The sequence below is a fragment of the Nonomuraea salmonea genome (assembly GCF_042428605.1).
Taxonomy (GTDB): domain Bacteria; phylum Actinomycetota; class Actinomycetes; order Streptosporangiales; family Streptosporangiaceae; genus Nonomuraea; species Nonomuraea salmonea.
The window spans coordinates 739358-795405 of record NZ_JBHMCF010000011.1 but is presented as its reverse complement, the minus strand read 5'-3'; the positions used below and the strand labels follow the sequence as shown (position 1 = coordinate 795405).

Below are 56048 nucleotides of genomic sequence, written 5' to 3'. Positions count from 1 at the left end.
GGCGGCGCGAAGCTGCGCACCGGCACCCGCGTGCTCGGCATCGAGGTGACCGGCGGCCGGGTCACCGGCGTGCGCACGGACCAGGGCGACATCGCCTGCGAGATCGTGGTCAACTGCGGCGGCATGTTCGCCGCCGAGATCGGCCGCATGGCAGGGGTGCGCGTCCCGATCGTGCCCATGTCGCACCAGTACGTGGTGACCGACGCCTTCCACGACCACGCGAACCTGCCCACGCTGCGCGACCCCGACCTGCTCGTCTACTACCGGCAGGAGGTGCGCGGCCTGGTCATGGGCGGCTACGAGCGCCGCTGCGCCCCCTGGACCGCGGGACCGGACGCGTACGACGCGATCCCCGCCGACTTCAACGGCCGCCTGCTGCCCGAGGACTGGCCCAGGTTCGAGGAGATCTCCGACAACTCGCGCGTCCGCGTGCCCGCGATGGCCGACGTCGGCATCCGCAAGCTGATCAACGGGCCAGAGGCGTTCACCCCCGACAACGAGTTCTGCCTGGGGGAGACCGAGGTCGGCGGGTTCTTCGTGGCGGCCGGGTTCTGCGCGCACGGCATCGCGGGCGCGGGCGGCATCGGCAAGGTCATGGCCGAGTGGATCGTCGAGGGCGAGCCCGGCATGGACCTGTGGCACATGGACGTGCGCCGCTTCGGCCGCCACTACAGCTCGCCGTCGTACACGCTCAAGCGGGCGGTCGAGAACTACGAGACGTACTACGACATCCGCTACCCCGGGCACGAGCGCTCGGCGGGCCGGCCGCTGCGGGTCTCGCCCGCCTACGGCTGGCACGCCGCGCACGGCGCCGCCTTCGGCGAGAAGTCCGGCTGGGAGCGGGTCAACCACTACACCGCCAACGAGACGCCTGGCGAGGACGAGCGGCCCGCCGGGTGGGCAGGGCGGTCCTGGTCGCCGGCGATCGGGGCGGAGCACCGCGCCACGCGTACGGCGGCCGGGCTGTTCGACGAGAGCTCGTTCGCCAAGATCGAGGTGACCGGGCCCGACGCCGCCGAGCTGCTGGAATGGGTGTGCGACAACCGGGTCGCCCGCGACGTCGGCGCCGTCACGTACACGCAGGCGCTCAACCGGCGCGGCGGCATCGAGTGCGACTTCACCGTCACCCGGCGCGGCGAGCGGGAGTTCCTCGTCGTCACCGGCACCGCGTTCGGCGCCCACGACCTCGGCTGGCTGCGCAAGCAGGCCGCCCGCACGAGCGCGGACGTCAGGATCGCCGACGTGACCGGCCAGTACGCCTGCTTCGCGCTGTGGGGGCCGCGCGCCCGCGACGTGCTCGCCGGGCTGACGCCCGAGCCCGCCGACCACCCGTTCATGACGGCGCGCGAGCTCACCGTGGGGGACGTGCCGGTGCTGGCGCTGCGGGTGACGTTCGTGGGGGAGCACGGCTGGGAGCTGTACTGCTCCAGCGAGTACGGGCTCGCGCTCTGGCAGACGCTCTGGGCGGCGGGACGGCCGCACGGGCTGGTGGCCGGCGGCTACCGGGCCATCGACAGCCTGCGCCTGGAGAAGGGCTACCGGGTGTGGGGCGCCGACCTCGGGCCCGAGACGACACCGTACGAGGCGGGCCTCGGCTTCTGCGTCAAACCCGACAAGGACTTCCTCGGCAAGGACGCGCTCGACCCCCGTCCCGCGCGCCGGCTGCGCTGCCTGACGCTGGACGACCCGCGCGCCGTCGCCCTCGGCAACGAGCCGGTACGCCTCGCCGGCCGCGTCGTCTCCCGCGTCACCTCCGGCGGCTACGGCTACACCGCCCGCGCCTCCATCGCCTACGCCTACCTGCCGGCGGACGAGAGCGCGCCGGGCGCGCCCGTCGAGGTCGAGGTGGAGGGCCGGTGGGTGCCCGGCACCGTGGTCAAGGGGCCGGTGGTGCCGTGACGCCGCTGCGTACGGAGATGCGCACCCGGTCGGGGCGGAACAGGTCGAGCGCGTACTCCACGGGGACGCCGCCCGCCGCGTAGGCGGTGCGCTCGATCAGCATGAGCGGCGCGCCCGCCTCGATGCCCAGCTCCGCCGCGTCGCCCGGCTCGGCGACCACCGGGTCGAGATGTTCGACCGCCGTGCGAGGGCGCAGGTCGTAGCGGGCGGCGAGCAGGTCGTACAGGGAGCCGGTCAGGTCCTGGTCGAGCAGTCCTGGCAGGGCGGGGAAGTAGGAGCGCTCCAGCGCGACGGGGGAGCGGCCCGCCGAGCGCACCCGCGCCACCTCGTGCACCGGCTCGCCCCCGGGGACGCCGAGCGCCACCGCGGCGGCGGCCGGCGCGGGCACGGTGGCGGCCCGCAGGATGCGCGCCTCGGCCCGTAGGTGGGCCCGGCGCATCTGCTCGGTGAACCCGGCCAGCCCCGTCAGGTCGCACTCGATGCGCGGTCCCGGCGGCGGCTCCGCCACGAACGCGCCGCCCGACCTGCCGGGCACGCGCAGCAGCACGCCGTCGCGTTCGAGGGTGGCGAGCGCCTGCCTGAGCGTCATCCTGCTCACGCCGAGCCGCCCGGCCAGCTCCCGCTCGCCGGGCAGCCGGTCACCCGGCGCCAGCTCGCCTCCGGCGATCGAGTCGAGCAGCCAGCGCTCGATCTGCACGTGCGCGGGGACGCCGGTGCCGCGCTCCAGCTCAGGCGGGGTCCCGACCACAGGCGCAGGGTACCTCTTGCCGCCGGCTTGGCAACGCCTTGGGGTGGGCGGAAAGGGCGGGGGAGCCGCGCTCGCCCCCGCCGTCACTCAGCCGTGCGGCCACCCCGCCGCGTCAGCCCGCGTCAAGGCCGCCAGGCGGCGTGAGCCCGGCCGCGTCAGTCCGCCGTGAGGCGGCCCAGCCGTTCGACCGCCTCGCCGAACTCGCTGACCAGGTCGTAGACGACCTCCCTGGCCGGGCGTACCTGGTCGAGCTGGCCGACCACCTGCCCGACGAAGTAGTTGACCAGCTCCACGGCGCCGGGCTCGCCCTTCTCCGCCGCCGCGCCGATCCGCGCCATCGCGCCCTCGGCCAGCAGCAGCTGCAGCGGCATGCCCAGCGGGCCGGGGCTCTCCTGCCCGGAGTCCCACTCCTCGGTCCAGGCGGACTTGAGCTGGCGGGCCGGCTTCCCCGTACGGGAGCGCGACCGTACGGTGTCCAGCGACGAGGCGGCCAGCAGCTTCCGCTTGACCGCCGGAGAGGTCTCCGCCTCCTCGGTCGTCAGCCAGAGCGAGCCGCACCACACGCCCTCCGCGCCGAGCGCCATGGCCGCCGCCATCTGCCGCCCCGACGCGATGCCGCCCGCGGCCAGCACGGGCACCGGCGCGACCGCGTCCACGACCTGCGGCACCAGCACCATCGTGGAGACGTCGCCGGTGTGGCCGCCCGCCTCCGTGCCCTGCGCCACGATGAGGTCGGCGCCGGCCTCGACCTGCCTGCGCGCGTGCTCGACGGTGCCCACCAGGGCCGCCACCGGCACGCCCGCCTCCCTGGCCTTCGTCACCATCTCGGGCGGCGGCGGGCCCAGGGCGCTGGCGATCAGCCCGATGCGGTGCTTCAGCGCCACGTCGATCAGCCCGGTCGCGCCGGCCGCGGTGACCCGCCTGCCCATCTCGTCGGCGGTGGCGCTCATCGGCCGGCCGGGCGCGCTGACGCCGTACTTGGTCAGCAGGTGGGTGACGAAGTCGCGGTGCCGGTCGGGGACGGCGTCCATGAGGTGCACGCGCCGGTCGTGCGCCGATGAGTCGATCTTGCCGGGGACGAGCACGTCCACCCCGTACGGCCGGCCGCCCACCCGCTCGTCCAGCCACGTCAGCTCGGTGTCGAGCTGCTCGGGCGAGTACGCGACCGCGCCCAGCACCCCGAACCCGCCCGCGTTCGTGACGGCGGCCACCACGTCGCGGCAGTGGCTGAAGGCGAAGAGCGGAAACTCGATCCCTAAACGCTCACTTATCGCGGTGCGCATGAACCGACGCTAACGGTCAGAAGCTTGTTCGGTCCATCCCCTGGAGCTCAGGTCGTCGCGTCGAACGTGACGGGCGCGTGCCATCCCATCTCGGGCGTGTAGCCGCGGACCCGCCTGGCCGGCACACCCGCCACAACACTGTGGTCGGGGAACTCGCCGCGCACCACCGCGCCGCCCGCCACCACGCACTGGCGGCCCAGCGTGGTGCCCGGCAGGATGATCGCGCCCGCGCCCAGCCAGGAGCCGGCGCCGATGGAGACCGGGCTGTTGCGCGGCCACTGCCGGCCGATCGGCACCTCGGGGTCGTCGTAGACGTGGTTCTGGTCGGTGATGTAGACGTACGGGCCGGTGAAGACGTGGTCGCCGATGTCGATGGACTGGTGCGCGACGATGTGGGAGCCCCTGCCGATCGAGCAGCCGCCGCCGATGCGCAGGACGGAGCCGTCGCCGAGGTCGTGACCCGGCATCATGCCGCACGACAGCGACACCCGCTCGCCCACGAGCGTGTGCTCGCCGATCTCCATCCACCGCTCGCCGAAGATCGCGCCAGGGGGGAAGGCGATGCTGACACCGTCGCCGAGCCGGCCGAATCGGTAGCCCGCGGGAGTGGACGGAGTGATCGCCCCGGCATGCCGGATCGCCGTGTACGTACGGTGAATCAACGCGCCCAAAGCCCGCCGAACGAGTGACATAGGGACCAAAGTTACCGCTAGGTCAAGCCGTTCGGGCATGTGAGGGGCGTTGTTTGATATCCTGAGAGCCCGTGGACACTTCGACCACACCTCGAGCCACGGGAGCCCCTTTGCGCAGCGCATCGCAAACCAAGCATCTGTTCGTCACCGGCGGTGTCGCCTCCAGTCTCGGCAAGGGGCTCACGGCATCCAGCCTCGGTCGCCTTCTCAAGGGGCGCGGTCTCAGGGTCACCATGCAGAAGCTCGACCCTTACCTCAACGTCGACCCCGGCACCATGAACCCGTTCCAGCACGGCGAGGTGTTCGTCACCGACGACGGTGCCGAGACCGACCTCGACGTCGGCCACTACGAGCGGTTCCTCGACACCAGCCTGCTCGGCTCGGCCAACGTGACCACCGGGCAGGTCTACTCCAACGTCATCGCCAAGGAGCGCCGCGGCGAATACCTGGGCGACACCGTGCAGGTCATCCCGCACATCACCAACGAGATCAAGGACCGCATCCGGGGCATGGCCGGTCCTGACGTGGACGTGGTCATCACCGAGGTGGGCGGCACGGTCGGCGACATCGAGTCCCAGCCGTTCCTGGAGGCCGTCCGCCAGATCAGGCACGAGGTGGGCCGCGACAACGTGTTCTTCCTGCACGTGTCGCTGCTGCCGTACATCGGGCCGTCGGGCGAGCTCAAGACCAAGCCGACCCAGCACAGCGTGGCCGCGCTGCGCAGCATCGGCATCCAGCCCGACGCGATCGTGCTGCGCTCCGACCGGCCGGTGCAGACGGCCATCAAGCGCAAGATCAGCCTGATGTGCGACGTCGACGAGGACGCCGTCGTCTCCGCGGTCGACGCGGCCTCGATCTACGACATCCCGAAGGTGCTCCACGCCGAGGGCCTCGACGCGTACGTCGTGCGCCGGCTCGGCCTGCCCTTCCGCGACGTCGACTGGACCGAGTGGGAGCAGCTCCTGCGCCGGGTGCACCGCCCGGCCAAGGAGGTCACGATCGCCCTCGTCGGGAAATATATCGATTTGCCGGACGCGTACCTCTCGGTCACCGAGGCGCTGCGCGCCGGCGGCTTCGCCAACGACGCCCGCGTCAACATCCGCTGGGTCAAGAGCGACGACTGCGAGACCCCCGAGGGCGCCGAGCGCGAGCTCGACGGCGTCGACGGCGTGCTGATCCCCGGCGGCTTCGGCGTCCGCGGCATCGAGGGCAAGATCGGCGCCATCCGCCACGCCCGCGAGAACAAGATCCCGCTGCTCGGCATCTGCCTCGGCATGCAGGGCATGGTCATCGAGGCCGCCCGCAACATGGCCGGCATCGAGGACGCCAACTCCTCCGAGTTCGACCCCGACACCAAGCACCCGGTCATCTCCACCATGGCCGACCAGGAAGACGTCATCGCCGGCGAGCGCGACATGGGCGGCACCATGCGGCTCGGCAGCTACACCGCCAAGCTCGGCGAGGGCACGCTGGCCAGGCACCTCTACGGCGGCAAGGCCAAGGCCGACGAGCGCCACCGCCACCGCTACGAGGTCAACAACGCCTACCGCGAGCGGCTCGAGCAGGTCGGCCTGGTCTTCTCCGGCCTGTCGCCCGACGGCCGGCTGGTCGAGTACACCGAGCTGCCCCCCGAGATCCACCCGTTCTTCATCGGCACCCAGGCGCACCCCGAGTTCCGCTCCCGGCCCACCAGGGCCAACCCGATGTTCAAGGGCCTCGTCGGAGCCGCGCTCGTCTACGCCGACAGCCGCGTCGGCAGCGCCAAGGTGCACCCGTGAACGGCCACCCCAACGGCTCGTCGCCGCAGGGCGCCGCGGGCGGCCGGCTGATCGCGGACACGCCCGAGTCGTGGGACGTCGTCGAATCCCGCCACCGCTTCAAGGGTCACATCATCGACGTCGTCACCGACACGGTCAGGATGCCCCGCGACGAGGTCGCCGAGCGCGACTACGTCGTCCATCCAGGAGCCGTCGCCGCGCTCGCCCTCGACGAGCACGACCGCGTCCTGCTCATCAGGCAATACCGCCACCCCACCCGCCACCTGATGTGGGAGCTGCCCGCCGGGATCCGCGACGTGGCGGGCGAACCGCTGGTCGAGACCGCCGCGCGCGAGCTCGCCGAGGAGGCCGGCTACCGCGCCGAGACCTGGTACACCCTGGCCGACCTGCGCTCGTCGCCCGGCATGACCGACGAGCGGGTCAGGGTGTTCCTCGCCCGTGGCCTGACCAAGATCCCCGACGAGGAGAACGACTTCGTCCAGCGGCACGAGGAGATCGGCATGCCGATCGAATGGGTGCCGCTGGCCGACGCGGTGGAGAAGGCCCTCATGGGTATGATCCACAATTCCACGGCCGTGGCCGGTATCCTCGCCGCATATGCGGCATCGGTTGAGGGGTTCGCCCTGTTGCGCCCCGCCGACGCTCCGGAGGCGTGACGGAAGGACCTGTTCGTGGAGGCAGTGCTCTCCAGCTACCTCGCCCATCTCGCGGTCGAACGAGGTCTGGCTGCCAACACGCTCGCGTCCTACCGCCGTGACCTGCGCCGCTACGTCGACCACCTCCAGGCGCGCGGGCGCCTGGAGCTCGACCAGGTGGGGGAGGCCGACGTCCAGGCCTTCCTCGCCGCGCTGCGCGAGGGCGACGGCGAGCACCCCGCCCTCGTGGCCAGCTCCGCGGCCCGCGCCGTCTCCGCCGTGCGCGGGCTGCACCGCTTCGCCCTGCGCGAAGGCGTGACGGCCCACGACCCCGCCCACGAGGTACGCCCGCCCCGCCGGCTGCGCCGCCTGCCCAAGGCCATCGGCGTCGCCGAGGTCGAACGCCTCATCGCCGCGTCCGGCCCCGACGGCGCGCCGCTCACGCTGCGCAACAGGGCCCTGCTCGAAGTCCTCTACGGCACCGGCGCCCGCATCTCCGAGGCCGTCGGGCTGGCCGTGGACGACCTTGAGGACGACCAGGTGCGCCTGCGCGGCAAGGGCGGCCGCACCCGCATCGTGCCGCTGGGCCGCTACGCGCGGGCCGCGCTGGACGCCTACCTCGTACGCGCCAGGCCGGGGCTGCTCGCCCACGGCCGCGGCACCCCCGCCGTCTTCCTCAACGCCCGCGGCGGGCGGCTGACCAGGCAGGGCGCGTGGGAGGTGCTGCAGGCCGCAGCCGAACGAGCCGGACTCGACGGGATAAGCCCCCACGTACTCCGGCATTCCTTTGCAACTCACCTTTTGGACGGCGGCGCGGACGTTAGGGTGGTGCAGGAGCTGCTCGGCCACGCCTCGGTGACGACCACGCAGGTCTACACCCTGGTCACGGTCGACAAGCTCCGTGAGGTCTACGCCGCCGCGCATCCACGCGCCCGGCAGTGATCTATAGTCTTTTGGGACGTGCGCCGCCCACGGCGTGCCGCCTTGCCGCGTTAAGTGGTGACGCCATAGTGTCCGTCCGGACGGTCCGGTTCGGGATCGTCAGGGAGGTTCGAGCTGGTGACTGTGACGACCAAGGGTTCGACCCCGGGGACCCCCGACAACCCCTGGGGCGACACCAAGACCAACGCGCCCTCCAACGGCGTCAATCTGGGCCCGACACAGCGGCCCAGACCCGTGTTCCCCGAGCCGGTGCCCCCCGCGGTGCACGGCCCGGCGCGCGTGGTCGCGATGGTCAACCAGAAGGGTGGCGTCGGCAAGACCACGACCACCATCAATCTCGGCGCCGCGCTGGTCGAATACGGCCTCAAGGTACTCCTGGTCGACTTCGACCCGCAGGGCGCGCTCTCCGTCGGGCTCGGCATCAACCCGCTGCAGCTCGACCTGACCGTCTACAACCTGCTGATGGAGCGCGGGGTCACCGCCGAAGACGTCCTGCTCGAGACCGGCGTCGAGGGCCTCGACCTGCTGCCCAGCAACATCGACCTGTCCGCCGCCGAAGTGCAGCTCGTCACCGAGGTCGCCCGCGAGCAGGTGCTCGGCCGCGTCATCAAGCCGCTGCTGCCCCACTACGACGTCTGCCTCATCGACTGCCAGCCGTCGCTCGGCCTGCTCACCATCAACGCCCTCACCTGCGCCCACGGCGTCATGGTGCCGCTGGAGTGCGAGTTCTTCGCGCTGCGCGGTGTCGCGCTGCTCATGGACACCATCTCCAAGGTGCAGGAGCGGCTCAACGAGGACCTCGAGATCGAGGGCCTGCTCGCCACCATGTACGACGCCCGCACCCTGCACGGCCGCGAGGTGCTGGCCCGGGTCGTGGAGGCGTTCGGCGACAAGGTGTTCCACACCGTGATCAACCGTACGGTGCGCTTCCCCGACGCCACCGTGGCGGGCGAGCCCATCACGACGTTCGACCCGTCGTCGCTCGGCGCCAACGCCTACCGTGAGCTGGCCCGCGAGGTGCTCTCGCGCTGGCCCGCGCCTGCCACAATGGCCAGGTGACCGCAGAGCAGACCGAGACCCAGGGCTTCCAGGTTCATCTGGACGTCTTCGAGGGCCCCTTCGACCTGCTCCTCGGCCTCATCGCCAAGCACAAGCTCGACATCACCGAGGTCTCGCTCTCCAAGGTCACCGACGAGTTCATCGCGTACATCAAGTCGCGGGGGCCCGAGTGGGACCTCGACCAGACCAGCCACTTCCTGCTGGTCGCGGCGACCCTGCTCGACCTCAAGGCGGCCAGGCTGCTGCCGTCGGGCGAGGTCGAGGACGAAGAGGACCTGGCGCTGCTCGAGGCCAGAGACCTGCTGTTCGCGCGGCTGCTGCAGTACAAGGCCTACAAGGAAGTGGCCAAGGTCTTCGCCGGGCGGATGGCCGAGGAGGCGCTGCGCTTCCCGCGTACGGTGCCGATGGAGGAGCAGTTCGCCAACCTGCTGCCCGAGCTGATCCTCGGCATCGGGCCCGAGCAGCTCGCCCGCATCGCGGCCAAGGCGTTCACCCCCAAGCTGCCGCCCACCGTGAGCGTCGGCCACATCTACCAGCCGCTCGCCAGCGTCAAGGAGCAGGCCGCCATCCTGGTCATGCACCTGCGCCGGATGCGGCGGGCCACCTTCCGCGCCCTCACCGCCGACTGCGAGGGCACGATCGAGGTGATCGCACGCTTCCTGGCCGTGCTCGAGCTCTTCCGCGAGTCGGCGGTCACGTTCGACCAGGTCGAGCCGCTGGGGGAGCTGCACGTGACCTGGACGGGCACCGACGACGGCGACGTCGCGGTGGGGGACGACTACGAGGAACCGGCGGAGAAACGCACTGATGACTGACGACAACCCGCTGCCCAACCCACGCCGCTCACCCGACTCCGACCCACCCCTGCCCGCCTGGATGACCCTCCCCGGCTCCCTGATCCAGCCGGGCGCCCCTCGGGTGGAAGGCACCGACGCCACCGAGCCGGGCGACCCGGCCGGCCCTGCGCCCGTCGACGACGCGCCGCCACACACCGAGCAGGCGGAGGCGAACGCGGCCGCAGAGGAGCCGGAGGCGCCGGACGAGGCCGCGCAGGCATCCGACGCGGTTGCGGCCGCTCAGGCACCGGACGCGGTTGCGGCCGCTCAGGCACCGGACGCGGTTGTGGCCGCTCAGGCACCGGACGCGGTTGTGGCCGCTCAGGCACCGGACGCGCCTGAGCGCCCAGTGGCTGAGGTCGCGGAGACGCCGGACACGTCCGAGCCTTCGGAGGCTGAGCCGGCGGCCCCTTCTGTGGATGAGGCCCGTTCCCCGGTGCGGGACGAGGCCGATGGGGGCGTTCCGCGGGCCGGGTGGCGGGACGCCACCGAGGCCGAGAAGCCCGCGGTGGCGGCGTCCGCTCGTGGGGGCGAAGAGCCCGGGAACACCGGTGCCGGCGGGGGTGGCGGGGAGGGGCCGTCGCTGGAGGCGGCGCTGGAGGCTATCCTGATGGTGGTTGATGAGCCCGTCGCCGAGGTGACGCTGGCTCAGGTGCTGGAGCGGCCGACGCATCAGGTGGCCGCTGCGTTGCGCGCGCTGGCGGCGGAATACACCGCCGCCGGGCGGGGTTTTGATTTGCGGGACGTCGCGGGCGGCTGGCGCTTTTACACGCGTGCCGACTGCGCGGCGCTGGTCGAGCGGTTCGTACGCGACGGCCAGCAGACGCGGCTGACCCAGGCCGCGCTGGAGACACTCGCGGTCGTGGCCTACCGGCAACCGGTGAGCCGTGCCCGCGTCGCCGCGGTGCGCGGCGTCAACAGCGACGGCGTCATGCGGACGCTCGTCGCCAGGGGGCTGGTCGAGGAGGCCGGCACCGACCCGGAGAGCCAGGCAGTGCTCTACCGGACAAGCTCATACTTCCTTGAACGTCTGGGACTGCGGGATCTGAGCGAGCTGCCTGAGCTCGCCCCCTTCCTCCCCGACGACGTGGAAAATCTCGAGGAGACGACAAAGTGATCAACAGGCGTAGCACCCCGTCCGGTGATGGACGCGGTCGTGGACGTGCCGGCGGCTCCGGCCGTGGCGGGCGTCCCGCCTTCCGCTCCGGTGACACCCGTGGCGGCGGCGCGCGTGGAGGGGACTCCCGCGGTGCCCACGGTGGCCGGGGCGACTTCCGGCGCGACGACGACGTCCGCGGCGGAGGCGACTTCCGCGCCCGGCCGTCCCGCGACTCCCTGCGCGCCGACCGGGGCGGCGCCCGCGCCCGGTACGACCGCGGCGACGGCGACCGCCGGCAGGGCCCGCGCGACGACAGGCGCAGCGACAGGCGCGATGACAGGCGCGATGACAGGTACGCCGGCGGCGACGACCGCCGGCAGCGATTCGGCGGCGACCGCGACCGCTTCAGCGGCGGCGACCGCGACCGTTTCGGCGGTGGTGACCGTGGCCGGTTCGGTGGCGGTGACCGCGGGCGGAACAGCGGTGGTGACCGCGGGCGGTACAGCGGCGGTGACCGGCAGGAGCGCTTCGGCCGGGACGACCACGCCGGAGGGCGTGGCGACCGCTTCGACCGGAGCGACCGGGGTGACCGGCCCGGGGGACGCGGCGACCGCTTCGGCGGGGGCGACCGGTTCGACCGGGGCGGCGACCGTTACGAGCGCGGTGAGCGCTTCCGTGACGAGGGCCGGGGCGGTTACCGTTCCGACCGATCGGATGACCGGCGCGACGACCGGCGAGACGATCGGCGCGACGATCGGCGGGGCGAGCGGCGTGACGAGCGGGGCGCCAGTGCGTTCCGTGCGGGCCGGAGCGGGCGGCGTGAGGACGCCGCGCCCAGGTCCGTGAGCTCGACGCGCGCCCGCTACGGCCGGAGTGACGGCGACGACAGGCCGGCCCGGCGCGACTGGAGCGACCGTCCCGAGCGTGACGACCGCCAGGCCCGCCCGCAGCGCTCCGGCCGGCAGGACCGCCCCGAGCGCGGAGACCGCTTCGAGCGCGGTGAGCGCACCGACCGGCGTGACCGTCCCGAGCGTGGCGGTCGTCCTGAGCGGGGCGAGCGTCCTGAGCGGGGCGAGCGTCCTGAGCGGGGGCGGTTCGAGCGGAACGGGCGTCCTGGCGCGCGTACCGGGCGCAGGGACGACGTGCAGACCGTCGGCGGGGGACGGCGCGGCAGTGGTTCCGGCGGCGGCCCCGGCAGCCCTCAGCGTGACCGCGTCAAGGCGGCCAGGCAGCCGCTTCGCGACCGCGACTTCTACCCCGAGGGCTACACCGACGAGCGCGACACCACCGAGGTCCCCGACGGCGTGCGGCTGCAGAAGGTGCTCGCCCAGGCGGGCGTCGCGAGCCGCAGGGCCTGCGAGGAGATGATCGGCGAGGGCCGGGTCACGGTCAACGGCCAGGTCGTCCGCAGGTTCGGCGCCAAGGTCGACCCGGCGACGCAGGTCATCCACGTCGACGGCATGCGCATCCCGACCGCCCCCGACCTGGTCTACTACGCGCTCAACAAGCCGATCGGCGTCGTGTCCACCATGGACGACCCGCAGGGCCGTCCTTGCCTGGCCGACTACGTCGAGGAGCTGGCGCCCAGGTTGTTCCACGTCGGGCGGCTCGACACCGAGACCGAGGGCCTGCTGCTGCTCACCAACGACGGCGAGCTGGCCAACAGGCTGACGCACCCGAGCTACGGCGTGCAGAAGAAATACTGGGCCAAGGTGCCGGGCCCGATCCCGCGCGACCTCGGCCGCCGCCTCAAGCAGGGCATCGAGCTGGAGGACGGCATCGCGAGGGCCGACGCGTTCTCGATCGTGCAGGAGCACGGCCAGCAGGCGCTGGTCGAGGTGGTGCTGCACGAGGGCCGCAAGCACGTGGTCAGGCGGATGCTGGAGGAGGCGGGTCACCGGGTGATCGACCTGGCCAGGATCGAGTTCGGGCCGGTGAAGCTGGGCCGCACGAAGCCGGGCACCGTCAGGGCGCTGTCGCTGAAGGAAGTCGGCGAGCTGTACGCGGCCGTGAAGCTGTAATCTGGCCGGACGCAGGAGCCCGTGCGGTACCTCCGCACGGGCTCTATGGCCGTGGAAGGGAACGAAGCACATGGTGCGGGCGATCCGTGGGGCGATCCAGGTCGACGCCAACGACCGTGACGCGGTCATCTCGGGCACGACCGAGCTGGTCAGCGCGATCATGGAGCGTAACGACCTGACTCCCGACGACGTGATCAGCGTGCTGTTCACCGCGACGCCCGACCTGACGGCCGAGTTCCCCGCGCTGGCCGCGCGCAAGCTGGGCTTCCACGAGGTGCCGCTGATCTGCTGCACCGAGATCGACGTTCCCGGCGCGCTGCCGCGGGTGGTGCGCCTCATGGCCCACATCGAGACCGACCGGCCGCGTTCCGAGATGCAGCACGTCTATCTGCGGGGTGCGGTGGCGCTGCGGCAGGACATCGCCCAGTAGATTCGCCGTAAGGCAGGACGCGGCGGGCATGCCGGCCGCGCGGCACCTCTCAACCGTTCAGCCCGACCAATCAGGACATCGAGATGGATCTTCGTACCGTGCTCGTCGTCGGCACCGGTCTCATCGGCACCTCCGCGGCGCTGGCCCTGCGCAAGCGGGGTGTGCGGGTGCTGCTCGCCGATCAGGATGAGGGGGCCGTACGACTGGCACGGGAGCTCGGCGCCGGCGAGGAGTGGCGGCCGGGCGCCGACGCCGAGCGGGCCGACCTCGCGGTCATCGCGGTGCCGCCCGCGCACGTGGCGACCGAGCTGCTGGAGCTGCAGCGGGTCGGCGCGGCCCGCTTCTACACCGACGTGGCGAGCGTCAAGGGCGAGCCCATCCATCGGGCCATGCAGCTCGGCTGCGACCTGTCCTCCTACGTCGCCTCGCACCCGCTCGCCGGGCGGGAGAAGTCGGGGCCGGGCGCGGCCAGGGACGACCTGTTCCTGGGCCGGCCGTGGGCGCTGTGCCCCACCGAGGAGGCCGATCCCGAGGCGAAGGCGGCGGTGCTGCGGCTGATCGAGCTGTGCGGGGCCAACGCGGTCGAGGTCAGCGCCATCGACCATGACCGTGCGGTCGCGGTCGTCTCCCACGCTCCCCACGTGGCGGCCTCGGCGGTGGCGGCCCGGCTGGCCGACGCCACCGACGTCGCGCTCGGGCTGGCCGGTCAGGGCATCCGCGACGTCACGCGCATCGCGGGCAGCGATCCCGGGCTGTGGCTGGGCATCCTGTCCGGCAACGCGACGCCGGTCGCCGAGGTGCTGGAGGCGGTGGCCAACGACCTGGCCGACGCGGCGAACGCGCTGCGGGCCCTGGCCGACGGCGACGGCACCGCGACCAACGAGATCACCCAGCTGCTCAAGCGCGGCGTGGTGGGTCACGACCGCATCCCCGGCAAGCACGGCGGGCCCGCCTCCTCCTACGCCGTGGTGCAGGTGGTCATCGGCGATCGTCCCGGTCAGCTCGCCCGCCTGTTCCAGGCGTGCGACGAGGTCGGGGTCAACGTCGAGGACGTCCGCCTTGAGCACGCCCCCGGCCTGCCGCTGGGCATCGCGGAGCTGTCCGTGGAGCCCGGCGCCGCCGCCGCCCTCACCCAGGCTCTGCACGAACGCGGCTGGCAGGTCCCCTGAGACCATCTCGCCCGCTGTCCGGGCGGGCCGTTCATGGACGTACGCCGGGCGGGTCCCCGTGAGGGGGCCCGCCCGGCGCGTTCCGGCGATCAGCGCTTGGTGATCGCCTGGCTGACGGCGTTCGGGCCGTCGTACTCACGGTCGGGCATGGCTTCGAGAGCCTTGACTATGTCGTTGCTCGCGTTGTGCTCGCGAGCGGCCTTGATCAGGTCCTGCTTGCTGGCCGGGTAGTCCACCCCGCTCAGGTGCTTCTGCAGGTCGATCGGGTTAGGTGCTGTTGTCATGACCCTCTGATGCCCATCAATCACGATATGTAACGACTTTCCAGCATGCGTCGGTTCCGTTCCACTGCCGGCGGGAGGCGGCGGCGTTCTGAAAGGGCCGCGGGGAGCCGGCGCAGCGCCGTACGGAGACCGCGCCGGTCCGCCCGGCCGCCGCGCAGCGCGTCGAACACCCGCCGCGCCACCACCGGCCAGGGGCGCCGCAGCACGGCCGTCAGCAGCGCGTTCCTGACGGCCAGGGCGCGGCGGCCCTCGGGGTCGCGGGCGGGCGAGGGGTGGTGGTGGGCCACGACCTCGTCCACGTACGCCAGCCCCCACCCCAGCGCCGCGAGATCCAGCGCCAGCCGTTCCTCCTCGCCGAAGAAGAAGACCACGTCGTCGAACCCGCCCGCCTCCAGGAACGCGTCCCTGCGCACCACCACCCCGCACGCCAGGAACCCCAGCACGCTCGGCCCCGGCATTCCGGGCTCGGTGCCGAGCGGCGAGTCGCGCATGCGTTCCGACACCGTGTCCAGCCGCTCGTCGGGACCGACCAGCACGCGCGCACCCAGCACGGCGAGGCGGGGATGGGCGTCCAGCACGTCGGCCGCCCGTTCCAGCGCCTTCGGCGCCCACCAGGAGTCGTCGTCGGCGAAGGCCACGTAGGGCGTCCCGGCCAGCTCGACGCCGAGGTTGCGGCCGGGGGCGCCCAGGTTCCTGCCCGCCTCGACCACGTGGACGTCGGGGAAGTGGCGGCGGACGAACCCGGCGGTGCCGTCACCCGAGCCGTTGTCCACCAGGATCACCGGGCGCGGGTGCAGCGGCAGCGTACGGGTCAGCGTCCGCACCCTGTCCCTGCTGACCACCACGACCGTGACACGCGGTTCGCTCTCCACACCCCTCGCTCTTACCTGCACGCCCCCGCTTAGTCGTTGACAGGCCGCGCATGGGCGGGTAGAAAGATCGGTAACAGTGTTACCGAGAAGAAACGGCGTTACCGTGAGTACCCCGTACCAGCAGGCCCAGCGCGAAGGGCAGAGCGTCGTCAGGGCGGCCGTCCTCGACGCGGCCAAGCTTCTGCTCATCAGCGAAGGGCCGGCGGCGCTGACCGTCCGGCGGATCGCGGCCGAGGCCGGCTGCTCCACGAAGGTCATCTACACGCTCTTCGGCGCCAAGGACGGCCTCAGCGAGGCCCTCTGGCTGGAGGGCTTCGCCCGGCTCGAACAGCGGCTGCTGGCGGTGCCCCACGAGGAGGGCCCGCTCGACCGGCTGATGGCCGTGCTGGGCGCGTACCGGGCGTACGCGCTGGCCGAGCCCGACTACTACCGCGTCATGTTCCTGGGCGCCCTGCCGGGCTTCAGAGCGGGGGAAGAGGCGACGCGGACGGCCAAGCACACCTTCGGCCTGCTCGTGGCGTCCGTGGCCGCGTGCCTGGAGGCGGGGGAGCTGACCGGCGGCGCGGCGGCCGAGATCGCGGACCTGCTGTGGATGGCCGTCCACGGCGCCGTGAGCCTGGAGATCATGAGCTATTTCGAGGAGGCCGACGCGTCGCCGCGCTACCGGCTGCTGTGCGCCTCGGTGCTCACCGGGTTCCTGCCGGCCCACGACCGCCGTTCATGAAGACGAGAGGGAGAGCATGATGGGCACCACCCCGTTCACCGGCGGCTTCGCCCCGGCCACCGAGGAGATCACCGCCTTCGGCCTTGAGGTCACCGGCCGCATCCCGGCCGAGCTGAACGGCCGCTTCCTGCGCAACGGGCCCAACCCGCTCGGCCTCGACGACCCCGGCGCCGCCCACCTGCTCATCGGCGAGGGCATGGTGCACGGGGTGCGGCTGCGCGACGGCCGCGCCGAGTGGTACCGCAACCGGTGGGTGCGCAGCGCCCCCGTCGCGCGGCGGCTCGGCGAGCAACCGCGGCCGGGGCCGGTGCACTCCGGCCTCGACCTCGCGCCCAACACCCACGTGATCGGGCTGGCCGGGCGCACGTTCGCGACGCAGGAAGGGGGCGCTCGGCCGTACGAGCTGAGCTATGAGCTGGACACGATCGGGCCGTGCGACTTCGACGGCGGGCTGCCCGGCGGCTACACCGGCCACGCCCACCTCGACCCGTTCACCGGCGAGCTGCACGCGATGGCGTACTTCTTCGGCTGGGACCACCACCAGCACATCGTCATCGACGACAAGGGCGTGGTGACGGAGGTCAGGAAGATCCCGGTCCCCGACGCGCCGATGATGCACGACTTCGCGCTCACCGAGCGGTTCGTGGTGATCTACGACCTGCCGGTGACGTTCAGCATGCCGCACGCCGAGAAGGGCTCGCCGCTGCCCGTCGCCTGGAACGAGGACCACGGCGCGCGGCTCGGGCTCCTGTCGCGCGCGACCGGTGAGGTGCGCTGGTTCGAGGTGGCGCCGTGCTGGGTGTTCCACACGCTCAACGCGTACGAGGAGGGCGACGAGGTGGTCGTGGACGTCTTCCGCTACCCCAAGCGCTTCCTCGACTCCCGGCTCGACCTCGGCGGCCCGCCCACGCTCGACCGCTGGCGCATCGACCTGCGCACAGGGCGTGTGTCCGAGACCCGGCTCGACGACCGGGCGCAGGAGTTCCCGCGCATGGACGAGCGCCGTACCGGCCGGCCGTACCGTTACGGCTACACCGCCGCCACCCTCGACATGGAGGAGCGGTTCTACCCGGGCGCCACCGACCTGGAGGACATGCCCGACACGGCGTTCGACAACACGCTGATCAAGCACGACCTGGAGCGCGGCACGCAGGAGACGCGGCGGTTGGGCCGCGAGGCGTTCGCGGGCGAGCCGGTCTTCGTCCCCGCAGGGGAGGGCGAGGACGACGGATACGTGCTCTCCTACGTCAACAACCCCGAGCGGGGCGCGGGCGACCTGGTGATCCTGTCCGCCCAGGACTTCACCGGCGAGCCCCTCGCCACCGTGCGGCTGCCCGCCCGCGTGCCGCTCGGCTTTCACGCAAGCTGGATCGCCGACTGAGCCGGAGGCGGTAGCCTCTTCGAGGCAAGCTGAAACGTGAAGAGGGAGAGGCCGTGACCGGTCTGGTCGTCGCGATGGACGGCCCTTCGGGGTCGGGTAAGTCGAGCGTGTCGCGCGGGGTCGCCCGCGCGCTGGGCCTGCGCTACCTGGACACCGGGGCGATGTACCGCGCGATGACCTGGTGGATGCTGCGCCAGGGCGTCGATCTCGCCGATCCGGCCGCGATCGCGGCCCGCTGCGGCGAGCCGGCCGTCGGCTCCGGCACCGACCCCGACGGTCCCACCATCCACGTCGACGGCGTCGACGTGGCGGGGCCGATCAGGGAGGCCGAGGTGACCGGCGCGGTGTCGGCCGTGGCGGCCGTCCCCGAGGTGCGTGCCCGCCTGGTGGCGCTGCAGCGCGAGATCGTCGGCGCCGGTGACATCGTGGTCGAGGGCCGCGACATCGGCACGGTCGTCTGCCCCGACGCCACCGTCAAGGTTTACCTGACGGCCAGCCCCGAAGCCCGTGCGCTGCGGCGCAGCGCCGAGGTGGCGGGCTCGACGCTGGAGGCGCAGCGCGCGGCCATGGCCAAGCGTGACACTCTTGACTCGACACGTAAGACAGACCCGCTCTCGATGGCGGATGGCGCCATCGAGCTCGACACCACCGCGCTGACCTTGGACGAGGTCATCGCGGAGGTGTTGAGACTGGTCAAAGAGCGCACCTGATCCGAAGTCCGGTGCGGGACTCACAAAGGACGTAAAATCGTGACAACGGGGGATTGGGTCGAGGCCGACCTCGACGAGCTTGAGATCGGCGAGCACGAAGACGCCACGCCGCTTCCGGTCGTCGCCATCGTGGGCCGGCCCAACGTCGGCAAGTCCACGCTGGTCAACCGCATCATCGGCCGCCGTGAGGCGGTCGTCGAAGACGTGCCGGGCGTGACCCGCGACCGCGTCACCTACGACGCCAACTGGCGTGGCCGCCGCTTCACCGTCGTCGACACCGGCGGCTGGGACCCCGACGCCACGGGCATGAACCTGCGCATCGCCGAGCAGGCCCAGGTCGCCGTCGAGCTGGCCGACGTGATCGTGTTCGTCGTCGACGCCACCGTGGGCGCCACCGACGCCGACGAGATCGTCGGCTCCGTGCTGCGCCAGTCGGGCAAACCGGTCGTGCTGGCCGCCAACAAGGTCGACAACCAGCAGCTGGAGCTGGAGGCCGCCGCGCTGTGGTCGCTGGGGCTCGGCGAGCCCTACCCCGTCTCCGCGCTGCACGGGCGCTCCAGCGGCGACCTGCTCGACGTCGTGCTCGACGCGCTGCCCGAGACGCCGCGCCTCACGTTCGAGGCCGAGCGCGGCCCCGCCCGCGTCGCGCTGCTCGGCAAGCCCAACGTCGGCAAGTCCTCGCTGCTCAACAAGCTGGCGGGGGAGGAGCGCGTGCTCGTCGACCCGATGGCCGGCACCACCCGCGACCCCGTCGACGAGCTGATCGAGCTGGGCGGGCGCACCTGGCGCTTCGTCGACACCGCCGGCATCCGCCGGCGCGACCGCGAGCTGCAGGGCGCCGACTTCTACGCCGCCATGCGCACCCGCGCCGCCCTTGAGCGCAGCGAGGTCGCGGTGGTGCTCATCGACGCCAGCCAGCCGCTCACCGAGCAGGACCTCCGCATCATCGGCCTGGTCATCGAGTCGGGCCGGGCCATGGTGGTCGCCTTCAACAAGTGGGACCTGCTCGACGAGGACCGGCGCTACTACCTCGAGAGGGAGATCGACCGCCAGCTCGTCCGCACCCCGTGGGCGCTGCGCGTCAACATCTCCGCCAAGACCGGGCGCCACCTCGACCGGCTCGTGCCCGCCCTGGAGAAGGCGCTCGACTCCTGGTCCACGCGGGTGCCCACGGCCCGGCTCAACGCGTTCCTGACCGAGCTGGTGCACGAGACCCCGCCGCCGGTGCGCGGCGGCAAGCAGCCGAAGATCCTCTTCGCCACGCAGGCGTCGGTCGAGCCGCCCAAGTTCGTGCTGTTCACCTCCGGCTGGCTGGAGGACACCTACCGGCGCTTCATCGAGCGGCGCATCCGCGAGGAGTTCGGCTTCGCGGGCTCGCCGATCGAGGTGACGATGAAGATCAGGGAGAAGCGCGCCAAGAAGGACAAGTGATAAGGTCTGCGGCAACGCGTTGACGGAGACGAGTAACCGCGGGCACCACGGCCTCAGAGAGCCGCCGGCAGCTGCGAAGGCGGCGCCGTGACCCGCCGGTGAAGACACTCCCGAGCGCGGGGAGGAAATGCCCCGCCGGCCTGACCCCCGTCATCGGGTCGTTTCGAGGCCGCCCCCTTCGCGGGGGCGGCGAAAGTGCGGTGGCACCGGGAGCTCCCTTCTCCCCCGCACTCCCAAGGGGTCATACACGTCTCGCAGGAGTTGTGATGATCTCTCGTATTCTCTCCGCGGAGCTCGCCGAGCACGCGGGACAACGAGTGACGATCGCCGGCTGGGTCCATCGCCGCCGGCAACTGAAGTCCGTTTCCTTCCTCGTCGTACGCGACCGCGCCGGGCTCGCCCAGGCGGTCACCGACTCAGCAGCCGTTCTGCCGCCCGAGGAGAGCGTGGTCGCCGTCACCGGCACGGTGGCCGTCAACCCGCAGGCCCCGAGCGGCCACGAGCTGGTCTCGCCCTCGATCGAGGTGCTGGCCGAGCCGGGCACGGCGCCGCCGTTCGACCTCTACCGGCCCGTGGTCGGCGCGGGGCTGCCGACCGTGCTCGACCACGCGCCCGTCGCGCTGCGGCACCCGCTGCTGCGGGCGCCGCTGGAGATCGCGGCGGCCGGCGTGGCCGGGTTCAGGGAGACGCTCGACCGGCTCGGGTTCACCGAGATCCACACCCCGAAGATCGTCGGCTCGGCCACCGAGTCGGGCGCGAACGTCTTCGCCATCGACTACTTCGGGCGTCCCGCCTACCTCGCCCAGTCGCCGCAGTTCTACAAGCAGGCGATGGTCGGAGTGTTCGAGCGGGTCTACGAGGTCGGGCCCGTCTTCCGGGCCGAGCCGCACGACACCGTACGGCACCTCGCCCAGTACACCAGCCTGGACGCCGAGCTCGGCTTCGTCCGCGACCACCGGGACGTGATGGCGGTGCTGCGGGAGGTGGTGGCGGGCATGCTGGAGTCCGTACGCCGGCGGGCGCCGCGGGCCCTTTCGCTGCTCGGCGTACGGGTGCCCGAGGTGCCGGCGGAGATCCCCTCCGTGCACTTCACCGAGGCGCAGCGGCTCACGTCCTCGTCCGAGCCCGACCTGTCGCCCGCGCAGGAACGGTGGCTGTCGGAGTGGGCCGAGCGGGAGCACGGGTCGGAGTTCCTGTTCGTCACCGGCTACCCGATGTCCAAGCGGCCCTTCTACACCCATCCCGACCCCGCGCGGCCCGGCTACTCCAACGGGTTCGACCTGCTCTTCCGCGGGCTCGAACTGGTGACGGGCGGGCAGCGGCTGCACCGCTACGACGACTACGTCCGCGCGCTGGCCGCCCAGGGCGAGGGGACCGGCCCGTACGAGGGGTATCTCCAGGCGTTCCGGTACGGGATGCCGCCGCACGGCGGGTTCGCCCTCGGGCTCGAACGCTGGACCGCCCGCCTGACCGGCGCCGCCAACGTCCGGCAGGCCACCGCGTTCCCCCGCGACCTGCACCGCCTGTCGCCCTGACCCCCCGCCTGGGGGCGGCCCTCTTCGTGGGGGCCGCCCCTAGCGGCGGGCCGGCATGCGGACGGCGACCGCCGCCCCCAGCAGGCAGATGAACGCCGTGACCAGGAACATCTCGGTGTACTCGGTGTGCAGCGCCGCCTGCACCAGCTCGGTGTAGTCGGCCAGTTGCCGCTGGTACGTCGCCGCGTCCACGCCGAACGGCAGCGGCGTGTCCAGGTGGGCCGTCAGCGACTGGAACCGGTAGAAACCCCAGGCCGAGACGGCCGCGATGCCGACCAGCATGCCCATCATCCGCGCCACCACGACCGCGGCCGACGCCACGCCGTGCTGGTCGGGGCGGCTCACCCTGAGCACCGCCGACGACACCGGGGCGATCACCAAGCCCAGCCCCAGGCCGGCCAGCGCCAGCGTGAGATCGACCGTCAGGCCCGCGCCGGCCAGGTCGAGCGGCCATCGGCTCATCAGCGCGTATCCCGCCGCAGCCGGGATCATGCCCGCCATCGCCACCGCCCGGTCGCCCAGCCGGCGGGCCAGCAGCCCGCCGAGGAACGCGGCCACCGTCAGCGCCGCCAGGAACCTCGCCAGCACCAGCGACGCGCCCAGCTCGTCGGTGCCCAGCAGGGTCTGGGCGGTGATCGGCACGAACACCATGGTGACGAGCAACGCCGCCCCCGCCAGAAAGCTGACCGCGAGGGTGGCCAGCAGCGGGCCCTTACGGGCGCCGGTGAGATCGATCAACCGTACGGGCGACCGCACCTCCCACCACACGAACCCGGCGCCGACCACGACGCTCGCCACGATCAGCGGAACCCCCCAGGGCGGCAGGACGGCCGCCGCCGGATCGGGGTTGTAAAGCCCGATCACGAGCAGCGCCAACGCCAACGCCAACAACCCCCCACCCACGAGATCCACCCGCCCACCCGCGGCAACCGCAACGCCCGCACCGGCTGCGGCGCTCTCGGGGGTGGTGGCGGGGCGCCCGCCGACAGCGGACGCGGGGGCCTCGGCGGTCTCGGGGCGCGCGTCCGCGTCTGCTTCTACGGCCGCGCCAGGTGCGGCGCCTTCGGCTGCGGAGACGGTCTCGCCAGGTCGGCGGCGCGCGTGCGCGGAGGCGTCCACGGCCCCGCCGGTGGCCTCGCCTTCGGCGGGCGGCGCGGCGGATACGGCAGAGGGGTGCGCGGCCACGATCGGGCCGGCGGTTTCTCGGCGCACATCCGCGCCGGCCTCAACGGCCCTGGCCGGGCCGGGTGGGAGGGTGAGGTGGATGGCGAGGGCGGCGAGGGCGGCCAGGGGGACGTTGATCCAGAAGATGGCGTGCCAGCCGCCCAGTTCCAGGCCCGCCACCACCGTGCTGGGGATGCCGGCCAGGAGGCCGCCGTACAGCGGGCCGAGGGCGCTGCCCAGCTCCTGGGCGGCACCCACCGCGCCGAGGGCCACCGGGCGCTCGTGTTCGTCCCACAGGTCGCCGATCAGGGCCATGGTGATGGGCAGCAGGGCGCCGCCTGCCACGCCTTGCACCGTGCGGCCGGTCACCACCATGATCTCGCCGCTCGCCAACGCCGTCAGCACGGAGCCGAGGGCGAAGGCGGCCAGGCAGGCGTGGATGAGTGGGCGGCGGCCGTAGCGGTCGGAGAGCCGCCCGAGCAGGGGCATCGCGGCGACGTACCCCAGCAGGAAGCCCGTCACGATCGGGGTGGCGCGTTCGAGGTGGTTGAGCGGGATGCCGACGTCGCCGGCGATGGCGACCAGGACGGTCACCACCACGTACGCGTCCAGCGCCGCAAGCAGCACCACCGCGCCGCCCGCGCCGAGCACCACCCGGCGGGCGCGCCTCATCGAGCCCGCCTCAATCGAGCCCACCTCATTGAGTCCACTCATTGAGCCCGCCTCATAGGGCCCGCCTCACGTCCCGTCGCACGTGCGTCACTCCGCGGGCGGCTTGATCGTGACCGGCGCGTCGTAGTCGCTGAACGACACCGTCACCGTGCCGCCCTGCAACGGCAGGCTGGCCTTGGTGAGCCGGCTGCTGGCCTGGTCGATCCAGATCTTGCCGTTGACGCCCTGCGTGACGCCGGGGACGATCTGGCCCACGACGTTCGCGGGGAAGGTGGTGGCGACCCGGTAGGAGCCGTTCTCGACGGCCTCGACCTTGGGGTCGGTGCCGGAGGCGAGCAGCTGCGCGACGCCCTTGGTGGGCTCGAGGATGACCGAAGGGTCGTAGATCTGCGCCAGCTGCTGCCGCGTCATCTTCTGGAACCCGCCGGTGGCGCCCTTGAAGTGCACGGTGTCGCCCACGACGGCGAAGGTGACCTCGAGGAGGTTGCCCAGCGCTTCGAGCGTGATCGTGCCGTCGGCGTCGCCCTCGGCCGTGAGCCGGCCGTCGGCCTTCTTCAGCGGCACGTCCGGCTTGCCCTCGGTGGCGATGGAGAAGCTGGCCGACTTGACGGTCTTCATGGCGTCGACGGCCTTCTTCATCACGTCGGGCCCGGCCGGCAGCTCTGGCCCCCCGCCGCCTGACGAGCACGCCGTCGCCAGCGCGAGGACCGCCACGATCAGTAGCTTTCTGAGCATGACCGGATGCTAGCGATCGGCGGGAGGGCGCGTGGCTCCTCGCGCATATCGGTTGGGTGTCAGCGCAGCTTCTTCAGGTGCTCGACGATCGGCGCGTACGCCGCCTCGATCGCCTCCAGCTGGTCGTCGGTGAGCCGGTCGACGAAGTGCTCGCGCACGCCCTTCACGTGGTAGGGGGCCACCCGCTGGATCGTCTCCCAGCCCTCGTCGGTCAGCACGGCGTAGGTGCCCCGCCGGTCGTCGCGGCAGTCTTCCCTGGTCACCAGCCCCTTGGCCTCCATGCGGGAGATCTGGTGCGACAGCCGGCTGCGCGACTGGATGGTGACGTCGGCCAGCTCGCTCATGCGCATGCGGCGCCCTGGGCTCTCGGAGAGGTTGACGAGGATCTCGTAGTCGTTGAGCGAGAGCGAGTGCGCGTGCAACTCGCGATCGAGCCGGTGCATGAGCAGCTTGTGCACCGCCAGGTGCGTGCGCCACGCACGCTGTTCGGCCGGGGACAGCCACCGGGGCTCGCGCATGATCCCCAATCTAGCGCACGTAAGGTGGAACGCTATGGGCGGGAAGTCGGGAGAGAGCCTCGGCACGGTGCTCGTGGCCGGCGCCGCCAACCTCGCCATCGCGCTGGCCAAGCTCATCGCCGGGCTCATCGGCGGCTCGGCGGCCATGCTGTCGGAGGCGGCACACTCGGCCGCCGACACCGTGACCGAGCTGCTGTTGCTGGTGGCCGTGCGCAGGTCGGGCAGGTCGGCCGACCGGCGGCATCCGTTCGGGCACGGCAAGTCGGGCTTCGTCTGGGCGATGATGGCGGCGGTGGCGACGCTGGTGGGCGGCGCCGGGTTCTCCGTCACGCACGGCCTGCACGAGATCAGCCACGGCGAGGAGCTGTCGAACCTCACCCCGTCCTACGTCGTGCTGGCCGCCGCGTTCGTGATCGAGGGCGTCTCGTTCCTCAAGGCGCTGTCGCAGCTGCGCCGCGAGGCCAGGCGGCACGACGTCAACCCGCTCCGGCTGGTGCGGGTGACGTCCGACACGGCGCTGAAGGCCGTGCTGTTCGAGGACGCCGCCGCGCTCGTGGGCCTGCTGATCGCCGCCGGCGGGCTGCTCGCCTCGCAGCTCACCGGCTCGGCGCTCTGGGACGGCGTCGCCTCCGTGACCATCGGCCTGCTCCTGCTGGTGGCGGCGCTCATCCTGATCGGCTCGAACCTGTCGCTGCTCATCGACCAGGCCGCGCCCGAGGGCATGGAGGCCGGCATCAGGGCCGTGCTGCTGGAGCAGCCCGAGGTGGCCGACGTGGTGGAGCTGCTGACGATGGTGATCGGGCCCGGCGCGGTGCTGGTCGCCGCCAAGATCGATTTTTGGGACGAGGCCGGCGCCGCCGGTCTGGAGATCGCCTGCGACGAGGTGGATCGGCGGTTGCGGGATCGGTTCCCCGAGGTAGAGCAGGTGTTCCTCGACCCCACGCCCACGCGCCGCTGATCACTCCTTGGCGGGCTTGCCGTCCAGGTCGTACTGGTCCTCCGACGCCGCGCCCAGCACCGTCACCTCGTTGATCCTCCAGATGCCCTTCTCCTTCACCAGGCTGATCTTGAGGTGCGAGTCCTTGACGGAGCGGATCGCCTCCGAGGTGTTGACCTGCTGGTCGACGACCACGATGGCGTGGGCGGTGGCCTCGTCCACGCCGGCCAGGTAGACCTCGCGCACGGTCGCCTGGGAGGTGGCCTTGAGCTTGACGATGACCTGGGCCATCGCGCCGCCGAACGCCGCGTCGTACGTCGCCAGGAAGTCTCCCGTCGCCTGGGCGGCCAGCGTGGCACGGGTGGTCTGCAGGTTCTGGTAGTCGTAGCTGAGCAGGGCCCGGCTGAACGCGCCCGCCGCGCCCGACACCTCCACCCGCAGCGCCCGCTCGGCCTCCAGCCGGGCGGTGGCCTCCTGGGCGCGGGTCGCAGAGACCCACTGCAGCACGGCGGTGGCCGCGACGGCGACCACCAGCATCGCCCCGAGCGCCCCGAGCAGCTTGGCCCGCGTGAACCCACCCCTCGACCGCGCGTCCTGCCGGGTTGCGGCGGGCGCCTCGGGTGAGGGGGCCGCCTCGGCGGCGGCCTCCGGTTCGGCGGGGGAGCCGGCACGAGCAGGGGCCGGCTCGGCCGAGCCGGCGGGCTCAGAGGCGGCGGCGGGGGTGGGCTCGGCGGCGGGGGCGGGCTCAGCGGCTCGCCCAGAGGCGGGCTCCGGGGCGGGCCCAGAAGCGGGCTCGGCGGCGGGCCCAGAAGCGGGCTCAGCGGCGGGCCCAGAAGCGGGCTCAGCGGCTCGCTCAGAGGTGGGCTCCGGGGCGGGCCCAGATGCGGGCTCGGCGGCTCGCTCAGAGGTGGGCTCCGGGGCGGGCCCAGATGCGGGCTCGGCGGCTCGCTCAGAGGTGGGCTCCGGGGCGGGCCCAGATGCGGGCTCGGCGACTCGCTCAGAGGCGGGCTCAGCGGCGGGGTCGGAGATGGGGAGGGGTGGGTCTTCCTGGGTGGCGGGGGCGGTGGGGTGCCGGGTGGTCATGGGGGCTCCTCATCGGCGGCGGGCGGCGCGGCCCGCGGCGGTCCAGCCCACGACGCCGCCGCCCGCCAGCACGGCGAGCATGATCGCGACGATCAGCGGGGCGTTGTCCAGGGGGTCGGAGGGCCCGGGACCGCCGGTGGGGGCGGCGACGGGGTCCGAGGTGCGTGCGGGGGTCTTGCTCCGATCGGGTCTCGGGGTGTCCAGGGCCGAGGGACGTCCGGACGGCTCCGGGTCGGCGACTTCGCGGTACCGGTCGCCGGAGCGGCCGGGGCGCGGCTCGGGGTCACGGTCGGGGCAGGCGCGCAGCCGGGGCACGGTGGGCGGCCCGAGCGGCCCCGCGTACTCCTCGGCCGGCGTCGGCCCGCCGGGGACGCTGAACAGGAACTCCGCCCGCCCGTACACGGTGTCGCCGCGCCGGTCGCTGATGTCGTCGGCGAGGCTCAGCGCGGTCGGCACAATGCTCAGCAGGTGGTGCACGTTCCGCTCGGTGGCGGCGGAGAAGGCGGGCCGGTGCGGCAGCCCGGCGGCGGTCAGCAGGCACGAGAAGCCCGGCCGCGAGGCGCGCACGGCCGCGTCGAGCTGCCCGAACACGCCAGGGCCCCGGTCGAGGATGGCGTTCAGGTCCTTGCGGGAGGCCCGCAGCGTCGCGGTCACCGTGCTCAGGTCGGTGATGCCGGAGGCCAGCTCGCCCCGCTTGCCGGCCAGCGTGTGGGTGAGCCGGGTGAGCTGTACCGACAGGTCGTCCAGAACGTCGGCGTTGTCGGCCAGCGTGCCGGTCAGGGTGTGGGCGTCGTCGATGATGCGCCTGATGGCGGGCGCCCGCCCGTCGAGCGCGACGGCCAGCTCGTGCACGATGGTCTCGGCGTCCTCGGGCGGCACCGCGTTCAGCAGCTTGCCGACGCCCTCGAACAGCTTCTTGTAGTCGAGCGGCACGGCGGTCCTGGCCAGCGGGATCGTGTCGCCGGCCGCGAGCCTGGCGCCGGTGACGCCGGTGGCGGGCGGCGACAGCTCGACGTACGGCTCTCCGACGGCGGAGCGGCGCCGCACTTCGGCGGTGACGCCCTTCGGCAGCCTGGTCTCCCTGTCGATGTCCAGCCCGACCACGATCTTCCCGGGCGCGAGCCGCACGTCGCCGATCTTCCCGACCCGTACGCCCAGGTAGGCGACGTCGAACCCGCGGATCAGCCCGGGGGAGGAGGCGAACTCGGCCGACACCCGGTACGGCCGCTCGACGGCGTCCAGCCGGATGATCGTGGTGAACGCCCACACCGTCATGACGATCCCCAGGGCCACGAAGAACCCGAGGTTGAGCGCGACCCGGTTCTTCATCGCGGCGGCTCCAGCAGCCGGCGGACGGCGTCCACGGTGTCGCGTACGGGCCGTCCTGGCTGGGGCAGCAGCACGCCGCGCAGCCACACGTACGTGAGCACCTGCCCGTTGACGGTGATGGGCGGCGCGTCGATGAACTTCTGCAGCCTGGCCACCAGCCCCTTCAGGTCCTGCCCGCCGCGCTGCATGGCCGTGGAGATGCCCTCCAGCTCGCGCAGCAGCGTCCGCAGCCGGGCGGCGTGCCGCGGATAGACGGTGAGGTTGGCCTGCTCGGCCAGCTTGGTCAGGGCGATCACGGCCTTCTTGACGTGCCCCCGCCCGTGGGCGAGCCGGTCGGTGGCGGCGGCCAGCGTGCCGGGCAGCCGGTCCAGCTCGCCGCTGCCCTCGGCCAGGTCGTCGCCGAGCTTCGCCAGGGCGTCGATGGAGGTGGCGAGGTCCTTCCTGGCGGCCGCGTAGGCGTCGGTGACCTCGGCGGTCTGCCTGATCAGCCGGTTGACCTCGTCGCCCTGCCCGGCGAAGGCGGTGGACGCGGCGTCCAGCACGGCGTTGACGTCCTGCGCGCCGAGCGCCTCGATGAGCGGCCCCGCTCTCGCGGTGACCTGCTCGATGTCCGGCTCGACCGAGGTCTCCGAGATGGTGGCGCCGTCCTTCATGTACGGCCCCGTGGTCAGGTCCTTGCCGGGCGGCGGAGTGAGCAGGACGTAGTTCTCGCCCAGCACGGAGGTCTTGGCCACGGTCGCGGTGCTGCCCGCGGGCAGCCGGTGGGCGGACTGGACGGACATGGTGACCTTGGCTCGGTAGCCCTCCAGGCGCACGTCGGTGACCGACCCGACGCGTACGTCGGCGATCTGCACGCTGTGCCCGGAGACCAAGCTCTGCACGTCGTCGAAGACCGCGTACAGGGTGAGGTCGCCGGTGGTGGCGCCGAGCGTGCGCAGCGAGCAGGCCGCCGTCACCGTGACCACGAGGACCAAGGCCAGGACGCGCCTCATCGGCCGCCTCCCCTGCGTTCGAAGGGGCAGTTGCTCAGGCCGGCGGGCAGGCACGGCACCTCGCCCAGGTTCAGGGAGTCGAACAGCGGCCGCAGCCACGCCCTGGTCATCGCGTTGAGCACGACGCGGATCTGCAGCACGTGCTGTTCGCGGTCCCAGGAGTCGATCAGCACGTCGGCGAAGTCGGCGGCGCCCTTGACCGCCCGCGCCATGGAGGCGCTGTTGGCCCTGACCGTCAGCACCAGCTCGGCCAGCGTCGTGGTGGCCTGGGGCAGGCGTTCCGCGTACTGCTCGATGATCACGTCGCCGCGCCGCACGAACCCCGCCATGGACGTGACGAACCCGCGCAGCCGCCGCCGCTCCTCGGCCAGCAGCGCGCTCGCCTCGGAGAAGGCGTCGATGGCGCCCCTTACCTGGCGCTCGCGCTCGTTGAGGCTGGTGGCCAGCTCGTTGAGGCCCTCCGCCAGCTCGACCAGCCGCTGGTCCTGCGCGGCGAGCACGCCGGTCAGCTCGGAGGTGCTGCTGATGGCGTCGCCGATGGTCTTCCCGCGTCCCCTGACGCCGTCGGCGAGGTCGCCCGCGACGCCGCCCAGCTTGCGGGAGTCGAGCGCCTCGGTCAGCTTGGTGAACGCGTCGAGCGCGTCGTCGATCTCCACCGGCAGGTCGGTGCGCTCCAGCGGGATCACCGCTCCCGGCGCGATGCGCCGATCGCCCGGCTTCCACGGCGGGTAGAGCACGACGTTGCGCTCGCCGAGCGTGTTCTGCGGCGCGACCACGGCCTTGACGCCGGACGGCAGCGGCACGTGCGGGTCGATCCGCAGGTCCACCCGTACGCGGTCGCCGTCGATGCGGATGCGGTCCACGTAGCCGGCGTCGAGGCCCATGACCTTGACCCGCGCCTCCTCGTACAGGGCGGGCGTCTTGGCGAAGACGGCGCTCAGCCGGTACGGCTCCGCCCCGCCCACCGTGCACCCCGACGCGAGGAGCACCCAGGCCGAAAGCACCGCGACGAGCCGCCTCATCGGTCGCCCCTCCTGTCCTTCGCCCTGTCCTTGGTGACGGCCGCCAGCACTTCCGGGTTGATCGGCCCCAGCCCGGTCGCGATCGCCTCCAGCCACGGCCCCTGGCCGCCCATCGTGGACAGCCCGGAGAACGTCGGCCCCGCCCAGGCCAGCAGCGTGTTCAGCCGCTCGTTGCCGGCGCTGAGCCGGGTGGTGATGGCGGCGTTGTCGTCGAGGACCTGGACGAGCGAGCGCTCGTGCTCCCTGATCAGGCGGGTGGTGCTGCGTACCAGGTCGCTGCCGTCGCCGAGCAGCGTGCGCAGCTCCTTCCTGCGCCTGCGCAGCTCCTCCAGCATCACCTCGACGGCGTCGATGAGCCGGCCGAGCTGGGCGTCCTTCTTCTTCAGCACGTCCATGACGCGGGCGCCGTTGTCGAGCAGCCGGCGCAGCTGCGGCTCGCTCTTGCTGACGGTGTCGGACAGGTCGCCGATGTCGTCGAGCAGCCGGGTGACGCGGCCGCGCTTGACGACGTCGAGCTTGCCCAGCTCGGTGAGCAGGTCGTCCACGGCCTTCGTGTCGAGGCGTTCGACCAGCCGGGTCGCGTCCTTGACGGCGTCGTTGACCAGCGTGGGGACGCCGGTGCGGGTCATCGGGACGCGCCGCCGCCCCTCTGGCAGCTCGTGCATGTACGGGGGCGAGACGGCTCCCGACAGCTTGACGTACCGGCCGCCGAGCAGGTTGGACAGGGCGATGTCGGCGCGGGTGCCGCGGCCGAGCCGGACGCCGTCGTCCACCCGCCAGGTGACGATCACGTGGCCCTGCGCGTAGTCGGCGCGCACCTCGGTGACCTCGCCCACCCGTACGCCGGCCACCCGTACGTCGTTGCCGGTGCGCACCCCGCCCGAGTCGGCGAACACGCCCGACATGGTGTAGCCGCCCTCCAGCAGCCCCAGGTTGCCGACCAGGAACGTGGCCACCAGCACCGTGGCGAGCGTGGCCAGCGACACCAGCCCGACGGCGTGCCGGTTGCGATCCCTGAAGGACTTGAGCGCCATCACGACCCCACCAGCAGCTTCCGCAGGTCCTTCTCGCTCTGCACGCGGGTGTTGCGCAGCGGCGGCGGGGTGCGCATGCCGTACGGGCAGGGCGCGGGCCCGAGCGCCAGGCAGGGGACCGCGGTCATGAAGTAGTGGCCCCGGTTGACCGACGAGTACGCCCGCTCGAACAGCGGCGGGAAGGTGCCGACCGCCTGGTCGATGCTCCTGACGTTGCGCCTGATGCCGCCGGTCAGCCCCGACAGGTTGTCGACCAGGGAGCCCAGCTCGCCGGCGTTCTTGCCGAGCACCTCGTTCGTGGTGTGCATGGTCGCCGCCAGCTCCACCAGCGCGTCGTCCACCAGCTCGCGGTTGTCGGCGAACGACTCCGACAGCGTCACCAGGTTGTCCACCAGCCGCTCGATCTGCCTGTCGCGCCTGGCGACCACGTCGCTGACCGTGGCGTAGTCCTTCAGCAGCTGCTCGATGGTCTTCCTGCGCTGCTCGACCGTGGTGGTGATGGCGTTGACGTTGTCGAGCAGCCGCGGGATCGTGCGGTCGTTGCCCTTGAGCGACGTGGCGGCGGCGGTCAGCAGCCGGTTGATCTGGTCGGGGTCGAGGCTGCGGGTGAGCGGGCCGAGGTCGCTGATCAGCTCGCCGATGTCCACCACCGACGAGGTGCGGGCGATGCGCGCGCCGGGGGCGAGCCTGCCGGGCGCGGTGCCGGGCAGCAGGTAGACCACGCGCTGGCCGACGGCGTTGCGCCAGCGTACGGCGGCCTCGGTGTCGGACGGCACGGTGATCTCCCGCCGCACCTCCAGCGTCACCTCGGCGCGGCCGTCCACGACCCTGATCGCCTCCACCTGGCCGACGGGCGCTCCGGCGATCTTCACCTGGTCGCCCTCGACCAGCCCCGACACGTCGTCGAAGACGGCGACGAGCCGGTAGCCGTCGCCGGTGCTCACCCGCGCGACCTGCACGCCGATGGCCGCGATCAGCGCCACGCACACGCCGGTGAACAGCGCGGCGCGCAGCAGCGTCCAGCGGCGGCGGGCGATCTCCATCAGCGCCTCCCGTCGGTGGGGCCGCAGATGCCCACCACCAGCTCGCACACGTCGCCCGACAGGAACGCCTCCACCTGCAGCTGCCTGGTCCCTCCTGGTCCCGGCGCCTCGATCAGCTCGTTCAGCAGATCGACCAGCGTGTTCAGGCCGCGTACGCCGTCGCCCGCGAGGCCGAGTTGGGCATAGATGAGCGCGGCCACCCGCTCGCCCGAGTGCACCCCGGCCCGCAGGTTCCCCCTGTGCTTGGCCAGGCCGTGCGTGACCTGCCCGGAGACCGAGGTGACCTCCTGCAGCAGAGCCCGTACCTTGTCGGCCCGCTTGAGCAGGTCGGGGGTGATGACGTTGACGTCGGAGGAGATGGCGACCAGCTCGTCGCCCTTGCCGGACAGGGCGGTGCCGAGCAGTGCGCCGTCGCGCAGGAAGCGCCGGGCGCGGAAGCGCTGCCGGTGCGCCACCGACATGACCGTGCCGGCGTCGCCGATCAGCTCCCGCAGGTCCTCCCCCTGCCCCTCCAGGCCCTTGGCCAGGGTGTGCACGATGACCGTCACCTCGCGCGGATTCACGGCCTTCAGGCCCCGGTAGGCGTCGCCGAGCGTGTCGGACAGATCGAGCGGGTCCTCCGTACGGGTGATGACGGCCCCGGCCGCCAGGTACGGCCCGCGCGCCTCGCCCCGCCCCGGCCGCAGGTCCACGAACTTGGGCCCGAACACCGACGCGGGCTCCACCGACGCGGTCGCCGTGCGCGGCACCCTGATCGCGTCGTCGACGTGCATGGTGACCACCGCCCTGCCCTTGGCGTCGAGCGAGACGTCCGTCACCTCGCCCACGGTGATGCCGCGGATCTTCACGGGGGAGCCGGCGTCGAGGCCCTGCCCGGCCCGGCCGAACACGGCGTCGTAGCGGGTGCCGGGTACCTCGGTGGCGGTGCGCACGGCGTACAGGACGGTTCCCGCCAGCACCACGAGCATGGCGAGCGCGATGCAGAGCCGGGTGGAGAGGGAGAGCTCGCTGCGGTTCACCGCGTCACCCCGTCAGCGGGATGTTGCCGCCGCCACCCCAGAACAGGTACGACAGCAACAGGTTGAGCAGCACGATCGTGACGATCGACTGGCGGATGGCCCGGCCCGCCGCCACCCCCACGCCCACCGGCCCGCCCGTGGCGTGGAACCCGTGGAAGCAGTGGATGACGATCACCGCGAACGCGAACACCGCGACCTTCGCGACGCTGAACACGATGTCGCTGACCGGCAGATACAGGTAGAAGTAGTAGTCGTAGACGCCCGGCGCCAGCCCGAACAGCACCGTGCACATCAGCCGCGTGGCGAAGAAGCTGGCGAACAACGCGATCAGGTAGATCGGCACCAGCGCCAGCAACGCGGCCACGACGCGGGTGCAGATCAGGTAGGTGAAGGCGTTGATGCCCATCACCTCCAGCGCGTCGATCTCCTCGGAGATCCGCATCGCGCCCAGCTCCGCCGTGAACGACGAGCCGACCTGCGCCGCCAGCGCCGTCGCCGCGATGATCGGGGTGATCTCGCGGACGTTGGCGAAGCTGCCCACCAGGCCCATGAACGACTCCGCGCCGATGGCCTGCAACCCCTGGTAGCCCTGCAGCCCCACGGTCGCGCCCACGACGAAGGCCATCGTGAACACCACGAAGATCATGCCGCCGCCGATGACCGTCGCGCCGACGCCCACCACCACGTCGCTGACCTGCCGTAACACGACCTTGCCGTATTTGAGGCGGAGCACGACGTCGCGGACGCAGTAGAACAGCACCTTGCCCACGAACAGCGGCCAGTCGGACAGGGACGCGAAGCGCTCGGCGGCCCGCAACGCCGTCGTCACAGCGACCTCGGCGGGTAGGCCAGGAAGTACACGGCCGAGATGACGTAGTTGAAGGTGAACACCAGCATGAACGTCACCACGGTCGACTGGTTGACCGCCCGCCCCACCCCGACCGGGCTGGTCGCGCACGTCATGCCCTTGTAGCAGGCCACCCCCGCGGCGATGAACCCGAAGATCCACGCCTTGAGCAGCGTCACGTACAGGTCGGATGCCACCACCAGCGACAGCGCCCCGTCGAAGTACGCGCCCGGCGTGACGCCCTGCACCACCACGTTGAAGAAGTAGCCGCCGGCCGCGCCCGCCACGATGACCAGCGGGCACAGGCACACCGCGATCGTGCTGGCCGCCCACATGCGCGGCGTGACCAGCCGGTGGACGGGGTTGACCGACATGACCTCCATCGCGCTCAGCTCGTCGCGGATGTGGCGGGCCCCGATGTCGGAGGTCATGGCGCTGCCGCCGGCCCCGGCGATCAGCAGCGCGCTGGCCAGCGGCGCCACCTCGCGGATGAGGCCGACGAAGACCGCGCTGCCGGTGGCCGACCCGGCGCCCAGCTGCCGGGCCAGCTCGCCCACCTGTAACGCGACGGTGGCGCCGAGCGGCAGGGAGACCAGCAGCACGGGGACGCTGGTGACGCGGGCCAGGAACCAGCACTGGTCGACGAACTCCCAGAACCAGCGCCTGACGTCCCAGCTGCGGCGCAGGCCCTCCAGCACGATGACGAACAGCTCACCGACCTGGCCGAGGGCCGCGCCGGCCCGGCGCCCGACGTACCCGGACCAGGCCATCACCACCTCCGCCGCCTACGGATTGGCAACCCTACTGACGGGTTGTCCAGTAGTCGATGCTCCGGTGAGAATTTGCGTAAAAGGTATGAGAGCCCGGTTCGAACTTGTCAGCCACGCACGAAACGTGTGCGATCCACTACAGAAGCGTGCCCATCCACGACTCGATCTCGTCGGGGTGGCGGGGCAGGCCGCCCGACAGCAGCTCCGCACCGCCAGCGGTGATCACCAGGTCGTCCTCGATGCGCACGCCGATGCCGCGCAGCTCCTCCGGCAGCGTCAGGTCGTCGGGCTGGAGGTACAGGCCGGGCTCGACGGTCAGCACCTGGCCCTCCTCCAGCACGCCGTCCAGATAGACCTCGGCCCGCGACTTCGCGCAGTCGTGCACGTCGAGGCCCAGCATGTGGCCGCTGCTGCAGAGCGTGTAGCGGCGGTAGAGGCCGGTCTCCAGCAGCGTGTCGGCCGGCTCCTTCAGCAGGCCCCAGTCGCGCAGCCCTTCGCAGATGACGCGCATGGCCGCCAGGTGGAAGTCGCGGAAGCGGGCGCCGGGCCGCAGCGTCGCGATGGCCGCCGTCTGGGCCTCGTAGACCAGCTCGTACACCTGCCGCTGCACCGCGCTGAACCGGCCCGACAGCGGGAACGTGCGGGTGACGTCGGCCGTGTAGAGCGTGTCCGACTCGACGCCGGCGTCCATCAGCAGCAGGTCGTCGCGGCGCAGCGGGCCGTCGTTGCGGATCCAGTGCAGCACGCAGGCGTGCGAGCCCGACGCCACGATGCTGTCGTAGCCGACCGCGTTGCCCTCCAGGCGGGCCCGCAGCCCGAACACGCCCTCCAGGTACCGCTCGCCGCGCCGGTGGCCCATCGCCTGGGGAAGGGCGCGCACGACGTCCTCGAAGCCGCGCACGGTCGCGTCCACCGCCGAACGCAGCTCGCCCACCTCCCACTCGTCCTTGATCAGCCGCATCTCCGACAGGAACGACTCCAGCTCCGCGTCGCCGCCGCCTCGCTCGACCCTGGCGTCCACCGACGCGTCCACCCCGCGCAGCACCCGCGCCGGGCCCTTCAGGTCGAGGTCGCGGATGTGGGCGCATTCCACCTGGTACAGCTCGGCCGCCTCCGCCAGGTCGGGGCGCGGGCCCGCCCAGAACTCGCCGTAGCGGCGGTCCCGGTAGAACTCCTGGCCCTCCTCGCGCGGGGCGCGCGGCCTGACGTACAGGACGGCCTCGCCGGACGGCTCGATCACCAGCACGTCGTCCGACTCGCCCGCCCCCGTCAGGTACGAGTACGCGCTGTGCGGACGGAACCGGTAGTCGCTGTCGTTGCTGCGCACCTTCAGCGTGCCCGCCGGGATCACCAGCCGCTCGCCGGGGAAGCGCTGGGCCAGCGCGGCCCGCCGCTTGGCCGCCCACGGCGCGATCGGCAGGGGCGCGATGCCGGCCCGGCGCTCGCCCGCCCACCCCGTCCGCATGAACGCGGCCAGCTCGTCGGTGACGGGCAGATCATGGCTACCGGTGTTGAGCACCTCGGTCATTTTCACGGTCCCTGAGTGACATGTCGGAGTTCGTACGCAGGCAGCCTACGGGACCGCTTGACTCCGTCCCCACACGCCTGTTTGCTCTGGACCTGGGCTTGGAACACTGAGGGACAGAGGTGATGCACATGCTCATCGGTTCGATCCTTCGGAACAAGGGCAGCCACGTGACCTGCGTGTCACCGGCCGCCACCGTGCGCGAGCTGCTCGCGGAGCTGGCCGAGCACAACATCGGGGCGGTGGTCGTCTCCTCCGACGGCGTCACCATCGAGGGCATCGTCTCCGAGCGCGACGTCGTACGCCGGCTGCACGACCGCGGCGCCTCGATCCTCGACGCCCCGGTGTCCTCGATCATGACGACCGAGGTGACCACGGTGGGGCCCGGCGAGAACGTCGAGTCGCTGCGCCGTACGATGACCAACCAGCGCTTCCGCCACATGCCCGTCGTCGACGGCGGCCGGCTGATCGGCATCGTGAGCATCGGCGACGTCGTCAAGAGCGCCATCGAGGAGCTGGAGACGGAGAAGGCGTCGCTCGTCGACTACCTTCACCGCTGACCGCCTGTGCTGACCGGATGGGTTGACAGGGGTGGCACGCTGGGTCCGTGATGTACGGGCCACCTCCCCCTGACTACCCGCAATATCCGCGCGCGACGAGCAGCCCGCCGATCATCGTGCTCGTCTCGGGGCTGGCCGCGCTGCTGGGGTTCCTGCTGGGAGTGTTCGTCGGATTCGGGGCCGGGTCCACGTCGCCGTCGTCGGGGGACGAGCCCGCGCCCAAGGTGACGGTGACGGTCGAGTCGAGCCCGTCGGCTCCGGTGGAGAGCAGCGCTCCCGTGCAGCCCGTCCCCACTGATCCGGCCCAGACCGTTCCCACCGGCCCTGCCCAGACCGTTCCCACCGGTCCCGCCCAGACGCCGCCCGCACAGACCCCGCCCGCTCAGACGCCGCCCGACCAGAGCGTGCCGAGTCAGACGCAGCCGGGCGGCGGGACCCTCACCAACCCCATGTCCCTGCGTACCCTCCACGTCGGCACCGACATCCAGCCCGGCACCTACCGCACCACCGGCCCTGCCGCCGGGTTCACCATGTGCTACTGGGCCCGGCTGCGCAGCGCGAGCGGCGACGTGATCGCGGCCGGCATGCCGACGGGCGCCGCCACCGTCACCGTCCAGCCCACGGACAAGGCCTTCCAAACCGGCGGCTGCGCGGAGTGGACGAAGTCGTGACGCGGGTGTTGGCACTGGTAGGGCGAGCGTAGGAGGATGCGCACAGCCCTACCAAGGAGGAAGACATGTCGGTGTTGCAGAGCTTCGTGGACAGCGTGCGCAGCGGGGCGATCGAGGTGATCGACCTGACCGCGCCCCTCACCGCGGAGACGCCGATCCTCCAGCTGCCCGAGCCGTTCGCCAACACGATCCCGTTCCAGCTGGAGGAGATCAGCCGCTACGACGACCGCGGCCCGGCGTGGTACTGGAACGACATCCACACAGGCGAGCACACGGGCACCCACTTCGACGCCCCCGTCCACTGGGTCACCGCCCGCGACGGCCAGGACGTCTCCCAGGTGCCGGCCCGCAGCCTCATCGCGCCCGCCGTCGTGCTCGACTTCGCCGCCGAGGCGTCGAAGGACCCCGACTTCCTCCTCCAGATCGACCACGTGAAGGAGTGGGAACGCGCCAACGGCCCGCTCCCCGAGGGCGGCTGGCTGCTCTACCGCACCGGCTGGGACGCCCGCTCCGCCGACCAGGCCGCCTTCCTCAACGCCGACGAGAACGGCCCGCACACGCCCGGCATCTCCTCCGAGTGCGCGCAGTGGCTCGCCTCCGAGGCGCCCATCCAGGGCATCGGCGTCGAGACCGTCGGCACCGACGCGGGCGCCGCCCACTCCTTCGACCCGCCCTTCCCCTGCCACTCCTTCCTTCTGGGCGCCGGGAAATACGGCCTCACCCAGCTCCGCAACATCGACCGGCTGCCCGTCACCGGCGCCGTCGTCGTCGCGCCGCCGCTGCCCATCGTCGGCGGCTCGGGCAGCCCCGTCCGCGTGCTCGCCCTGGTGGAACGTTGATCGTCGCCGAGGCCGTCGGCCGCGCCCTGGCCGCCTGCGGGGCCGGGACGGTCTTCGGGGTGGTCGGCAGCGGCAACTTCCACGTCACCAACGCCCTCGTGGCGGCCGGCGCGCGCTTCGTCGCCGCCCGCCACGAGGGCGGGGCCGCCACCATGGCCGACGCCTACGCGAGGATGAGCGGCCGGCCCGGCATCGTCACGGTGCACCAGGGGCCGGGGCTCACCAACGCGCTCACCGGCATCACCGAGGCGGCCAAGAGCCGCACCCCGATGGTCGTGCTGGCCGGCGAGGCCACCGAGGCGCAGTCCAACTTCCACATCGACCAGGCGGCGCTCGCCACGGCGGTGGGCGCGGTGCCGATGCGCGTCACGAGCGCGGACGAGGCGGTCGCGCAGGCGGTGCGGGCGTACCGGGTGGCGGCGGGGGAGCGGCGTACGGTGCTGCTCAACCTGCCGCTCGACGTCCAGTCCGCCCCTTACACGGGTGCGGTCGAGGTGCCCGCCGCGTCTCAGGCCTCCTCGGCGGAGGCCGCGGCGGGCGAGCTGGCCGCCGCGTCTCAGGCTTCCTCGGCGGTGGCCGAGGCGGGCGAGCTGGCCGCGGCGCTGGAGGCGGCCGAGCGGCCGGTGTTCATCGCGGGGCGCGGTGCCCGGCACGCCAGGCGCGAGCTGGAGGCGCTGGCCGAGCGCACGGGGGCGCTGCTCGCCACCTCGGCCGTGGCCAGGGGCCTGTTCCGGGGCAGCCCGTGGAACCTCGACGTCTCCGGCGGCTTCGCCACCCCGCTGGCCGCCGAGCTGATCCGCGGCGCCGACCTCGTCGTCGGCTGGGGCTGCGCGCTCAACATGTGGACCACCCGCCATGGGTCCCTCGTCTCGCCCGGCACCCGGGTGGCGAAGGTCGATCTCGAACCCGCCGCGCTCAAGACCCACGTACCCGCCGACGTCGGCGTGGTGGGCGACGTGGCCCAGGTCGCCGCCGTGCTGGCGGGCGTCGTTCCGGCGAAGGCCGGTTACCGTACGCCTGAGCTGGCCGGCCGGATCCGGGCCGAGGGGCGGTGGCGGGCGGTGCCGTACGAGGACGGCGGCGACGGCGGCCGCATCGACCCCAGGACGCTCACCATCGGCCTGGACGACCTGCTGCCCGCCGAGCGCATCGTGTCCATCGACTCCGGCAACTTCATGGGCTATCCGTCGATGTTCATGGACGTGCCGGATGAGAACGGGTTCTGCTTCACTCAGGCGTTCCAGTCGGTCGGGCTCGGCCTCGCCACCGCCGTCGGCGCCGCGCTGGCCCGCCCCGACCGGCTTCCCGTCGCCGCGCTCGGCGACGGCGGCTTCCTCATGGGGGTCGCCGAGCTGGAGACCGTGGTGCGGCTGGGGCTGCCGATGGTGATCGTCGTGTACGACGACGAGGCGTACGGCGCCGAGGTCCACCACTTCGGCCCGCACGACCACCCGCTCGGCACGGTCACCTTTCCACCCGCCGACCTGGCCGCCATCGCTCGCGGCCACGGCCTCGCCGCCGTGACCGTCACCCGGCGCGAGGACCTGGCCGACGTCTCGACCTGGCTCTCCGGCCCTCGTGACCGCCCGCTCCTGATCCACGCCAAGGTGACCCGCGACCGCGGCTCCTGGTGGCTGGAGGAGGCCTTCAAGGGCCACTGACACCGAGGCAGGCGCGGGCCTCCTCGATCGGGGGTGAGCCCGCGCCCGCTGCCAGAACGTGCGGCAGGTGCGGGCCTTCTGGGCTGCGGCGAGCCTGTCGGCTGCGGGGGGTGAGCCCGCGTCCGCCGTCAGAACTTGCGGTAGGTGCGGGCCTCCTCGGCCGCGGCCAGTACGTCGGTCAGGGATGAGCCCGCGCCCGCCGTGACCGCCGCCGCGATCGCCCCCTCCAGGAACGGTACGTCGGCCACCACCGCCCGGTGCTCCTCGGCAACCAGCCGGGCGGTCAGCACGGAGCTGCCGATGTCGGGGATGAGCAGCACCCCGCGCCCCCTGTCGACGCTGCGCACCGCCGCCTCGACGACGTCCACGCTGGTGCCGAGCCCGCCGTCGGCCGTTCCGCCGGCCGCCGCGAGCGGCACGTCCTGGCCCGCGATGCCCCGGGCCAGCGCCACCGCCTCGGCCGCCAGCCCGGCGCTGTGCGAGACCAGCACCACGCCCACCATCACAGAGCCCCGCCGCCCAACGATCGCACCGCCTCCCCGGCCCCCCGCCACCTCCCGGCGCCCCGCCGCTCACCGGCACCATGCCGTGAGGGGGCGCTTGCGGCGTTCATTCCACCACGCTCGCCAGCGCCTCCAGCAGTAGGGCCGCGGAGGCCGCGCCGGGGTCCTCGTGGCCGATGCTGCGCGGACCCAGGTAGCTGGCCCGGCCCCTCTTCGCCTGCATCGGGATCGTCGACTTGGCGCCCTCCCTGGCCGCGTGCGCCGCCTGCTCGACGGCCTGCCGTACGCCGACGCCGTCGCGTACGGCCAGAGACAGGGCGCGGGAGGCGGGCGCGAGGGCGTCCACCATCGTCTTGTCGCCCAGCGCGGCCTTGCCCAGCCGCTCGACCGCCACCACGCCCTCCTCGAACGCCGCCGCGAACCCCGCCAGCGTCACCGGCGACTCGGGCAGCGCCCTGCCCATCTGCCGGAACACCGACCCGTAGAGCGGCCCCGCCGCGCCCCCGACGCGGCGGATGAGGGTCACGCCCGCCGTCGTCAGCACCTCGGCGGCCGAGCCGGGCGGGTCGTCGGCCAGCGCCTTGCAGACCTCGGAGAAGCCGCGGTCGAGGTTGGTGCCGTGGTCGGCATCGCCGATCGCCGCGTCCAGCCTGGTCAGGCGGTCGCGTTCGCGGCGGATCAGCCTGGCGCTCTCCTCGAACCAGGCCACGAACAGGTCGGTGTCCATCATCGCCCCCAGCGCAGCCCCGGCGTCTCGACCGGTGCGTCCCATAGGCGGGCCAGCGTCTCGTCCAGCAGGCAGATGCTGACCGAGAAGCCCTGCATGTCCAGGCTCGTCACGTAATTGCCCACCAGCGAGCGCGTCACCCGCGCCCCCTTGCCCTTGATGTACGCCGCCACCTCGGCGAACACCACGTACAGCTCCGACAGCGGCGTCCCGCCCATGCCGTTGACCATGACCAGCAGGTCGCCCCGCAGCGGCAGGTCACCGTGGATCGCGTCCATCGCCACGTCGGCCAGCTCCCGCGCCGGCGCCAGCGGCACCCGCCTGCGCCCCGGCTCGCCGTGGATGCCGATGCCCAGCTCCACCTCGGCCTCCGGCAGGTCGAAGATGGGCTTGCCGGCGGCGGGCGGCGTACAGGAGGTCAGGGCGATGCCGAACGAGCGGCTGCGCTGGTTGACCTCCGTCGCCACCGCGGCGACCTCGCCCAGCGGCGCGCCCTCCTCCGCGAGCGCCCCGGCGATCTTCTCCACGAACAGCGTCGCGCCCGTGCCGCGCCGGCCCGCCGTGTAGAGCGAGTCCTCGACGGCGACGTCGTCGTTCACCAGCACGCTCGCCACCTCGACGCCCTCGACCGCGTCGGCCGCCATCTCGAAGTTCAGCACGTCGCCGGTGTAGTTCTTGACGATGTGCAGCACCCCGGCGCCGCCGTCCACGCCCATGGTCGCCTCGATGATCGGGTCGGGCACCGGCGCGGTGAAGATCTCGCCGCAGCAGGCGGCGTCGAGCATGCCGTAACCGACGAACCCCGCGTGCAGCGGCTCGTGCCCCGAACCGCCGCCCGACACCAGGCCCACCTTGCCGGGCCGCGGCCCCTCCGCGCGGTAGACGACCTTGTCGCGGACCCGCAGCGTGGGGTGGGCGGCGACCATGCCGTTCAGCGCGTCGTCAACGACGGAACCAGCCGTGTTGATGAGCTTCTTCATGGTCAAAACATCTGCCCGTTTTCACGACCGCGCAAGCGTCATAACGTGGGCCGGGTGGATGTCGTCTACAGCCCCTACGATCCGGCCATCAACGACGAGCCCTACCCCGTCTACGCCAGGATGCGCGCGGAAGCACCGCTCTACCACAACCCCGGCCTCGGTTTCTGGGCGCTGTCCCGGCACGCCGACGTCTCCGCCGCGCTGATCGACAGCGAGCTGCTGTCCAGCGACCACGGCCCCATGCTCGACCCCGGCGCCTGGGGTCCCCACGTCCGCGGCTACCTGTCGTTCGTCGCCATGGACCCGCCCCAGCACACCCGCATGCGCGCCACCGTCTCGCGCGGCTTCACCGCGCGCCGCGTCGCCGCGCTCGAACCCATGATCAGGCAGATCGTCCGCGGGCACATCGAACGGGCCCTCGAACACGGCACGTTCGACTTCGCCCGCGACATCGCCGCCAGGCTGCCGCTCGACGTCATCGCCGAGCTGGTCGGCGTGCCGCCGTCGGACCGCGCGGACATCCGGCGCGACTCCGGCGCGCTGTTCGACGCCGGCCCCGCGGGCGCGATGAGCGAGGAGGGCGTCAAGGGCCTGCTCTCGCTCGGGGGCTATTACCGTACGATCATCGCCGAACGCCGGGCCGCCCCCCGCGACGACCTCGTCTCCGTGCTCGTCGCCGACGACGAGCTGACCGACGACGACATCGTGGCGTTCCTCTTCCTGCTTATCGGCGCCGGCGCCGAGACCACCGCCCACCTGCTGAGCGCCGCCTGGTATTGGGCCTGGCGCAACCCCGGCCAGCGCGCCGCCGCCTTCGGCGGGGCCATCGACCGGTGGACCGAGGAGACGCTGCGCTACGACGCCCCCGCCCACGGCACCGCCCGCCGCCTCACCCGCGAGACCGAGTGGTACGGCGTCCGGGTGCCCGCCGACGCCAGGATGTGGCTGCTGATCGGCTCCGCCAACCGCGACGAGAGCGTCTTCCCCGACGCCGGCGTCTACGACCTCACCCGCGACACCCGCCGCGCCATCAGCTTCGGCGCCGGCCGCCACTTCTGCCTCGGCGCCCCGCTCGCCCGCCTGGAGGCCCGGGTAGCGCTGGAGGAGCTCACCCGCGCCGTCACGCCCGACTACGACATCGACGAGAGCGGTATCCGCAGGACCGCGCACGGCAACGTGAGGGGGATGGTCAGCCTCCCCACGTCCGTCAAACCCGCCTGAGTAGGTTACCGTCTGCTCATGGCTGAGATCGTGTACCCGCCGGTGATCGCCGCCGCGCGGACCCTCTTTCGCGTGCTCGACATCCGCTTCCACATGGAGGGGACCGAGCACGTGCCGCGGTCGGGGGGAGCGGTGCTGGTCAGCAACCACATCAGCTACCTCGACTTCATCTTCGCCGGGTTCGCCGCGTTGCCGTCGAAGCGGCTGGTGCGGTTCATGGCCAAGCAGGACGTGTTCGAGCACCGCATCTCCGGGCCGCTGATGCGCGGCATGCACCACATCCCGGTCGACCGGGGCGCGGGGGCCGGCTCGTACGCCACCGCCCTGCGCATGCTCAAGGCCGGCGAAGTCGTCGGCGTGTTCGCCGAAGCCACGATCAGCCGCTCCTTCACCGTCAAAGAGATCAAGAACGGCGCCATCCGCATGGCCCAGGCCACCGGCACCCCGATCATCCCCGTCGGGATGTGGGGCAGCCAGCGCCTGTGGACCAAGGGCCGTCCCCGCAAGCTGCTGCAGCGGCACGTCCCGATGACCATCCTGGTGGGCGAGCCGATGTACCCCAAGCGCGGCGAGAACGTCAACGACCACGTCGCCGACCTGCACGGCCGCCTGTCAGAGCTGGTGGACAAGGCCCAGCGCACCTACCCCGAGGTGCCGCCCGGCGTCTGGTGGCAACCCGCCCACCTGGGCGGCACCGCCCCCACCCCGGAGGAAGCGGAAGCCATGGACGCCGCAGAAGCCGAGGCCCGCGCCAACAAGGAGGACTGACGCCCGCAGCTCATGGCTGCTTCTTCGCCCACCTGACCTCGCCTCGGCCACGGCAATCGGGCCGAGGCGTCGGCGGCTCCGTCTCAGATGGCGGCTTGGTAGCTGCTGGCGCGCATGCCGGCCAGGAGGCCTGCCGTCTGGTCAAGGGTGAAGCGGCGGATGGGGTCGTGGTGGAGGAGGCCCTCGATCAGGGGGCGCATGACCCCGGCGCGGCGCGGTGGCGGGTAGGGGCCGCTGCGGGCCATGCCGAGCACCGTGGCGGCGTCCTGGCCAGGGTAGGGCGGCTGGCCCTCGATGGCGCTGTAGAGGGTGGCGCCGAAGGACCACATGTCGGCTTCCTTGCTGGCCGGCCCTCCGTGCAGCCGCTCGGGCGCCATGAACGCCGGGGTGCCGCGCAGCCGCCGCGAGGTGGTCATGCGGATGTCGCCCTCGGCGGTGGCTATGCCGAAGTCGGTGAGTACCACGCGGTCGCCCGTCAGCATGACGTTGGCGGGCTTGACGTCTCGATGCAGCACCCCCGCCTCATGGGCGGTGCGCAGCGCCGCGAGCAGGTGCTGGCCGATGGCCGCCACCGACTGCGCGGGCAGCGTGCCCACCTGTGAGAGCAACTGGTGCAATGAGAGCCCGTCAAGGTATTCCATCACGATCCAGAGCTTGCCGCTCTCCTCGATCAGGTCGTGCACCGTGACGATGTTGGGGTGCGTCAGCCCGGCAGCCATCCTGGCCTCGCGGAGCACCCTGCGGCGCACCATCTCGACCTCGCCGGTAAGGGTCAGCTCTTTGAGCGCCACCGTACGGTGGAGGAGCTGATCGAACGCCCTCCAGACGACTCCCATACCCCCACGACCGGCCTCCTCGTTCAGGAGGTACCGTCCGCCGATCTCCCGCATACCATCCCCTCAAGCTCGGGGATAATCATGTCACCTCGGCACAGGCTCTTGGGTGCCTAACGTGATCCGGATATGTCGGAAAGTGTAGGTGCGCTGGTCAGAGGCTCAGAAATTTGATCTGACAAAGCGCGCCACAACAGCCCGACAGCGCACAAACATACTCCAGTCGCGCCGGTGAGGACGGCAGGAAGCCCGGCGTATTCGGCCACGACGCCCCCGAGCGCCGCCCCCAGCGGCATCGCGCCCATGCCGACGAGCCGGTATGCCGAGTTGACCCTGCCGAGGAGTTCGGCCGGGATCAGCCGCTGCCGCGCCGAGATCACCAGGACGTTGCCCGCCGCGCCCAGCACGCCCCAGAGCACGGCGGTGGGATAGAGCGTCCACGCGGACGGCACGAGCACCGGCACCAGGAGCAGCAGGGCGCTGACCAGCCAGGCGCCCAGCAGCGTGCGGAACTCCCCGAACAGCCCCGCCGCCCGGCCCGCCAGCAGCGACCCGGCCACCGCGCCGACCGCGAACGCCGTGGTCATCAGGCCGTATTGGGCGGGCCGCAGCCCCATCGCCGACTCCTCGCCGACGGCCCAGAGCACGAAGACGCCGAAGTAGGCGGCGTTGGCGAAGTTGCACGCGCCGGCCGTGAGCGCCAGGCCGCGCAGCACCCGATGTGACCCTAAGAACCGCAGCGCCTGCGCGATGTCGGCCCGCATCGGCCGGTCGCGGGCGGCCGGGGCCGGTGCGTACGTGCCGCGCATGCCCAGCAGGAGCAGGCCCGCGGCGGCGTACAGGATGGCCGGGGCGCCGAACAGGACGGCGGGGACGACGGCCACGAGCAGGCCCGCCAGCGGGGCGCCGACGAAGTCGTTGCCGATCATCTGGGCGGTCGAGACGCGGCCGTTGGCCCTGGTCAGGTCGGGGCCGGAGACGGTCATCGGCAGCACGGACTGCGCCGAGAGGTCGGCGAAGACCTCGCTCACCCCGGCCAGCAGCACCGCGGCGAGCAGCAGCCAGAGGTCGAGCAGCCCGGACGCGGCCAGCGCGGTGACGCCGGCCAGGATCGCGGCGCGCACCAGGTTGGCCCGGACCATGACGCGCCGGCGGTCGGCCCGGTCGGCGACGGCGCCCGCGTGCAGCGCGAGCAGCAGCCACGGCAGCGTCGCGGCCGCGCCGACCAGGGAGACCAGGGTGGGGGAGCGGGTCAGCGAGACGGCCAGCAGCGGCGCCCCGACCTTGAGCAGGCCGTCGGCCAGGTTGGACATCGCGGTCGACGCCCACAGGAAGCCGAACGAACGGCCAAGGCCCGCCATGGCGCCCTCCGATAATGTGTAAGGGAAAGTGTGCACAGGATTCTTTGCAAAGATAGGTTTGCACAAATGACGAGCAAGCGCTACTCGGCGCGTACGCTGGACGCGAACGCGCTCAAGTCGTTCGCCCACCCGCTGCGGCTGCGCATCTACGAGCTCCTCGACGAACACGGCCCCTCCACCGCCACCCGCCTCGCCGCCCTCCTCGGCCAGAACACCGGCGCCACCAGCTACCACCTGCGTGAGCTGGCCCGGCACGGGATGATCGAGGTCGTGGCCGGGATGGGACGCGGCAAGGAGAAGTACTGGCGCATCACCCCCGGCGGCTACTCCTACGGCGACCAGCCCGTCGATCCCGAGGCGGCCGGCGCGCTCGAATTCCTGCTGGACGACCTGATCCGCCAGCGCAGCGCCGAGCTGGCGCGCTGGCGCGAGGTGGCCGACCGTGCGCCGGCGGAGTGGTACCAGGTCAGCGGCTTCGCCCGGCGCTCACTCCGCCTCACGCCCGAGGAGGCAGGGCGGATGCGGGACGAGGTTCTTGAGGTGCTCGAACGCTACCGAGCGGTCTCCGACGGCAGAGCCGAATCCGTCGGCCCCGAGGACGTGGCGGGCTCTGCCGCCGACGCTGAGGGGAGTGCTCAGGCGCCGGGAGGCGCTGAGGGCCGGGTCGCTGCTGATGACAGACGTGATGCGGAGACGGCCCAGGCCGGGGGAGCGGGCGACTCGGTGGCCCGCGGGGTGAGGCCCGGCAGCCTTGGTGAAGCGGGAGGGGCGACGGGCGGCGCGGGGTCCGTTCCGTCCGCCGTGGAGCTCGAACGGTCCGGTGAGACGGCGGTGGGGCATGTGATCGTGCACTTTGACGTGCTGCCCATCGGGGCGGTGCAGGAAGGCTGAGCGTCTGCCCGGTGAGGCTCGGTCAGGGCGTGATCCTGGGTGCCGCCCTGTGGGCAACCCCACCGCTCGGCGGCGGCCCAGGGTGATCGTCTCGCGCGACGGCGGTTCGAGGTGGCCGCCTGTGGCGGTGTCAGGGGGTTTGGGTCAGGAGGTGGAGGGCGCGGTCGGGGATGCCTTCAGGGGCCGTCTGGAGGCTGCCGGCCGTGAACGGGGGCTCGGGGTCGTACTCGATGGCCAGCTGGACGCTTTGCGCGGTTTCCTCGTCCACGGCCTTGCCCACCAGCGTGAGTGCCATGTCGATGCCGGCCGACACCCCCGCCGCCGTCACGATCTTGCCCGTGTGCACCACCCGGGTGCTGACGGGTTCGGCGCCGTACTGCTTGAGGAGGTCGAGGAGGGCCCAGTGGCTGGTGGCGGGGAGGCCCTCCAACAGGCCGGCGGCGCCGAGCAGGAGCGAGCCGGTGCACACCGACGTGGTCCACCGGGTGTGCTCGTGGGCCTGCCTGATCCAGTTCACCAGGGCTTCGTCAGAAAGGACGTCCAGGGTGCCGGTGCCGCCGGGGACCATGATGACGTCGGGGGCGGGCACCTCCTCGTACGAGGCGGTGGCGGCGAGCAGGAACGTGCCGAAGTCGTCGGCGACGGGCCCGCGGTCGGCGGCGACGAGCGTGACGGTGCAGCCGGGCACCATGGACAGGACCGTGTAGGGCCCCGCCACGTCCAGCGCGGTGAAGCGGGGATAGAGCGGGATGGCCACGTGCATGACGAGTTACCTCTCCTTCGACTGGAACCGGCGCCGATGGTCGCCGGGTGAGATCCGCCAGTGCCGCCTGAAGACGCGGTAGAGGGTCTCCGGCGAGCCGAGCCCCGACTCCCTGGCCACCGCGTCGAGCGGCAGCCCGGTGACCTCCAGGAGCCGCCTGGGGGTGTCGGCGCGGCTGCGTTCGACGTACCGGCCGGGTGACATGCCGGTCTGGGCGGTGAAGACGCGGGAGAAGTGCCGCTGGCTCATGCCGGCCCGCGCGGCGAGCGCGGGCACGCTGAGGTCGGCGGCCGGGTTCGCGTCGATGTAGCCCTGCAGCTCCCTGAGCGGCTCGCTGCGCGGCGTCAGCGCCCGCATGGCGGTGCTGAACTGGCTCTGCCCGCCCGGCCTGTGCAGATAGACCACGAGGCCGCGGGCGACGTTCCTGGCCAGGCCGTGGCCGTGGTCGCGGGCGACGAGGGCGAGCGCCAGGTCCACGCCGGACAGCACGCCGGCCGACGTCCACACGTCGCCGTCCTCGATGTAGAGGGGGTCGGCGTCGACGTCCACGCCGGAGTAGCGGCTGCGCAGGTCGTCGGCGACGAGCCAGTGCGTGGTGGCGCGGCGGCGGTCGAGCAGCCCGGCCTCGGCGAGCAGGAACGCGCCGCTGCACACCGACGCCGTACGCCGCGCGCCCCCCGCGAGCCGGGCGATCTGCCCGACGAGCGCGGTGTCGGCCAGCCGCTCGGGTACGGAGGGCCCGCCCGCCACCAGCAGCGTGTCCACGGGCTCGGTGACCTCGGCGAGCGGCCTGGTCACGACCGGCACCCCGTTGCCCGCCGTGACGTGGCCGCCGGAGACCGACCCCACCTCGACCTGATAGGCGTCGCGGCGGATCAGGGTCGCGGTGCCGAAGACGTCGGCCGGCCCGGCCATGTCGAGCAGCTGGAAACCGGGGAAGACGACGATGAGGACTCGTCGCTGCATGCCTTCATGCTGGTCGCGGCCCACGGATGGCGTCAATGACACGTTCCTTGCAGATCCGGCCATCCGGAGGACGCCGAGAGCCCCCCGGGGCAGGACCGGGAGGCTCTCGGCGGCGACGGGCTGTGGAGAGGTCAGCCCATGTGCGGGTAACGGTGGTCGGTCGGCGGCACGAACGTCTCCTTGATCGCGCGGGCGCTCACCCACCGCGTCAGGTTGAAGATCGAGCCCGCCTTGTCGTTGGTGCCGGAGGCCCGCCCGCCGCCGAACGGCTGCTGGCCCACGACGGCGCCGGTCGGCTTGTCGTTGACGTAGAAGTTGCCGGCCGCGAAGCGCAGCCGCTCGGAGGCGGCGGCGATCGCGTAGCGGTCCTCGGCCACGATCGACCCGGTCAGCGCGTACGGGGCGATGCCCTCCATCTGGTCGAGCACCCTGTCGTAGTCGCCGTCGTCGTAGACGTGCACGCCGAGGATCGGCCCGAAGTACTCCTTGACGAAGATCTCGTCGGCCGGGTCGGCGCATTCCAGGACGGTCGGCTTGACGAAGTAGCCGGTGGAGTCGTCGTACGAGCCGGTGAGCACGTCGATGTTCGAGGCCGCCCGCGCCCGGTCGATGGCCTCCTTGTGCTTGGCGAAGGCCCGCGCGTCGATGACCGCGCCCATGAACGTCGACAGGTCGCCCGCCACGTCGCCCACGGTGAGGGACTCGGCGGTGGCGACGAAGTCGTCACGCATGCGGTTCCAGACCGAGCGCGGCACGTACGCCCGCGACGCCGCCGAGCACTTCTGCCCCTGGTACTCGAAGGCGCCCCTGATCAGCGCGGTCGAGAGCACGGCGGGGTCGGCGGAGGGGTGCGCGAGCACGAAGTCCTTGCCGCCGGTCTCGCCGACGAGGCGCGGGTAGCCGTGGTAGCCGGCGATGTTCTCGCCGACGGTGCGCCACAGGTGCTGGAACGTCGCGGTGGAGCCGGTGAAGTGGATGCCGGCCAGCGCGGGGTGGGTCAGCGCCACCTCGGAGACGGCCTGCCCGTTGCCGGTGATCAGGTTGATCACGCCGGGAGGCAGCCCGGCGGCCTCCAGCAGCCGCATCGTGAAGTGCGCGGCGAACTGCTGGGTGGGCGACGGCTTCCAGACGACGACATTGCCCATCAAAGCCGCAGAAGTCGGCAGATTTCCGGCGATGGCGGTGAAGTTGAACGGCGTGATCGCCAGCACGAACCCCTCAAGGGGCCGGTACTCCATCCTGTTCCACACGCCGGGCGACGAGATCGGCTGGTCGGCGTAGATCTGCCGGGCGAACGAGACGTTGAACCGCAGGAAGTCGATCAGCTCGCAGGCCGCGTCGATCTCCGCCTGCTGCACCGACTTCGACTGCCCGAGCACGGTCGCCGCGTTCAGCGTCGCCCGCCACGGCCCGGACAGCAGGTCGGCCGCCCGCAGGAAGATCGCCGCCCGCTCGTCGAACGACAGGGCCCGCCACGACGGCGCCGCCGCCAGCGCGGCGTCGATGGCGTCCTTCACGTCCTGGGCCGTAGCGTCATTGGTACGGCCCAGGACGGAGCCATGGTTGTGCGGCTGGACCACGTCGATGGGCGCGCCGCCGCCGAGGCGCTGCTCGCCGCCGATGGTCATGGTCAGGTCGGCCTGCGAACCGGCCAGCTCCTTGATGCGGTCCTCCAGCGCGGCCCGCTCGGCGCTGCCGGGCGCGTAGCCGTAGACGCGCTCGTTCGCGGGCACGGGGACGTTGCTGATGGCATCCATTTACTTACCCCCAAGGGCACGAAGGAAGAAGGCGACGTTGGCGGGGCGCTCGGCCAGGCGGCGCATGAAGTAGCCGTACCAGTCGTCGCCGTAGGGGACGTAGACGCGGACCGTGTGACCCGCTCCCGCCAGGGACTCCTGCAGGTCGGTCCTGATTCCGTAGAGCATCTGGAACTCGTGGTCGCCGATCGTCCGCCCGAACCGGTCGGCGAGCAGCTCCGTGATCGCGATCATGCGATCGTCGTGCGTCGCCACCATGGGGTAACCCTTCCCCGCCATGAGGATCCGCAGGCATCGCACGTACGCCTTGTCCACGGGGGTCCTGCCCTGGTGGGCGACGGAGGCGGGCTCGCGGTAGGCGCCCTTGACCAGCCGTACGCGGGAGCCCTCCGAAGCCAGGTCCCGGCAGTCCTGCTCGCTCCTGAACAGGTACGCCTGGATCGCCACCCCGGTGCCCGGATAGTCCTCGCGCAGCTTGCGCAGGATCGTCAGCGTGGAGTCGACCGTGGTGTGGTCCTCCATGTCGAGCGTCACGGTGGAGTCGTTGGCCGCGGCGGCGGCGCAGATCTCGCGGGCGTGCTCCAGCGCCATCGACTCGTCGAGCCGCTGCCCGACCGCCGACAGCTTGACCGACACCTCACCCCGCGAGCCGAGCCCGAGCGGCCGGACGGCCTGCAGCAGCGTGATGTACGCGTCGGCGACAGCCTCGGCGGCCCGCGCGTCGAGCGTCTCCTCGCCCAGGTGGTCGACGGTCACGGCGAGCTTGGCGTCGCGTAGCCGTTCGATGGCGTCACGCGCCTGCTCAACGCTCTCGCCCGCGACGAACCGCTCCACGACCCTCTTGGTGAGCGGGAAGCCTGACACGGAACGGCGGACGAGCCCGCTCCGCGAAGCGGCGAGCAGCAGTTGACCCAGCATGCTTCAAGTGTAAAAAGCCAGCTCAGAGGGGGCCATCGACGCGCGTAACGCCCGGTGTGGGAGGCTGTCGTACAAATGCACAACTCGGCTGACCTGCAAGAGATCGTCGACGAGATCGCCGCCCGGCTGGGCGCGTCCGCGACGCTGGAGGACCGCTCGTTCCGGCTGCTCGCCTATGGCGCCCAGCACGGCGACATTGACACGGTCCGCCAGGAGTCGATCCTGCGCAGGCGCGCCACGGGAGAGGTGCGCGACTACTTCGAGCGCTACGGCATCGCCCGCGCGAGCGGGCCGGTCAGGATCCCGGCGGACGCCGAGCTGAAGGTCCTGGCCCGGGTGTGCTGGCCGCTGCGGCACGCCGACGTCACCTACGGCTACCTGTGGCTGCTCGACTCGGGCGAGCTGACCGACGAGCGGCTGCGCTCGGCCGCGCCGCTGGTCGCGCGGGCCGCCGCCGCGCTGGCCCAGGAGGCGCGCAGCAGGCAGGACCTCGGGCACGGGCTGCGCGCCCTGCTCTCCGCCGATCCCGAGGAGCGCGCGTCCGTCTCGCTGGAGGTGAGCGGGCCGGTGGCGGCCATCGCCGTACGCGAGTCGCAGGAGCGCGTGGCGGCCCTGTGGACGCTGCCGCGCGGCGTGCTGGCACGTACCGGCTCGCCGGTCGCCCTGCTCGCCCCCGCGCACCTGGCGGGGGAGGTGGCGCGGACGGTGCAGAGCGCGTACGGCACCGCGGCCGGCGTCGGCGCGCCCCGCGACGACCCGGGGGAGGCGTGGCTGAGCTGGCGCGAGGCCCGCCAGGCGCTGCGCATCGCCGAGCACTTCCCGCGCCACGCCCCGATCGCCCGCTGGGAGGACCTCGGCGTGCACCGTCTGCTGGCCAGGCTCAGCCAGGCCGACCTGCGCGAGCTGGCGGCGGAGACGGCGGGGCTGGACGCGGAGCTGGCCCAGACGGTGGAGGTCTATCTCGACCGGGGCGGCCACGTCCAGAAGACCGCCGCCGAGCTGGGGGTGCACCGCCAGACCCTCTACTACCGGCTGGCCAAGGCCGAGCGGCTCACCCATCGCGACCTGTCGGACGGCGACGACCGCCTGGCGGTGCACCTGGCGCTCAAGGCCGCTCATCTCATCGGCGGTTGACCCCCGGACAGGGAGACGGCAGGTGGCCGAGGCCACCTGCCGGGGTCGCGTGATGGGGAATCAGGCGCAGGACTCGTAGACGCGGACGAGCTCCTGGCTCACCCGCTCCCAGGAGTAGCGCGAGCGGGCCCGGTCGGCGCCCGCGTAGCCGAGCGCGGTGCGCAGGGTGGGGTCGTACAGCAGCTCGCGGGCCAGCCGCGCGGTGCGGGCGGGACGGTCCGGCGGCACCAGCAGCCCGGTGACGCCGTCCACGATGGAGTCGAGGTGCGCGCCGACGGCCGAGGCGATCACCGGCACGCCGCAGGCCATGGCCTCCAGCGCGACGATCCCGGTCACGGCCTCGCGCGGCACCGACACGACGGCGTCCGCGCTGCGCATCAGCTTCGGTACTGCGGTCCGCTTCACCTGGCCGAGCAGCGTCACCCGGTCGGCCACGCCGAGCTGCTCCGCCAGGGCGCGCAGGCGGCGCGCGTCGCGGTCCTGGTCGAGCTCCTCGGGCTCCGGGCCGCCGGCGATGACGAGCTCCACGTCGCCGAGGCCGGGCAGCGCCCTGACGATGGTGTGGGCGCCGCGGTCGATCGACAGCGGGCCGACGTGCAGCAGGCGCTTGCGGGTGCCGCGCGTGGCGACCGCGCCCCGGCGCTGGAAGCGCTCGGTGTCGACGCCGTACGGCACCACCGCGATGTTCCCGCGCGGCACGCCCAGCCTGATGAGGGCGGACTCCTCGTCGCCCGAGCCCGCGATGACCGCGTTGGCCCGGCGCCCGAGCGCCCGCTCCAGGTCCTTGTGGCCGGCGTCCACCCGGTGGAACGTCTGCGTGACCGGCACTCCGAGACCTTCGGCGCCGGCGACGGCGACCAGCCCGCCGGTCCACGAGTAGGCGTGGATCACGTCGGGGCGATCCTGCGTCCATCGCTTGCCGAGGTGGGCGCCCACCTCACTGAGGTAAGGGGACACCTCGTCGGCGGCCAGCTCCTTGGCGGGCCCCACGTCGATGTGCTCCAGAGTGACACCCGGGGCCACCCGCGTCTTGGGCTTGCCTTCGGCGTTGTCACGTCGGGAGTAGATGGTGACGTGGTGCTCGCGCCCCAGCTCTCGTGCGACGGAGAGAATGCGGTGGCGCTGGTTACCGTTGGAAGAAGCGACGATCGCGATATTCATGGCACACCTCAGCGTGGAAAAAGCAGCCTCAAAGGTGTGCCTGCGTCTTAGGCACGTCGTTCTACTTCTCAGACGATACCCAGATTTCCGCCGATCGCAAACCCCCGCAGATCAGACACCGCGCAGGGCGAAAACCACGATCTCATCCCAGACCTGGCCGCCCGAGAACGCGTGCCGGTCGGCCTCCACCGCCTTGACCACGGTCGACGGCGCCTGCCCCGCGCACCGGCCCAGCACGTCGGCCAGCCGCTCCTCGCCGTACGGCTCGCCCCGCTCGTTCCGCGAGGAGACCAGCCCCTCGGAGTAGAGCACCAGCGTCTCGCCGACGGCCACCGTCAGCGTCTGGACCTCGGTCTCCGCCTCGGCGGAGATGCCCAGCGGCACGCCACCTCCCGCCCCGAACCGCACCGCCCCGTCGGGCTGCAACAGGGCGGCGGGATGGTGGCCCGCCGACGACAGCCGGATCTCGCGGCCCTTCACGAAGCCCGCCACCGCCATCACGAACATGCCGGTGCCCTGCGCGACCAGCGCCTCGTTCACCTTGCGCATGACCAGGTCGGGATCGGGCTCCCAGGCGCTGAGCACCCGCAGGCCGCCGCGCACCATCGCGCTGACCGAGGCCGCCTCCTCGCTCTTGCCGGCCGCGCCGCCCAGCGCGAACCCCCAGCCGCCCGACACCGGGAACACGTCGTAGAACTCGGCGCCCACCGACGAGCCGGGGTGGTAGACCGCCGCCGCCTCGTAGCCGGGCACGTCGGGCAGGTTGCGCGGGGCCACGCTGGCCGACAGCGCGTCGGCGGCCCGCGACCGGCTCTGGAAGCTCACCTGGGCGCGCAGGGCCAGGCCGAGCTGCAGCCCCACCTCCTGCATGACGGCCAGGTCGGCCAGGCCGAACGGCGGCCGGTCGTGCGCCCGCACGAGCGTCAGCACGCCGTCGCCGTGCCCGATCGGCACCGACAGCAGCGAGCCCGCGCCCATCACGGTCAGCAGTGGCCCCTCCGCGCAGAACCCGAGCACGCTCTCGTCGTCCACCATCTCCTGCACCACGCCGGAGCGGCGGTCGAGCACCTGCATCACGACCATGCTGCCCGCCGGATCGGCCGACTCCACCTGCCTGACCAGGTCGCCCAGCGGATGGTTCTTCGGCGCCATGACGGCCGCGCGGTGCGGCAGGCCGTCGCGCATCAGGTCGGCGATCACCCAGTCGGCCCACTCGGCCGCCAGCAGCCGCGTGGCCCGCTGCAGCGCGCCAGGACGCATCAGCGCGTCCTCTTCGAGCAGCAGCCTGGCCATCCTGGCCAGCAGGTCCTGCCGCCGCGCCGCGGCCAGCAGCAGCGCGCCGTCGGCCTGCTCCGGCCGCCGCGCGCCCGGCTCGGGCAGCTGCACCTCCGTCGGCAGCGCCACCGCCGCGATCATCTGCTGCGGCTCGCCCGGCATGGTCAGCCGGGTCAGCGCGAGCTGCACGGTGTGGGTGCGGCCCTGGTGCGCGAGGCGCGTCTCGAACGCCGACGGCTGGCCCGTCTGCAGCACCGCCGTCAGATGCGAGCGGAACGCCGCCCGCCGCGACACGTCCACCAGCAGCGGGAACGAGCGGCCCACGAGATAGCCGTCGGGGCTGCCCAGCATGCGGGAGGTCTCGGGGTTGATCCGCCTGACCACGCCGCCGCCGTCGAGCACGATGACGGGCACGGGGAAGGCCCTGAACACCTGGCGCAGCAGCTTCAGCTCCCGCTGCCCGCCGTCCTTCTTGCCGCCAGGACGCCTGGGGGCCTTGCGCAGCTCCTCCCGGGCCTCCGCCAGGAGTTCCGCGGCCGTGTCGAGCTCGGCCAGCGCCGCGTCGAGTGTGGGCGCGAGGTCCTTGGGGTAGGCGGCCCTCGCTTCGCGCAGCGAGGAGACGCGCCCGGCCAGCGCGTCTAGCGCGTGTTCGAGGTCCGGCATGGTCATGGTCTGAACGCTACGCCACCCGGGATAATGCTAGCCATAAGGGGTAGATGCTTGTTGCTATGGAATCGACCGCGATGATCACCCCCGGACTCGCGCGCGACCTCGCCGCACTGGGCCGCCTGGGCGAGGACACCTCGACGGAGAGCGTGCTCAGAGGACTGACGGCGGCGCT

Annotated in this window: 54 protein-coding genes (2 of these 54 running past the window's edge); 25 read left to right on the top strand and 29 right to left on the bottom strand. The window is 72.3% G+C overall.

Translation table 11 applies throughout. The annotated features are described in order from the left end of the window. On the top strand, positions 1–1899 hold the 3' portion of the coding sequence (locus ACFFR3_RS14075; protein WP_379483241.1) for a GcvT family protein. 471 nt of this gene lie to the left of the window's left edge; only the last 1899 of its 2370 coding nucleotides appear in the window; its start codon lies off the left edge, out of view; the stop codon is at positions 1897–1899. On the opposite strand, the gene ACFFR3_RS14070 is transcribed toward ACFFR3_RS14075, so the two are convergent. The 3 genes from ACFFR3_RS14070 to ACFFR3_RS14060 form a co-directional block, all read right to left on the bottom strand. Beyond that, a complete protein-coding gene (locus tag ACFFR3_RS14070; RefSeq protein WP_345401621.1) occupies positions 1877–2647 on the bottom strand; it encodes a GntR family transcriptional regulator in 771 nt (256 codons plus the stop codon). The genes ACFFR3_RS14075 and ACFFR3_RS14070 overlap by 23 nt on opposite strands. A gap of 155 nt (positions 2648–2802) precedes the next feature. Beyond that, positions 2803–3930, bottom strand: a complete 1128-nt coding sequence (locus ACFFR3_RS14065; protein WP_345401624.1) for an NAD(P)H-dependent flavin oxidoreductase — start codon at positions 3928–3930, stop codon at positions 2803–2805. 47 nt (positions 3931–3977) lie between these two features. Continuing rightward, the gene (locus tag ACFFR3_RS14060) at positions 3978–4622 is read right to left on the bottom strand and encodes an acyltransferase (protein ID WP_364366260.1); all 645 of its coding nucleotides are present in this window, start codon (positions 4620–4622) and stop codon (positions 3978–3980) included. 110 nt (positions 4623–4732) lie between these two features. Here ACFFR3_RS14060 and pyrG point away from each other — a divergent pair, with 110 nt between their 5' ends. From pyrG to ACFFR3_RS14015, 9 genes are all read left to right on the top strand, one after another. After that, on the top strand, positions 4733–6400 hold the full coding sequence (pyrG, locus tag ACFFR3_RS14055; protein ID WP_345401630.1) for a CTP synthase: 1668 nt from the start codon (positions 4733–4735) through the stop codon (positions 6398–6400). Further along, the gene (locus ACFFR3_RS14050) at positions 6397–7056 is read left to right on the top strand and encodes an NUDIX domain-containing protein (RefSeq protein ID WP_345401633.1); all 660 of its coding nucleotides are present in this window, start codon (positions 6397–6399) and stop codon (positions 7054–7056) included. Before pyrG ends, ACFFR3_RS14050 begins: the two co-directional genes overlap by 4 nt. A gap of 15 nt (positions 7057–7071) precedes the next feature. Next, entirely contained in the window at positions 7072–7977 is a 906-nt protein-coding gene (locus ACFFR3_RS14045; RefSeq protein ID WP_345401636.1) for a site-specific tyrosine recombinase XerD, read from the top strand. 123 nt (positions 7978–8100) lie between these two features. Then, positions 8101–9036: a ParA family protein gene (locus ACFFR3_RS14040; RefSeq protein WP_376776154.1), complete on the top strand. Its 936-nt coding sequence runs from the start codon at positions 8101–8103 to the stop codon at positions 9034–9036. Then, positions 9033–9851 (top strand): segregation and condensation protein A, encoded by an 819-nt coding sequence (locus ACFFR3_RS14035; protein ID WP_364366270.1) that lies wholly within the window; start codon positions 9033–9035, stop codon positions 9849–9851. The genes ACFFR3_RS14040 and ACFFR3_RS14035 overlap by 4 nt, the downstream gene beginning before the upstream one ends. Before the next feature lie 604 nt (positions 9852–10455). Next, the gene (gene scpB, locus ACFFR3_RS14030) at positions 10456–10989 is read left to right on the top strand and encodes an SMC-Scp complex subunit ScpB (protein WP_364366978.1); all 534 of its coding nucleotides are present in this window, start codon (positions 10456–10458) and stop codon (positions 10987–10989) included. Further along, positions 10986–12992: a pseudouridine synthase gene (locus ACFFR3_RS14025; RefSeq protein ID WP_379483240.1), complete on the top strand. Its 2007-nt coding sequence runs from the start codon at positions 10986–10988 to the stop codon at positions 12990–12992. Before scpB ends, ACFFR3_RS14025 begins: the two co-directional genes overlap by 4 nt. Before the next feature lie 70 nt (positions 12993–13062). After that, positions 13063–13422, top strand: coding sequence for a chorismate mutase (gene aroH, locus ACFFR3_RS14020; RefSeq protein ID WP_345401642.1), 360 nt, complete (start codon positions 13063–13065; stop codon positions 13420–13422). 83 nt (positions 13423–13505) lie between these two features. After that, complete coding sequence (locus ACFFR3_RS14015; protein ID WP_364366274.1) at positions 13506–14591, top strand: prephenate dehydrogenase; 1086 nt, start codon at positions 13506–13508, stop codon at positions 14589–14591. Between the two features lie 89 nt (positions 14592–14680). Here ACFFR3_RS14015 and ACFFR3_RS14010 read toward each other — a convergent pair whose 3' ends face one another. Both ACFFR3_RS14010 and ACFFR3_RS14005 read right to left on the bottom strand, forming a co-directional pair. Next, positions 14681–14875 (bottom strand): DUF2795 domain-containing protein, encoded by a 195-nt coding sequence (locus tag ACFFR3_RS14010; protein WP_355421464.1) that lies wholly within the window; start codon positions 14873–14875, stop codon positions 14681–14683. Positions 14876–14895: 20 nt separating this feature from the next. Then, the gene (locus ACFFR3_RS14005; protein ID WP_379483239.1) at positions 14896–15747 is read right to left on the bottom strand and encodes a glycosyltransferase family 2 protein; all 852 of its coding nucleotides are present in this window, start codon (positions 15745–15747) and stop codon (positions 14896–14898) included. Between the two features lie 103 nt (positions 15748–15850). Between ACFFR3_RS14005 and ACFFR3_RS14000 the strand changes: the two genes are divergently transcribed. The 5 genes from ACFFR3_RS14000 to aspS all read left to right on the top strand — a co-directional run bounded on the left by ACFFR3_RS14000 (position 15851) and on the right by aspS (position 21528). Next, positions 15851–16471: a TetR/AcrR family transcriptional regulator gene (locus tag ACFFR3_RS14000; protein ID WP_345401648.1), complete on the top strand. Its 621-nt coding sequence runs from the start codon at positions 15851–15853 to the stop codon at positions 16469–16471. A gap of 16 nt (positions 16472–16487) precedes the next feature. Next, on the top strand, positions 16488–17852 hold the full coding sequence (locus ACFFR3_RS13995) for a carotenoid oxygenase family protein (protein ID WP_345401651.1): 1365 nt from the start codon (positions 16488–16490) through the stop codon (positions 17850–17852). A 53-nt stretch (positions 17853–17905) separates the two neighbouring features. Continuing rightward, positions 17906–18562: a (d)CMP kinase gene (cmk, locus tag ACFFR3_RS13990; RefSeq protein ID WP_345401655.1), complete on the top strand. Its 657-nt coding sequence runs from the start codon at positions 17906–17908 to the stop codon at positions 18560–18562. Positions 18563–18601: 39 nt separating this feature from the next. Beyond that, on the top strand, positions 18602–19993 hold the full coding sequence (gene der, locus ACFFR3_RS13985) for a ribosome biogenesis GTPase Der (protein ID WP_345401658.1): 1392 nt from the start codon (positions 18602–18604) through the stop codon (positions 19991–19993). A 266-nt stretch (positions 19994–20259) separates the two neighbouring features. Further along, positions 20260–21528: an aspartate--tRNA(Asn) ligase gene (gene aspS / locus ACFFR3_RS13980; RefSeq protein WP_345401661.1), complete on the top strand. Its 1269-nt coding sequence runs from the start codon at positions 20260–20262 to the stop codon at positions 21526–21528. 39 nt (positions 21529–21567) lie between these two features. On the opposite strand, the gene ACFFR3_RS13975 is transcribed toward aspS, so the two are convergent. From ACFFR3_RS13975 to ACFFR3_RS13965, 3 genes are all read right to left on the bottom strand, one after another. After that, the gene (locus ACFFR3_RS13975; protein WP_379483238.1) at positions 21568–23364 is read right to left on the bottom strand and encodes an MFS transporter; all 1797 of its coding nucleotides are present in this window, start codon (positions 23362–23364) and stop codon (positions 21568–21570) included. 87 nt (positions 23365–23451) lie between these two features. Then, entirely contained in the window at positions 23452–24099 is a 648-nt protein-coding gene (locus tag ACFFR3_RS13970; protein ID WP_345401667.1) for an LppX_LprAFG lipoprotein, read from the bottom strand. Positions 24100–24158: 59 nt separating this feature from the next. Then, entirely contained in the window at positions 24159–24617 is a 459-nt protein-coding gene (locus tag ACFFR3_RS13965) for a MarR family winged helix-turn-helix transcriptional regulator (protein ID WP_355421494.1), read from the bottom strand. Positions 24618–24651: 34 nt separating this feature from the next. Here ACFFR3_RS13965 and ACFFR3_RS13960 point away from each other — a divergent pair, with 34 nt between their 5' ends. After that, on the top strand, positions 24652–25575 hold the full coding sequence (locus ACFFR3_RS13960; RefSeq protein WP_379483237.1) for a cation diffusion facilitator family transporter: 924 nt from the start codon (positions 24652–24654) through the stop codon (positions 25573–25575). Here ACFFR3_RS13960 and ACFFR3_RS13955 read toward each other — a convergent pair whose 3' ends face one another. The 10 genes from ACFFR3_RS13955 to ACFFR3_RS13910 form a co-directional block, all read right to left on the bottom strand. Then, positions 25576–26637, bottom strand: coding sequence for a hypothetical protein (locus tag ACFFR3_RS13955; protein WP_379483236.1), 1062 nt, complete (start codon positions 26635–26637; stop codon positions 25576–25578). A gap of 9 nt (positions 26638–26646) precedes the next feature. Then, positions 26647–27966, bottom strand: coding sequence for an MlaD family protein (locus tag ACFFR3_RS13950; RefSeq protein WP_364366303.1), 1320 nt, complete (start codon positions 27964–27966; stop codon positions 26647–26649). Beyond that, positions 27963–28958 carry an MCE family protein gene (locus tag ACFFR3_RS13945; RefSeq protein WP_345401678.1) on the bottom strand — a complete coding sequence of 332 codons (996 nt, stop codon included), beginning with the start codon at positions 28956–28958 and terminating at the stop codon, positions 27963–27965. Before ACFFR3_RS13945 ends, ACFFR3_RS13950 begins: the two co-directional genes overlap by 4 nt. Beyond that, positions 28955–29980, bottom strand: coding sequence for an MCE family protein (locus ACFFR3_RS13940; RefSeq protein ID WP_345401681.1), 1026 nt, complete (start codon positions 29978–29980; stop codon positions 28955–28957). Before ACFFR3_RS13940 ends, ACFFR3_RS13945 begins: the two co-directional genes overlap by 4 nt. Further along, positions 29977–31014, bottom strand: coding sequence for an MlaD family protein (locus ACFFR3_RS13935; RefSeq protein WP_345401684.1), 1038 nt, complete (start codon positions 31012–31014; stop codon positions 29977–29979). The genes ACFFR3_RS13940 and ACFFR3_RS13935 overlap by 4 nt, the downstream gene beginning before the upstream one ends. After that, positions 31014–32057, bottom strand: a complete 1044-nt coding sequence (locus ACFFR3_RS13930; protein ID WP_379483235.1) for an MCE family protein — start codon at positions 32055–32057, stop codon at positions 31014–31016. Before ACFFR3_RS13930 ends, ACFFR3_RS13935 begins: the two co-directional genes overlap by 1 nt. Beyond that, positions 32057–33076 carry an MlaD family protein gene (locus ACFFR3_RS13925; protein ID WP_379483234.1) on the bottom strand — a complete coding sequence of 340 codons (1020 nt, stop codon included), beginning with the start codon at positions 33074–33076 and terminating at the stop codon, positions 32057–32059. Before ACFFR3_RS13925 ends, ACFFR3_RS13930 begins: the two co-directional genes overlap by 1 nt. A 4-nt stretch (positions 33077–33080) precedes the next feature. Continuing rightward, entirely contained in the window at positions 33081–33905 is an 825-nt protein-coding gene (locus tag ACFFR3_RS13920; protein ID WP_364366313.1) for an ABC transporter permease, read from the bottom strand. Then, positions 33902–34693 (bottom strand): MlaE family ABC transporter permease, encoded by a 792-nt coding sequence (locus tag ACFFR3_RS13915; protein ID WP_364366316.1) that lies wholly within the window; start codon positions 34691–34693, stop codon positions 33902–33904. Before ACFFR3_RS13915 ends, ACFFR3_RS13920 begins: the two co-directional genes overlap by 4 nt. A 136-nt stretch (positions 34694–34829) precedes the next feature. Further along, positions 34830–36221 carry an aminopeptidase P family protein gene (locus ACFFR3_RS13910; RefSeq protein WP_364366319.1) on the bottom strand — a complete coding sequence of 464 codons (1392 nt, stop codon included), beginning with the start codon at positions 36219–36221 and terminating at the stop codon, positions 34830–34832. A 128-nt stretch (positions 36222–36349) separates the two neighbouring features. Here ACFFR3_RS13910 and ACFFR3_RS13905 point away from each other — a divergent pair, with 128 nt between their 5' ends. The 4 genes from ACFFR3_RS13905 (at position 36350) to ACFFR3_RS13890 (ending at position 39949) form a co-directional block, all read left to right on the top strand. Next, a complete protein-coding gene (locus ACFFR3_RS13905) occupies positions 36350–36778 on the top strand; it encodes a CBS domain-containing protein (protein WP_345401696.1) in 429 nt (142 codons plus the stop codon). Between the two features lie 50 nt (positions 36779–36828). Next, entirely contained in the window at positions 36829–37449 is a 621-nt protein-coding gene (locus ACFFR3_RS13900) for an Rv1352/Rv1906c domain-containing protein (RefSeq protein ID WP_486348700.1), read from the top strand. A 65-nt stretch (positions 37450–37514) separates the two neighbouring features. Further along, positions 37515–38288: a cyclase family protein gene (locus ACFFR3_RS13895; RefSeq protein ID WP_379483233.1), complete on the top strand. Its 774-nt coding sequence runs from the start codon at positions 37515–37517 to the stop codon at positions 38286–38288. Next, a complete protein-coding gene (locus ACFFR3_RS13890; protein WP_379483232.1) occupies positions 38285–39949 on the top strand; it encodes a thiamine pyrophosphate-binding protein in 1665 nt (554 codons plus the stop codon). Before ACFFR3_RS13895 ends, ACFFR3_RS13890 begins: the two co-directional genes overlap by 4 nt. Positions 39950–40077: 128 nt before the next feature. Here ACFFR3_RS13890 and ACFFR3_RS13885 read toward each other — a convergent pair whose 3' ends face one another. From ACFFR3_RS13885 to dhaK, 3 genes are all read right to left on the bottom strand, one after another. Continuing rightward, entirely contained in the window at positions 40078–40440 is a 363-nt protein-coding gene (locus ACFFR3_RS13885; RefSeq protein ID WP_379483231.1) for a PTS-dependent dihydroxyacetone kinase phosphotransferase subunit DhaM, read from the bottom strand. A gap of 118 nt (positions 40441–40558) precedes the next feature. Then, the gene (dhaL, locus tag ACFFR3_RS13880) at positions 40559–41182 is read right to left on the bottom strand and encodes a dihydroxyacetone kinase subunit DhaL (RefSeq protein WP_379483230.1); all 624 of its coding nucleotides are present in this window, start codon (positions 41180–41182) and stop codon (positions 40559–40561) included. After that, a complete protein-coding gene (gene dhaK / locus ACFFR3_RS13875; protein WP_364366337.1) occupies positions 41179–42159 on the bottom strand; it encodes a dihydroxyacetone kinase subunit DhaK in 981 nt (326 codons plus the stop codon). Before dhaK ends, dhaL begins: the two co-directional genes overlap by 4 nt. Before the next feature lie 54 nt (positions 42160–42213). Between dhaK and ACFFR3_RS13870 the strand changes: the two genes are divergently transcribed. Then, complete coding sequence (locus tag ACFFR3_RS13870) at positions 42214–43380, top strand: cytochrome P450 (RefSeq protein ID WP_345401717.1); 1167 nt, start codon at positions 42214–42216, stop codon at positions 43378–43380. Between the two features lie 18 nt (positions 43381–43398). Beyond that, entirely contained in the window at positions 43399–44148 is a 750-nt protein-coding gene (locus tag ACFFR3_RS13865) for a lysophospholipid acyltransferase family protein (RefSeq protein WP_379483229.1), read from the top strand. 83 nt (positions 44149–44231) lie between these two features. Here ACFFR3_RS13865 and ACFFR3_RS13860 read toward each other — a convergent pair whose 3' ends face one another. Together ACFFR3_RS13860 and ACFFR3_RS13855 are read right to left on the bottom strand one after the other, a co-directional pair. Further along, positions 44232–45038, bottom strand: coding sequence for a serine/threonine-protein kinase (locus ACFFR3_RS13860; RefSeq protein WP_364366346.1), 807 nt, complete (start codon positions 45036–45038; stop codon positions 44232–44234). Between the two features lie 56 nt (positions 45039–45094). Then, positions 45095–46342 carry an MFS transporter gene (locus tag ACFFR3_RS13855; protein ID WP_379483228.1) on the bottom strand — a complete coding sequence of 416 codons (1248 nt, stop codon included), beginning with the start codon at positions 46340–46342 and terminating at the stop codon, positions 45095–45097. A gap of 66 nt (positions 46343–46408) precedes the next feature. Here ACFFR3_RS13855 and ACFFR3_RS13850 point away from each other — a divergent pair, with 66 nt between their 5' ends. Beyond that, positions 46409–47233 (top strand): ArsR/SmtB family transcription factor, encoded by an 825-nt coding sequence (locus ACFFR3_RS13850; protein ID WP_379483227.1) that lies wholly within the window; start codon positions 46409–46411, stop codon positions 47231–47233. 130 nt (positions 47234–47363) lie between these two features. On the opposite strand, the gene ACFFR3_RS13845 is transcribed toward ACFFR3_RS13850, so the two are convergent. The 4 genes from ACFFR3_RS13845 to ACFFR3_RS13830 form a co-directional block, all read right to left on the bottom strand. Then, positions 47364–47996 (bottom strand): DJ-1/PfpI family protein, encoded by a 633-nt coding sequence (locus ACFFR3_RS13845; RefSeq protein ID WP_364366355.1) that lies wholly within the window; start codon positions 47994–47996, stop codon positions 47364–47366. A 6-nt stretch (positions 47997–48002) separates the two neighbouring features. Next, a complete protein-coding gene (locus tag ACFFR3_RS13840; protein WP_379483226.1) occupies positions 48003–48962 on the bottom strand; it encodes a GlxA family transcriptional regulator in 960 nt (319 codons plus the stop codon). A 131-nt stretch (positions 48963–49093) separates the two neighbouring features. Beyond that, positions 49094–50719, bottom strand: coding sequence for an L-glutamate gamma-semialdehyde dehydrogenase (gene pruA, locus ACFFR3_RS13835; protein WP_345401731.1), 1626 nt, complete (start codon positions 50717–50719; stop codon positions 49094–49096). Then, the gene (locus ACFFR3_RS13830) at positions 50720–51637 is read right to left on the bottom strand and encodes a proline dehydrogenase family protein (RefSeq protein WP_379483225.1); all 918 of its coding nucleotides are present in this window, start codon (positions 51635–51637) and stop codon (positions 50720–50722) included. It abuts the gene before it with no gap. Positions 51638–51712: 75 nt separating this feature from the next. On the opposite strand from ACFFR3_RS13830, the gene ACFFR3_RS13825 reads away from it, so the two are divergent. Next, positions 51713–52771, top strand: coding sequence for a PucR family transcriptional regulator (locus ACFFR3_RS13825; RefSeq protein WP_345401736.1), 1059 nt, complete (start codon positions 51713–51715; stop codon positions 52769–52771). Positions 52772–52831: 60 nt separating this feature from the next. Here ACFFR3_RS13825 and ACFFR3_RS13820 read toward each other — a convergent pair whose 3' ends face one another. After that, positions 52832–53932 (bottom strand): glycosyltransferase, encoded by a 1101-nt coding sequence (locus ACFFR3_RS13820; protein ID WP_345401739.1) that lies wholly within the window; start codon positions 53930–53932, stop codon positions 52832–52834. A gap of 111 nt (positions 53933–54043) precedes the next feature. Next, on the bottom strand, positions 54044–55876 hold the full coding sequence (locus tag ACFFR3_RS13815; RefSeq protein ID WP_364366368.1) for a SpoIIE family protein phosphatase: 1833 nt from the start codon (positions 55874–55876) through the stop codon (positions 54044–54046). A gap of 59 nt (positions 55877–55935) precedes the next feature. Here ACFFR3_RS13815 and ACFFR3_RS13810 point away from each other — a divergent pair, with 59 nt between their 5' ends. Further along, on the top strand, positions 55936–56048 hold the start of the coding sequence (locus tag ACFFR3_RS13810) for an ANTAR domain-containing protein (RefSeq protein ID WP_364366371.1). The gene runs 610 nt beyond the window's last position; 113 of the gene's 723 nt are visible here — the first part of the coding sequence; it begins with the start codon at positions 55936–55938; its stop codon lies off the right edge, out of view.

Bases quoted from the DNA above. Each gene is read 5' to 3' on its own strand.
- ACFFR3_RS14065 (WP_345401624.1), bottom strand. From the start codon at position 3,930: ATGCGCACCGCGATAAGTGAGCGTTTAGGGATCGAGTTTCCGCTCTTC.
- ACFFR3_RS13965 (WP_355421494.1), bottom strand. From the start codon at position 24,617: ATGCGCGAGCCCCGGTGGCTGTCCCCGGCCGAACAGCGTGCGTGGCGC.
- ACFFR3_RS13865 (WP_379483229.1), top strand. From the start codon at position 43,399: ATGGCTGAGATCGTGTACCCGCCGGTGATCGCCGCCGCGCGGACCCTC.
- ACFFR3_RS13825 (WP_345401736.1), top strand. From the start codon at position 51,713: ATGCACAACTCGGCTGACCTGCAAGAGATCGTCGACGAGATCGCCGCC.
- ACFFR3_RS13815 (WP_364366368.1), bottom strand. From the start codon at position 55,876: ATGACCATGCCGGACCTCGAACACGCGCTAGACGCGCTGGCCGGGCGC.
- ACFFR3_RS13960 (WP_379483237.1), top strand. From the start codon at position 24,652: ATGGGCGGGAAGTCGGGAGAGAGCCTCGGCACGGTGCTCGTGGCCGGC.
- ACFFR3_RS13850 (WP_379483227.1), top strand. From the start codon at position 46,409: ATGACGAGCAAGCGCTACTCGGCGCGTACGCTGGACGCGAACGCGCTC.
- ACFFR3_RS14010 (WP_355421464.1), bottom strand. From the start codon at position 14,875: ATGACAACAGCACCTAACCCGATCGACCTGCAGAAGCACCTGAGCGGG.
- ACFFR3_RS13945 (WP_345401678.1), bottom strand. From the start codon at position 28,958: ATGAGGCGCGTCCTGGCCTTGGTCCTCGTGGTCACGGTGACGGCGGCC.
- ACFFR3_RS13830 (WP_379483225.1), bottom strand. From the start codon at position 51,637: ATGCTGGGTCAACTGCTGCTCGCCGCTTCGCGGAGCGGGCTCGTCCGC.
- dhaL (WP_379483230.1), bottom strand. From the start codon at position 41,182: ATGATGGACACCGACCTGTTCGTGGCCTGGTTCGAGGAGAGCGCCAGG.
- ACFFR3_RS13860 (WP_364366346.1), bottom strand. From the start codon at position 45,038: ATGCGGGAGATCGGCGGACGGTACCTCCTGAACGAGGAGGCCGGTCGT.
- ACFFR3_RS13905 (WP_345401696.1), top strand. From the start codon at position 36,350: ATGCTCATCGGTTCGATCCTTCGGAACAAGGGCAGCCACGTGACCTGC.
- ACFFR3_RS13915 (WP_364366316.1), bottom strand. From the start codon at position 34,693: ATGGCCTGGTCCGGGTACGTCGGGCGCCGGGCCGGCGCGGCCCTCGGC.
- ACFFR3_RS13950 (WP_364366303.1), bottom strand. From the start codon at position 27,966: ATGAAGAACCGGGTCGCGCTCAACCTCGGGTTCTTCGTGGCCCTGGGG.
- ACFFR3_RS13845 (WP_364366355.1), bottom strand. From the start codon at position 47,996: ATGCACGTGGCCATCCCGCTCTATCCCCGCTTCACCGCGCTGGACGTG.
- ACFFR3_RS13930 (WP_379483235.1), bottom strand. From the start codon at position 32,057: ATGGAGATCGCCCGCCGCCGCTGGACGCTGCTGCGCGCCGCGCTGTTC.
- ACFFR3_RS14015 (WP_364366274.1), top strand. From the start codon at position 13,506: ATGGATCTTCGTACCGTGCTCGTCGTCGGCACCGGTCTCATCGGCACC.
- ACFFR3_RS13995 (WP_345401651.1), top strand. From the start codon at position 16,488: ATGATGGGCACCACCCCGTTCACCGGCGGCTTCGCCCCGGCCACCGAG.
- ACFFR3_RS13895 (WP_379483233.1), top strand. From the start codon at position 37,515: ATGTCGGTGTTGCAGAGCTTCGTGGACAGCGTGCGCAGCGGGGCGATC.
- ACFFR3_RS13855 (WP_379483228.1), bottom strand. From the start codon at position 46,342: ATGGCGGGCCTTGGCCGTTCGTTCGGCTTCCTGTGGGCGTCGACCGCG.
- ACFFR3_RS13940 (WP_345401681.1), bottom strand. From the start codon at position 29,980: ATGAGGCGGCTCGTCGCGGTGCTTTCGGCCTGGGTGCTCCTCGCGTCG.
- dhaK (WP_364366337.1), bottom strand. From the start codon at position 42,159: ATGAAGAAGCTCATCAACACGGCTGGTTCCGTCGTTGACGACGCGCTG.
- ACFFR3_RS13935 (WP_345401684.1), bottom strand. From the start codon at position 31,014: ATGGCGCTCAAGTCCTTCAGGGATCGCAACCGGCACGCCGTCGGGCTG.
- ACFFR3_RS13970 (WP_345401667.1), bottom strand. From the start codon at position 24,099: ATGCTCAGAAAGCTACTGATCGTGGCGGTCCTCGCGCTGGCGACGGCG.
- ACFFR3_RS13840 (WP_379483226.1), bottom strand. From the start codon at position 48,962: ATGCAGCGACGAGTCCTCATCGTCGTCTTCCCCGGTTTCCAGCTGCTC.
- ACFFR3_RS13820 (WP_345401739.1), bottom strand. From the start codon at position 53,932: ATGAATATCGCGATCGTCGCTTCTTCCAACGGTAACCAGCGCCACCGC.
- ACFFR3_RS13955 (WP_379483236.1), bottom strand. From the start codon at position 26,637: ATGACCACCCGGCACCCCACCGCCCCCGCCACCCAGGAAGACCCACCC.
- ACFFR3_RS14060 (WP_364366260.1), bottom strand. From the start codon at position 4,622: ATGTCACTCGTTCGGCGGGCTTTGGGCGCGTTGATTCACCGTACGTAC.
- aspS (WP_345401661.1), top strand. From the start codon at position 20,260: ATGATCTCTCGTATTCTCTCCGCGGAGCTCGCCGAGCACGCGGGACAA.
- ACFFR3_RS13910 (WP_364366319.1), bottom strand. From the start codon at position 36,221: ATGACCGAGGTGCTCAACACCGGTAGCCATGATCTGCCCGTCACCGAC.
- pruA (WP_345401731.1), bottom strand. From the start codon at position 50,719: ATGGATGCCATCAGCAACGTCCCCGTGCCCGCGAACGAGCGCGTCTAC.
- ACFFR3_RS13975 (WP_379483238.1), bottom strand. From the start codon at position 23,364: ATGAGGCGCGCCCGCCGGGTGGTGCTCGGCGCGGGCGGCGCGGTGGTG.
- ACFFR3_RS13900 (WP_486348700.1), top strand. From the start codon at position 36,829: ATGTACGGGCCACCTCCCCCTGACTACCCGCAATATCCGCGCGCGACG.
- aroH (WP_345401642.1), top strand. From the start codon at position 13,063: ATGGTGCGGGCGATCCGTGGGGCGATCCAGGTCGACGCCAACGACCGT.